General features: G+C 71.2%; 52 protein-coding genes, 2 pseudogenes and 1 riboswitch. Of the genes and pseudogenes, 25 read left to right on the top strand and 29 right to left on the bottom strand.

The window, feature by feature from the left end; genetic code table 11:
- Positions 1–32: 32 nt before the first annotated feature.
- Positions 33–251, top strand: a complete 219-nt coding sequence (locus EAO75_RS16865; protein ID WP_147995859.1) for a hypothetical protein — start codon at positions 33–35, stop codon at positions 249–251.
- 13 nt (positions 252–264) lie between these two features.
- On the opposite strand, the gene EAO75_RS16860 is transcribed toward EAO75_RS16865, so the two are convergent.
- Together EAO75_RS16860 and EAO75_RS45895 are read right to left on the bottom strand one after the other, a co-directional pair.
- Positions 265–945, bottom strand: coding sequence for an NAD(P)/FAD-dependent oxidoreductase (locus EAO75_RS16860; protein WP_147995858.1), 681 nt, complete (start codon positions 943–945; stop codon positions 265–267).
- A 3-nt stretch (positions 946–948) separates the two neighbouring features.
- Positions 949–1,116: a hypothetical protein gene (locus EAO75_RS45895; RefSeq protein ID WP_187284469.1), complete on the bottom strand. Its 168-nt coding sequence runs from the start codon at positions 1,114–1,116 to the stop codon at positions 949–951.
- Between the two features lie 40 nt (positions 1,117–1,156).
- Here EAO75_RS45895 and EAO75_RS16855 point away from each other — a divergent pair, with 40 nt between their 5' ends.
- The 9 genes from EAO75_RS16855 to EAO75_RS16815 all read left to right on the top strand — a co-directional run bounded on the left by EAO75_RS16855 (position 1,157) and on the right by EAO75_RS16815 (position 11,128).
- Positions 1,157–1,546 carry a helix-turn-helix domain-containing protein gene (locus EAO75_RS16855; protein ID WP_147995857.1) on the top strand — a complete coding sequence of 130 codons (390 nt, stop codon included), beginning with the start codon at positions 1,157–1,159 and terminating at the stop codon, positions 1,544–1,546.
- Between the two features lie 380 nt (positions 1,547–1,926).
- Positions 1,927–3,270: a crotonyl-CoA carboxylase/reductase gene (gene ccrA, locus EAO75_RS16850; RefSeq protein ID WP_147995856.1), complete on the top strand. Its 1,344-nt coding sequence runs from the start codon at positions 1,927–1,929 to the stop codon at positions 3,268–3,270.
- Between the two features lie 17 nt (positions 3,271–3,287).
- On the top strand, positions 3,288–5,336 hold the full coding sequence (locus tag EAO75_RS16845) for a protein meaA (protein WP_147995855.1): 2,049 nt from the start codon (positions 3,288–3,290) through the stop codon (positions 5,334–5,336).
- Positions 5,333–6,295 (top strand): HpcH/HpaI aldolase/citrate lyase family protein, encoded by a 963-nt coding sequence (locus EAO75_RS16840; protein ID WP_147995854.1) that lies wholly within the window; start codon positions 5,333–5,335, stop codon positions 6,293–6,295. Before EAO75_RS16845 ends, EAO75_RS16840 begins: the two co-directional genes overlap by 4 nt.
- A 15-nt stretch (positions 6,296–6,310) precedes the next feature.
- Positions 6,311–6,823, top strand: coding sequence for a MaoC family dehydratase (locus EAO75_RS16835; protein WP_147995853.1), 513 nt, complete (start codon positions 6,311–6,313; stop codon positions 6,821–6,823).
- 2 nt (positions 6,824–6,825) lie between these two features.
- Positions 6,826–8,031 carry an acyl-CoA dehydrogenase family protein gene (locus EAO75_RS16830; RefSeq protein ID WP_147995852.1) on the top strand — a complete coding sequence of 402 codons (1,206 nt, stop codon included), beginning with the start codon at positions 6,826–6,828 and terminating at the stop codon, positions 8,029–8,031.
- Positions 8,032–8,201: 170 nt separating this feature from the next.
- Positions 8,202–8,861: a phosphatidylserine decarboxylase gene (locus EAO75_RS16825; RefSeq protein ID WP_003996602.1), complete on the top strand. Its 660-nt coding sequence runs from the start codon at positions 8,202–8,204 to the stop codon at positions 8,859–8,861.
- Positions 8,862–8,883: 22 nt separating this feature from the next.
- A complete protein-coding gene (gene pssA, locus EAO75_RS16820) occupies positions 8,884–9,702 on the top strand; it encodes a CDP-diacylglycerol--serine O-phosphatidyltransferase (RefSeq protein ID WP_030948294.1) in 819 nt (272 codons plus the stop codon).
- A gap of 205 nt (positions 9,703–9,907) precedes the next feature.
- Positions 9,908–11,128 (top strand): alpha/beta hydrolase, encoded by a 1,221-nt coding sequence (locus EAO75_RS16815; RefSeq protein WP_147995851.1) that lies wholly within the window; start codon positions 9,908–9,910, stop codon positions 11,126–11,128.
- Between the two features lie 4 nt (positions 11,129–11,132).
- Here the strand turns inward: EAO75_RS16815 and EAO75_RS16810 are convergent, their stop codons facing one another.
- Positions 11,133–12,251: a glycerate kinase gene (locus EAO75_RS16810; RefSeq protein ID WP_147996052.1), complete on the bottom strand. Its 1,119-nt coding sequence runs from the start codon at positions 12,249–12,251 to the stop codon at positions 11,133–11,135.
- A gap of 171 nt (positions 12,252–12,422) precedes the next feature.
- Here EAO75_RS16810 and EAO75_RS16805 point away from each other — a divergent pair, with 171 nt between their 5' ends.
- The 7 genes from EAO75_RS16805 (at position 12,423) to EAO75_RS16775 (ending at position 18,410) form a co-directional block, all read left to right on the top strand.
- The gene (locus EAO75_RS16805; RefSeq protein ID WP_147995850.1) at positions 12,423–13,502 is read left to right on the top strand and encodes an ADP-ribosylglycohydrolase family protein; all 1,080 of its coding nucleotides are present in this window, start codon (positions 12,423–12,425) and stop codon (positions 13,500–13,502) included.
- Positions 13,503–13,570: 68 nt separating this feature from the next.
- Positions 13,571–14,077 carry an NUDIX domain-containing protein gene (locus tag EAO75_RS16800; RefSeq protein ID WP_147995849.1) on the top strand — a complete coding sequence of 169 codons (507 nt, stop codon included), beginning with the start codon at positions 13,571–13,573 and terminating at the stop codon, positions 14,075–14,077.
- Between the two features lie 310 nt (positions 14,078–14,387).
- Positions 14,388–15,146 carry a hypothetical protein gene (locus EAO75_RS16795; protein ID WP_147995848.1) on the top strand — a complete coding sequence of 253 codons (759 nt, stop codon included), beginning with the start codon at positions 14,388–14,390 and terminating at the stop codon, positions 15,144–15,146.
- Between the two features lie 25 nt (positions 15,147–15,171).
- On the top strand, positions 15,172–15,927 hold the full coding sequence (locus EAO75_RS16790) for a hypothetical protein (protein ID WP_147995847.1): 756 nt from the start codon (positions 15,172–15,174) through the stop codon (positions 15,925–15,927).
- Positions 15,918–17,291 (top strand): S8 family serine peptidase, encoded by a 1,374-nt coding sequence (locus EAO75_RS16785; RefSeq protein WP_147995846.1) that lies wholly within the window; start codon positions 15,918–15,920, stop codon positions 17,289–17,291. Before EAO75_RS16790 ends, EAO75_RS16785 begins: the two co-directional genes overlap by 10 nt.
- A 7-nt stretch (positions 17,292–17,298) precedes the next feature.
- Positions 17,299–17,571, top strand: a complete 273-nt coding sequence (locus tag EAO75_RS16780; protein ID WP_147995845.1) for a hypothetical protein — start codon at positions 17,299–17,301, stop codon at positions 17,569–17,571.
- Positions 17,572–17,657: 86 nt separating this feature from the next.
- Positions 17,658–18,410 carry an SIR2 family NAD-dependent protein deacylase gene (locus tag EAO75_RS16775; RefSeq protein ID WP_147995844.1) on the top strand — a complete coding sequence of 251 codons (753 nt, stop codon included), beginning with the start codon at positions 17,658–17,660 and terminating at the stop codon, positions 18,408–18,410.
- Here EAO75_RS16775 and EAO75_RS16770 read toward each other — a convergent pair.
- The 4 genes from EAO75_RS16770 to EAO75_RS16755 all read right to left on the bottom strand — a co-directional run bounded on the left by EAO75_RS16770 (position 18,407) and on the right by EAO75_RS16755 (position 22,004).
- The gene (locus EAO75_RS16770; protein ID WP_147995843.1) at positions 18,407–19,642 is read right to left on the bottom strand and encodes a cytochrome P450; all 1,236 of its coding nucleotides are present in this window, start codon (positions 19,640–19,642) and stop codon (positions 18,407–18,409) included. The genes EAO75_RS16775 and EAO75_RS16770 overlap by 4 nt on opposite strands.
- Before the next feature lie 24 nt (positions 19,643–19,666).
- The gene (locus EAO75_RS16765) at positions 19,667–21,091 is read right to left on the bottom strand and encodes an NAD(P)/FAD-dependent oxidoreductase (protein ID WP_187284468.1); all 1,425 of its coding nucleotides are present in this window, start codon (positions 21,089–21,091) and stop codon (positions 19,667–19,669) included.
- Entirely contained in the window at positions 21,048–21,275 is a 228-nt protein-coding gene (locus tag EAO75_RS16760) for a ferredoxin (protein WP_147995841.1), read from the bottom strand. Before EAO75_RS16760 ends, EAO75_RS16765 begins: the two co-directional genes overlap by 44 nt.
- A gap of 108 nt (positions 21,276–21,383) precedes the next feature.
- Complete coding sequence (locus EAO75_RS16755; protein WP_147995840.1) at positions 21,384–22,004, bottom strand: hypothetical protein; 621 nt, start codon at positions 22,002–22,004, stop codon at positions 21,384–21,386.
- A 187-nt stretch (positions 22,005–22,191) separates the two neighbouring features.
- Between EAO75_RS16755 and EAO75_RS16750 the strand changes: the two genes are divergently transcribed.
- Entirely contained in the window at positions 22,192–22,572 is a 381-nt protein-coding gene (locus EAO75_RS16750) for a VOC family protein (RefSeq protein ID WP_147995839.1), read from the top strand.
- On the opposite strand, the gene EAO75_RS16745 is transcribed toward EAO75_RS16750, so the two are convergent.
- Together EAO75_RS16745 and EAO75_RS16740 are read right to left on the bottom strand one after the other, a co-directional pair.
- A complete protein-coding gene (locus EAO75_RS16745; RefSeq protein ID WP_147995838.1) occupies positions 22,569–23,051 on the bottom strand; it encodes a methylated-DNA--[protein]-cysteine S-methyltransferase in 483 nt (160 codons plus the stop codon). The two genes, EAO75_RS16750 and EAO75_RS16745, sit on opposite strands and share 4 nt — an antisense overlap.
- Positions 23,052–23,060: 9 nt before the next feature.
- Complete coding sequence (locus tag EAO75_RS16740; protein WP_315987116.1) at positions 23,061–24,542, bottom strand: DNA-3-methyladenine glycosylase 2 family protein; 1,482 nt, start codon at positions 24,540–24,542, stop codon at positions 23,061–23,063.
- A 168-nt stretch (positions 24,543–24,710) separates the two neighbouring features.
- Here EAO75_RS16740 and EAO75_RS16735 point away from each other — a divergent pair, with 168 nt between their 5' ends.
- Complete coding sequence (locus EAO75_RS16735; protein WP_147995837.1) at positions 24,711–25,073, top strand: ArsR/SmtB family transcription factor; 363 nt, start codon at positions 24,711–24,713, stop codon at positions 25,071–25,073.
- A 7-nt stretch (positions 25,074–25,080) separates the two neighbouring features.
- Here the strand turns inward: EAO75_RS16735 and EAO75_RS16730 are convergent, their stop codons facing one another.
- The 3 genes from EAO75_RS16730 to EAO75_RS16720 are packed head-to-tail and all read right to left on the bottom strand — an operon-like array spanning position 25,081 to position 27,886.
- Positions 25,081–25,563, bottom strand: coding sequence for a hypothetical protein (locus EAO75_RS16730; protein ID WP_147995836.1), 483 nt, complete (start codon positions 25,561–25,563; stop codon positions 25,081–25,083).
- Positions 25,564–25,607: 44 nt separating this feature from the next.
- Positions 25,608–27,137, bottom strand: coding sequence for an FAD-dependent monooxygenase (locus EAO75_RS16725; RefSeq protein WP_147995835.1), 1,530 nt, complete (start codon positions 27,135–27,137; stop codon positions 25,608–25,610).
- Positions 27,138–27,178: 41 nt separating this feature from the next.
- Positions 27,179–27,886, bottom strand: a complete 708-nt coding sequence (locus EAO75_RS16720; protein ID WP_261989321.1) for a hypothetical protein — start codon at positions 27,884–27,886, stop codon at positions 27,179–27,181.
- A 201-nt stretch (positions 27,887–28,087) separates the two neighbouring features.
- On the opposite strand from EAO75_RS16720, the gene EAO75_RS16715 reads away from it, so the two are divergent.
- Positions 28,088–29,053: an alpha/beta fold hydrolase gene (locus tag EAO75_RS16715; RefSeq protein ID WP_147995834.1), complete on the top strand. Its 966-nt coding sequence runs from the start codon at positions 28,088–28,090 to the stop codon at positions 29,051–29,053.
- On the opposite strand, the gene EAO75_RS16710 is transcribed toward EAO75_RS16715, so the two are convergent.
- The 8 genes from EAO75_RS16710 to EAO75_RS16675 all read right to left on the bottom strand — a co-directional run bounded on the left by EAO75_RS16710 (position 29,050) and on the right by EAO75_RS16675 (position 40,435).
- Positions 29,050–29,799, bottom strand: a complete 750-nt coding sequence (locus tag EAO75_RS16710; RefSeq protein ID WP_261989331.1) for a phosphate ABC transporter ATP-binding protein — start codon at positions 29,797–29,799, stop codon at positions 29,050–29,052. The two genes, EAO75_RS16715 and EAO75_RS16710, sit on opposite strands and share 4 nt — an antisense overlap.
- Before the next feature lie 136 nt (positions 29,800–29,935).
- Positions 29,936–30,877, bottom strand: a complete 942-nt coding sequence (locus EAO75_RS16705; protein WP_147995833.1) for a sortase — start codon at positions 30,875–30,877, stop codon at positions 29,936–29,938.
- On the bottom strand, positions 30,874–32,172 hold the full coding sequence (locus EAO75_RS16700) for an Ig-like domain-containing protein (RefSeq protein WP_147995832.1): 1,299 nt from the start codon (positions 32,170–32,172) through the stop codon (positions 30,874–30,876). Before EAO75_RS16700 ends, EAO75_RS16705 begins: the two co-directional genes overlap by 4 nt.
- Before the next feature lie 36 nt (positions 32,173–32,208).
- Positions 32,209–33,117 (bottom strand): hypothetical protein, encoded by a 909-nt coding sequence (locus EAO75_RS16695; protein ID WP_222723962.1) that lies wholly within the window; start codon positions 33,115–33,117, stop codon positions 32,209–32,211.
- A gap of 80 nt (positions 33,118–33,197) precedes the next feature.
- Positions 33,198–34,982 (bottom strand): WxL protein peptidoglycan domain-containing protein, encoded by a 1,785-nt coding sequence (locus tag EAO75_RS46690; protein ID WP_222723961.1) that lies wholly within the window; start codon positions 34,980–34,982, stop codon positions 33,198–33,200.
- A gap of 141 nt (positions 34,983–35,123) precedes the next feature.
- Positions 35,124–36,698, bottom strand: coding sequence for an Ig-like domain-containing protein (locus EAO75_RS16685; RefSeq protein ID WP_222723960.1), 1,575 nt, complete (start codon positions 36,696–36,698; stop codon positions 35,124–35,126).
- A gap of 50 nt (positions 36,699–36,748) precedes the next feature.
- Complete coding sequence (locus EAO75_RS16680; protein WP_222723959.1) at positions 36,749–37,747, bottom strand: substrate-binding domain-containing protein; 999 nt, start codon at positions 37,745–37,747, stop codon at positions 36,749–36,751.
- Between the two features lie 102 nt (positions 37,748–37,849).
- The gene (locus EAO75_RS16675) at positions 37,850–40,435 is read right to left on the bottom strand and encodes a hypothetical protein (RefSeq protein ID WP_147995830.1); all 2,586 of its coding nucleotides are present in this window, start codon (positions 40,433–40,435) and stop codon (positions 37,850–37,852) included.
- Positions 40,436–40,638: 203 nt separating this feature from the next.
- Here EAO75_RS16675 and EAO75_RS48250 point away from each other — a divergent pair.
- Positions 40,639–40,938 (top strand): annotated as a pseudogene (locus EAO75_RS48250) (TIM barrel protein); the annotation flags it as partial.
- Here the strand turns inward: EAO75_RS48250 and EAO75_RS16665 are convergent.
- The 7 genes and pseudogenes from EAO75_RS16665 to EAO75_RS16635 form a co-directional block, all read right to left on the bottom strand.
- Positions 40,917–41,645 (bottom strand): annotated as a pseudogene (locus EAO75_RS16665) (sugar phosphate isomerase/epimerase family protein); the annotation flags it as partial. The pseudogenes EAO75_RS48250 and EAO75_RS16665 overlap by 22 nt on opposite strands.
- A gap of 33 nt (positions 41,646–41,678) precedes the next feature.
- Entirely contained in the window at positions 41,679–42,830 is a 1,152-nt protein-coding gene (locus EAO75_RS16660; RefSeq protein ID WP_187284466.1) for an SCO3242 family prenyltransferase, read from the bottom strand.
- Between the two features lie 145 nt (positions 42,831–42,975).
- Positions 42,976–44,388, bottom strand: coding sequence for a phytoene desaturase family protein (locus EAO75_RS16655; protein ID WP_147996045.1), 1,413 nt, complete (start codon positions 44,386–44,388; stop codon positions 42,976–42,978).
- A 103-nt stretch (positions 44,389–44,491) separates the two neighbouring features.
- The gene (locus EAO75_RS16650; protein WP_147995829.1) at positions 44,492–45,337 is read right to left on the bottom strand and encodes an inositol monophosphatase family protein; all 846 of its coding nucleotides are present in this window, start codon (positions 45,335–45,337) and stop codon (positions 44,492–44,494) included.
- A 118-nt stretch (positions 45,338–45,455) separates the two neighbouring features.
- Positions 45,456–47,285, bottom strand: a complete 1,830-nt coding sequence (locus EAO75_RS16645) for a gamma-glutamyltransferase family protein (protein ID WP_147995828.1) — start codon at positions 47,283–47,285, stop codon at positions 45,456–45,458.
- A gap of 186 nt (positions 47,286–47,471) precedes the next feature.
- The gene (locus EAO75_RS16640; RefSeq protein WP_147995827.1) at positions 47,472–48,044 is read right to left on the bottom strand and encodes a YceI family protein; all 573 of its coding nucleotides are present in this window, start codon (positions 48,042–48,044) and stop codon (positions 47,472–47,474) included.
- A gap of 41 nt (positions 48,045–48,085) precedes the next feature.
- On the bottom strand, positions 48,086–48,568 hold the full coding sequence (locus EAO75_RS16635) for a hypothetical protein (protein WP_147995826.1): 483 nt from the start codon (positions 48,566–48,568) through the stop codon (positions 48,086–48,088).
- A 253-nt stretch (positions 48,569–48,821) separates the two neighbouring features.
- Here EAO75_RS16635 and EAO75_RS16630 point away from each other — a divergent pair, with 253 nt between their 5' ends.
- Both EAO75_RS16630 and EAO75_RS16625 read left to right on the top strand, forming a co-directional pair.
- Positions 48,822–49,820 (top strand): RNA polymerase subunit sigma-70, encoded by a 999-nt coding sequence (locus EAO75_RS16630; protein ID WP_147995825.1) that lies wholly within the window; start codon positions 48,822–48,824, stop codon positions 49,818–49,820.
- A 30-nt stretch (positions 49,821–49,850) separates the two neighbouring features.
- Entirely contained in the window at positions 49,851–50,306 is a 456-nt protein-coding gene (locus tag EAO75_RS16625; RefSeq protein WP_147995824.1) for a DUF6069 family protein, read from the top strand.
- Between the two features lie 31 nt (positions 50,307–50,337).
- On the opposite strand, the gene EAO75_RS16620 is transcribed toward EAO75_RS16625, so the two are convergent.
- Positions 50,338–50,748 carry a (2Fe-2S) ferredoxin domain-containing protein gene (locus EAO75_RS16620; protein WP_187284485.1) on the bottom strand — a complete coding sequence of 137 codons (411 nt, stop codon included), beginning with the start codon at positions 50,746–50,748 and terminating at the stop codon, positions 50,338–50,340.
- Between the two features lie 59 nt (positions 50,749–50,807).
- A riboswitch (cobalamin riboswitch) is annotated at positions 50,808–50,986 on the bottom strand.
- A 14-nt stretch (positions 50,987–51,000) separates the two neighbouring features.
- Positions 51,001–52,440 (bottom strand): short-chain fatty acyl-CoA regulator family protein, encoded by a 1,440-nt coding sequence (locus EAO75_RS16615; RefSeq protein WP_147995823.1) that lies wholly within the window; start codon positions 52,438–52,440, stop codon positions 51,001–51,003.
- 307 nt (positions 52,441–52,747) lie between these two features.
- Between EAO75_RS16615 and aceA the strand changes: the two genes are divergently transcribed.
- Entirely contained in the window at positions 52,748–54,031 is a 1,284-nt protein-coding gene (gene aceA / locus EAO75_RS16610; RefSeq protein WP_147995822.1) for an isocitrate lyase, read from the top strand.
- A gap of 97 nt (positions 54,032–54,128) precedes the next feature.
- Positions 54,129–55,721, top strand: a complete 1,593-nt coding sequence (gene aceB, locus EAO75_RS16605) for a malate synthase A (RefSeq protein WP_147995821.1) — start codon at positions 54,129–54,131, stop codon at positions 55,719–55,721.
- The last annotated feature ends 2 nt before the right edge of the window (positions 55,722–55,723 follow it).

The raw sequence follows: 55,723 nt of genomic DNA, 5'->3' as shown, positions 1-55,723 counted from the left end.
TCTTCAGCAGTGCGCGACGGAAGCGAGTTGCCATGCAGGCGAACGACCCGACCAAGCTCGAAGCCACGCTGGCCGACGGGCGGCGCATGACCCTCTCTCTCCCGGCGACTGACGCCGCGTGGGCCGCCGACGGCATAAAGGGCCTGCGCGCCGTCCCGCCCACCCACACGGGCCGCGGCGAGGAGCCTCCGGCGCTGCCCGAGCAGCCCACGCTGCAACTGGAAGTGGCGCTGCTGGGACTGGGGCTCTAGCGGACCGGGGACCTCACGGTCGGAGGGCCCGGCCCCGACGCCGTACCGACCGACCCGGGGCGAACCTCGCCGCCGGCCCCGGGTCCGCGTCCCCCGTGAGCAGCCCCGCCACCAGCCGTCCCGTCACCGGGGCCAGCATCAGGCCCAGCATGTTGTGGCCGGTGGCGAGCAGGACGCGGGGGCGGCCCGGCACCGGGCCGATCAGCGGCAGTCCGTCGGGGGCCATCGGGCGCGGGCCCATCCACTCCTGCTCCCGGCGCTCCCAGTCGGCCCGGGGCAGATACGGCCGCGCGGCCGCCACGAGCGCCTCCACGCGGCCCTGCCGGAACCGGTCAGGATCCCGGTCGAACTCCGTCGTCCCGGCGACCCGCACCCCCTTGCCCATCGGCGCCGGCACCGCCTTCGCCGAGCCCAGGAGGACCAGGCGTTTCGGCAGCGGCTCGGCCGGCACCGAGAAGCTGTAGCCCTTCCCGGCGGCCACCTCCACGCGTACGCCGAGCGAGGCGCACACCTCCCGGGACCAGATGCCCGCAGCGACCACGACGGCGTCCGCCTGGTAGGTCCCCGCGGTCGTACGGACCTCGACACGGTCCGCGCCCTCCCGCACCGCAGTCACCGGGGCGCCCTCCACCAGCTCGGCCCCGTCCCGCCGCAGCCGCTCGGCCGGCGTGTCCACGAACTGCCCGGGATCCACGGCTCATTGACGCTCCATCAGGAACCCGGCTCGTGCGGCGGGCCCGAGCGCGGGTTCCGCCTCGGCCGGCGCCGCGCCCCGCAGCACCCCCTCGGGCGCGAGCGGCGCGCCGAGCCGGCCGAAGCCCGCCAGCCCGTGCGCGGCGTCCTCGTACGAGGGGTACGCGAACACGCGGGCCGGGATCGGCGAGCCGGGCAGGGGCGTCGCCGGGATGCACGACTCGTATCGGGACGCGGCGCCGGCACTGCGTGCCGGGACGCGGCTGGAGCCGGACGGCCGTGTCTTCGCCGTGGCCGGCCTGCGCGTGCCGCAGCTCGTGGCCTCGGTCGACCGGCATCCGGCATCTGGCATCCGGCATCTGGCATCTGGCATCTGGCATCTGGCATCTGGCATCCGGCCAGGCGATCAGCGTTTCCCGCAGCACGGGCCAGTCCTCCCGCTGGGCGGCTTCCAGCTCGTGCGGACGGCGGAGCGGCTCGCCGTGCGCCGGAACACGCTGCTCTACCGGCTGACGAAGATCGAGGAGCTGAGCGGGCGCGGGGTGCGCGAACCCCGTACCGCGATGGCCATGTACCTGGCGTGTCCGGCCGATGCCCTGTAGGCGACCGGTGGGTGACCGATAGCGCCCGATTAGCACCTACTCACGGGTAGCTTTGATCGATCATCGCTCATTTGTTACGTAAAGATTTCATCTGAGAGCAAGTTCTGGCACCCAGTGCCTTGCCGGATGACACGCGGTGCCATACGTTGAAGGAGTCCGGGCGGCCGGCGTGCAGAGACCTTTCGTACGCCGGCTGTCCCCGCAAGTCCCTCCCGGGGCCTGCGCGCCCGGCGCCTGCGTCACAGGCAACCTCCCGCGCCACAAAGCGCTGCCGAACAGCACAACCGCCGAACCGACGGCAATCACCAAAAAACCCTCAGCAGCACCGACGTAACCCTCAGCACCCCTCCCTCAGGGTGCGCATCGCCGGAGGCAACACCGTGACCGTCAAGGACATTCTGGACGCGATCCAGTCGCCGGACTCCACGTCCGCCGACTTCGCCGCTCTGCCGCTCCCCGAGTCGTACCGCGCGATCACCGTGCACAAGGACGAGACGGAGATGTTCGCGGGCCTGGAAACCCGCGACAAGGACCCGCGCAAGTCGATCCACCTCGACGACGTCGCTCTGCCCGAGCTCGGCCCGGGCGAGGCCCTGGTGGCCGTCATGGCCTCCTCGGTCAACTACAACTCCGTGTGGACCTCGATCTTCGAGCCGCTGTCGACGTTCGGCTTCCTGGAGCGCTACGGCCGGCTCAGCGAGCTCACCAAGCGCCACGACCTGCCGTACCACATCATCGGCTCCGACCTCGCGGGCGTCGTCCTGCGCACCGGCCCGGGCGTCAACTCCTGGAAGCCCGGTGACGAGGTCGTCGCGCACTGCCTGTCCGTCGAGCTGGAGTCCTCCGACGGCCACAACGACACGATGCTCGACCCCGAGCAGCGCATCTGGGGCTTCGAGACCAACTTCGGCGGCCTCGCCGAGATCGCCCTGGTCAAGTCCAACCAGCTGATGCCGAAGCCCGGCCACCTGAGCTGGGAGGAGGCCGCCGCTCCTGGTCTGGTCAACTCCACCGCCTACCGCCAGCTGGTGTCCCGCAACGGCGCCGGCATGAAGCAGGGCGACAACGTCCTGATCTGGGGCGCGAGCGGTGGACTCGGGTCGTACGCCACGCAGTTCGCGCTGGCCGGTGGCGCCAACCCGATCTGTGTCGTGTCCAGTCCTCAGAAGGCGGACATCTGCCGGGCGATGGGCGCCGAGGCGATCATCGACCGCAACGCCGAGGGCTACCAGTTCTGGAAGGACGAGCACAACCAGGACCCCAAGGAGTGGAAGCGCTTCGGCAAGCGCATCCGCGAGCTCACCGGCGGCGAGGACGTCGACATCGTCTTCGAGCACCCCGGCCGCGAGACCTTCGGCGCCTCCGTCTACGTCACGCGCAAGGGCGGCACGATCGTCACCTGTGCGTCCACCTCGGGCTACAACCACGAGTACGACAACCGCTACCTGTGGATGTCGCTGAAGCGGATCATCGGTTCGCACTTCGCCAACTACCGCGAGGCCTGGGAGGCCAACCGGCTCATCGCGAAGGGCAAGATCCACCCCACCCTGTCGAGGGTCTACTCCCTGGAGGAGACCGGCCAGGCCGCGTTCGACGTGCACCGCAACCTCCACCAGGGCAAGGTCGGCGTCCTGTGCCTCGCCCCCGAGGAAGGTCTCGGCGTGCGCGACGAGGAGATGCGCGCCAAGCACGTCGACGCCATCAACCGCTTCCGCAACATCTGAGACACCCGAGGTCATTGATGACTGAGCGTCAGAACGCCGACGGGGCAAGGGAGAAGGACCGGCCGTGGCTCATGCGCACGTATGCCGGTCACTCCACGGCCGAGGCGTCCAACGAGCTGTACCGGCGCAACCTCGCCAAGGGCCAGACCGGCCTGTCGGTCGCGTTCGACCTGCCGACGCAGACCGGCTACGACTCCGACCACATCCTCGCCCGCGGCGAGGTCGGCCGGGTCGGCGTGCCGATCGCGCATCTCGGTGACATGCGCCGGCTGTTCCAGGACATCCCCCTGGAGCAGATGAACACCTCGATGACGATCAACGCCACCGCCATGTGGCTGCTGGCGCTCTATCAGGTCGTCGCCGAGGAGCAGGGCGCGGACATCACCAAGCTCCAGGGCACGACCCAGAACGACATCGTCAAGGAGTACCTGTCGCGGGGGACCCATGTCTTCCCGCCGGGGCCCTCACTCCGGCTGACGACGGACATGATCGCGTACACGGTCTCCCACATCCCGAAGTGGAACCCGATCAACATCTGCAGCTACCACCTGCAGGAGGCGGGCGCCACGCCGGTCCAGGAGATCGCGTACGCGATGTCCACCGCGATCGCGGTTCTCGATGCCGTACGCGACTCCGGGCAGGTCCCCGCCGAGAAGTTCGGGGACGTCGTGGCCCGTATCTCCTTCTTCGTGAACGCGGGCGTCCGCTTCATCGAGGAGATGTGCAAGATGCGGGCGTTCGGGCGGATCTGGGACAAGGTCACGCGCGAGCGGTACGGCATCGAGAACCCCAAGCAGCGCCGCTTCCGGTACGGCGTCCAGGTCAACTCCCTCGGTCTGACCGAGGCGCAGCCGGAGAACAACGTCCAGCGGATCGTGCTGGAGATGCTGGCCGTGACGCTGTCGAAGGACGCACGCGCGCGTGCCGTGCAGCTGCCCGCCTGGAACGAGGCCCTGGGCCTGCCCCGGCCGTGGGACCAGCAGTGGTMGCTGCGCATCCAGCAGGTGCTCGCCCATGAGAGCGATCTGCTGGAGTACGAGGACATCTTCGAGGGCTCGCACGTCATCGAGGCGAAGGTCGCGAAGCTCGTCGAGGAGTCGCTCACCGAGATCGACCGGATCCAGGAGATGGGCGGTGCGATGGCCGCCGTCGAGTCGGGCTACCTCAAGTCGCAGCTCGTCTCCTCGCACGCGGAGCGCCGCGGTCGTATCGAGTCCGGTCAAGAGAAGATCATCGGCGTCAACATCTTCGAGACGACCGAGCCGAACCCCCTCACCGCCGACCTCGACACGGCGATCCAGACGGTCGACCCGGCCGTCGAGGCCCGTGTCATCGCCTCGCTCCAGCACTGGCGGGACACCCGCTACCAGCCGCCCTTCAACCACCCTCGCCCGTGCAAGGCGCTGGAGCGGCTGAAGGAGGCCGCGAAGGGCACCGGCAACCTCATGGAGGCCACCTTGGAGTGCGCCCGCGCCGGCGTCACGACCGGCGAGTGGTCCGGGGCGCTGCGCGAGGTGTTCGGCGAGTTCCGGGCGCCGACGGGGGTCTCGTCCGCGCCGGTGGCGGTGCCGGCGGAGGAGGGCTCGGCGATGGCCGACGTCCGCCGCAAGGTCGACCTCACCGCGAAGGACCTCGGCGTCGGCAAGCTGCGCTTCCTGGTGGGCAAGCCGGGCCTGGACGGGCACTCCAACGGCGCCGAGCAGATCGCCGTGCGGGCGCGTGACGCCGGGTTCGAGGTGGTCTACCAGGGCATCCGGCTGACGCCGGAACAGATCGTGGACGCGGCCATCGCCGAGGACGTGCACGCGGTCGGCCTGTCGATCCTGTCCGGTTCGCACGCCCAGCTGGTGCCGGACGTGCTGGAGCGGCTCCGTGTGGCCGGTGCCACAGATATACCCGTGATCGCCGGTGGCATCATCCCGAATGGTGACGCCGAGCAGCTCAGGGCCGCCGGTGTCGCCGCCGTCTTCACCCCGAAGGACTTCGACATCACCGGAATCATCGGCCGCATCGTCGACGAGATCCGGAAAGCGAACAAGCTCGACCCCCTGGAGGTCCCCGCATGACGACCGTCAACCGCCTTCGCCCGCGGCGCTCCTGCCTGGCTGTACCGGGCTCGAACCCGCGCTTCCTCGAAAAGGCGCAGGGTCTCCCGGCTGACCAGGTCTTCCTCGACCTTGAGGACGCGTGCGCCCCGCTCGCCAAGCCCGAGGCGCGGCACACCATCGTCAAGTTCCTCAACGAGGGCGACTGGACGGGCAAGACGAGGGTCGTGCGCGTCAACGACTGGACGACCGAGTGGACGTACCGCGACGTCGTCACGGTCGTCGAGGGCGCCGGCCAGAACCTCGACTGCATCATGCTGCCGAAGGTGCAGACGGCCCAGCAGGTCGTCGCCCTCGACCTGCTGCTGACCCAGATCGAGAAGACGATGGGCTTCGAGGTCGGCAAGATCGGCATCGAGGCGCAGATCGAGAACGCGCAGGGCCTGAACAACGTCAACGAGATCGCGACGGCGTCCCAGCGCGTCGAGACGATCATCTTCGGCCCGGCCGACTTCATGGCGTCCATCAACATGAAGTCGCTGGTCGTGGGCGAGCAGCCGCCCGGCTACCCGGCGGACGCCTACCACTACATCCTGATGAAGATCCTGATGGCCGCCCGCGCCAACAACCTCCAGGCGATCGACGGCCCCTACCTCCAGATCCGCAACATCGACGGCTACCGCGAGGTCGCCCAGCGCGCCGCGGCCCTCGGCTTCGACGGCAAGTGGGTGCTGCACCCGGGCCAGGTCGAGGCGTCCAACGAGATCTTCTCGCCGTCGCAGGAGGACTACGACCACGCCGAGCTGATCCTGGACGCGTACGACTACTACACGTCCGAGGCGGGCGGCAAGAAGGGCTCGGCGATGCTCGGCGACGAGATGATCGACGAGGCCAGCCGCAAGATGGCGCTGGTCATCTCCGGCAAGGGACGCGCCGCCGGTATGCAGCGCACGTCGAAGTTCGAGACCCCCGACAACTAAGGAGCCCTGAGCGCGATGCAGTTCGGACGCACCTACGAGGAGTTCGAGGTCGGGGCGACGTACAAGCACTGGCCGGGCAAGACGGTCACGGAGTACGACGACCACCTGTTCTGTCTCCTCACCATGAACCACCACCCGCTCCACATGGACACGAACTATGCGGAGAAGACGACGGACTTCGGCAAGAACGTCGTCGTCGGGAACTACATCTACTCCCTGCTGCTCGGCATGAGCGTGCCGGACATCTCCGGCAAGGCGATCGSCAACCTGGAGATCGAGTCGCTCAAGCACGTGGCGCCGACCTTCCACGGCGACACGATCTACGGCCAGACGACCGTGCTGGACAAGTGGCCGTCGAAGTCGAAGAACGACCGCGGGATCGTCTACGTCGAGACCAAGGGCTACAAGCAGGACGGCACGCTGGTCTGCGTCTTCCGCCGCAAGGTGATGGTGCCGACCGAGACGTACATCAAGGAGCGCGGCGGCGAGCAGCCGGGCCGCCCCGAGCTCAAGGAGCAGGAGAAGTAGCCATGGCGCGACTCGCCCAGACCGCCGGTCTGACCGACATCCAGCAGGAGATCCTCTCCACCGTCCGCGACTTCGTGGACAAGGAGATCATCCCGGTCGCGACCGAGCTGGAACACCGCGACGAATACCCGCAGCAGATCGTCGACGGCCTCAAGGAACTGGGCCTGTTCGGCCTGATGATCCCCGAGGAGTACGGCGGCCTGGGCGAGTCCCTCCTGACGTACGCCCTGTGCGTCGAGGAGATCGCGCGCGGCTGGATGTCGGTGTCCGGCATCATCAACACCCACTTCATCGTGGCGTACATGCTCAAGCAGCACGGCACGCAGGAGCAGAAGGACCACTTCCTGCCGCGCATGGCGGCCGGCGACATCCGCGGCGCCTTCTCGATGTCGGAGCCGGGCCTGGGTTCCGATGTGTCGGCCATCACGTCGAAGGCGGTGAAGGACGGCGAGGAGTACGTCCTGAACGGCCAGAAGATGTGGCTGACGAACGGCGGAACGTCAAGTCTGGTCGCCGTGCTCGTCCGAAGTGACGAAGGACACCCCGAGGGCACCGCGCCCCATAAGTCGATGACGACCTTCCTCGTCGAGAAGGAGCCCGGCTTCGGAGAGGTCCGCCCCGGCCTCACCATCCCCGGCAAGATCGACAAGATGGGCTACAAGGGCGTCGACACGACCGAGCTCATCATGGACGGCCTGCGGATTCCGGCCAATCGGGTGCTCGGCGGCGTCACCGGGCGCGGCTTCTACCAGATGATGGACGGCGTCGAGGTCGGCCGCGTCAATGTGGCGGCGCGTGGCTGTGGCGTCGCTCAGCGTGCGTTCGAGCTCGGCGTCCGGTACGCCCAGCAGCGACACACCTTCGGCAAGCCGATCGCCCAGCACCAGGCCATCCAGTTCAAGCTGGCCGAGATGGCTACCAAGGTCGAGGCCGCGCATGCCATGATGGTGAACGCGGCACGCAAAAAGGACTCCGGGGAACGAAACGACCTTGAGGCTGGGATGGCGAAGTACCTCGCCTCCGAGTACTGCAAGGAGGTCGTGGAGGATGCATTCCGGATCCACGGCGGCTACGGCTTCTCCAAGGAGTACGAGATCGAGCGCCTCTACCGCGAGGCTCCGATGCTGCTGATCGGTGAAGGTACTGCCGAGATCCAAAAAATGATCATCGGTCGCAGGCTGCTCGAGGAGTATCGCTTCCAGGGCTGATTGTCCGGATACGGGGTGTTTTCTTGGAGAAGAAGATCACACCCTGTCAACACTCTTCGGCCGCCGACTCGGCTTCCTGGCTTGCCCAGTTGTRGCCACCGACCGGTACCATCCCGGGAAAGCCGCCGTCCCCTGATACCGCGCGGCATCATCCGCTACGAAGGTCATCCATGCCCCACAGCCAAACCTCTGCACCACGCGACAGCCAGGTCGGCGGCGTACGCCTCGCGCGCGGAGCATCGCCGTGGCTTCTCCCGACCGTCGCCACCGCAGCCGTCAGCCTGCTGCGCGCACGCCGCTCCGGCGTCGCCAAGGCCGTCGCCGTGCCCGCCACCGCTCTCGCGGCGGGCATGCTGTGGTTCTTCCGCGACCCCGAGCGCGAGATCGCCCAGGGCCGGGTCATTTCGCCCGCCGACGGTGTGGTGCAGAGCATCATGCCGTGGAAGGACGGCCGCACCCGCGTCGCGATCTTCATGAGCCCGCTGAACGTCCACGTCAACCGTGCGCCGCTCTCCGGCACGGTCACCTCCGTGGAGCACATCCCGGGCGGGTTCGTTCCGGCGTTCAACAAGGAGAGCGAGAACAACGAGCGCGTAGTCTGGCATTTCGACACCGAACTCGGCGACATCGAGATGATCCAGATCGCCGGCGCGGTGGCCCGCCGTATCGTCCCCTACATCCCGCAGGGAACGAAGGTCGAGCAGGGCGACCGTATCGGTCTGATCCGCTTCGGCTCGCGTGTCGACATCTACCTGCCCGAGGGCGTGGAGGTCGCGGTCGAGGTCGGGCAGAAGACCGTGGCTGGGGTGACTCGCATTGACCGTGATTGATCCTGAGACTCAGCCGGGCTGGGTGCCCGAGGCGGACGAGGTGGACGAAGAGGAGGAGATGCCTCTTTCTCTCCGCCTGTCGATAGCGGACACCCTCACTCTCGGTAACGCCACGTGCGGGTTCATGGCGGTGTACTTCACCACCACCGGGATCCTCATCCCGCACCTCACCGGTGACCAGGAGACCGGCATGGCCCGCCACAGCGCGGCCACCGCGGTCATCCTGATGCTGTGCGCGGCGGTCTTCGACCTGTTCGACGGCCTCGTCGCGCGCAAGCTGCGTTCCTCCCCCATGGGCGCGGAGCTGGACAACCTGTCCGACCTGATCAGCTTCGGTCTGGCGCCGGCGTACTTCGTCCTCGTCTACGGCATGGTCGCCGACGACGCCCACCAGCGGGTGGCTGCGGTCGGCGCGATCGTGGTTCTGCTGGCGGTGGTGCTGAGACTCGCGCGCTTCTCGTGCGTGACGCCGCCGAACGGAATGTTCCAGGGCATGCCCTCGCCGTTCGGTGCGCTGACCGTGGTGTCGATCGTCCTGCTGGAGCTGCCCTTCGTGGCGACGCTGCTGGCGATCCTCGGTACGGCGTGGCTCATGGTCAGCCGGGTCGAGTACCCGAAGCCGCGAGGACGCCTCGCGGTGGCGATGCTCGCCTGGATCGTGGTCAGCATGGGACTGCTCGCCGCCTGGGCCTTCGACGCCCCGAGTGGCCAGCTGCTGCTCCAGACCGGGTGCGCGCTGCAGCTGGTGATGGGCGCGGTGATCCCGCTGTTCGCCACGGCTCGCCGGGTGAACAACTTCCGCGACAACCGGCGTGAGGCGCGGGCTGCGCAGCTGCCCTGACCCTCACGTCAGCGCCTACGGGTGTGGCCCGAACCTTCGAGGTTCGGGCCACACCCGTTTCGCGTTCAAGGGCTGCGCCCGCATCCCTTTTGAGCAGTCAATTATCTTCGCTGCGGGCCGAGTTGCAGTGGGGCACATCAGGGCAGACGGTGGAAGTGATGGCAATAAACGCCATTCATCTCATTTCATCCACCGGGAGACAACCATGGCCACCGTGCCCCCTCCGAAGGATCACCTGGTCCCGCACGTCTCGAAGATCCCGGCCAACTATGGCGACACCGTGCAACTTTTCGTACGGGAGTACAACGGCGCCCCGAACCCGGCCGAGCGCGAGCCGGTCCTGATGCTGCACGGGAGAAGCGTGCCGGCGCTCGTGGGGTTCGACCCGCACATCACGGGCGAGGGACTCGCCAACCGGTACAGCTGGGCGCAGTACCTGGCGAAGGAGAAGTACGACGTATTCATCATGGACCTGCAGGGCTCGGGGCGGTCGCCACGACCGAAGATGGACGAGCCCAGCAACGCCAACCCGGCACAGCAGCGCGCGCTCCTGGTGCCGAACCCTCTCGCGGCCGAGCACGATCCTCTGTACCCCTTCCAGCTGGGCAACGCCAGGAGTGAATGGGCGGAGGTAGAGACGGTTGTCCGCTTCATCCAGGACGAGATCGGGCAAGCCAAGAAGATCCGCTTCGTCGGCTGGTCCGCGGCCTCGTTCGTCATGGGTCCCTATGCCCTCCAGCACCCTGGCGAGGTCGAAAGCCTGCTCCTGCTCGCCCCGATGTTCCCGCCGAGGGGACGGTGGTCGAAGCAGACGGCACTTCCCTTCGACCCTCCTCCCAACGTGAACCTGCCCGTGAACAGCCCGGCACCAGTGTTCGGCTTCCCGATGCACCTCACGAGCAAGATCGGCTTCGCGGCCAGCACGGGCGGCAACCCCGTCCTCTGGGAGCCCGGCATCGGGGACAAACTGTGGCAGGTCGTCATGGAGAACGATGCCACGGGCAGCAAGTGGGGTCCGGACACCTCCCCGGGTGTCCCCGCGGGCGTCATGCGGTACCGGAACACCTACTGGTGGGGCTGGAACGCGCAGACCGTGCCGCACGAGAACCCGGCCGGTGAGCACGTACTCGGCGAGCAGGTCCCCGTGTTCATCGTCTACGGGGAGCTGGACCGTACCGCCAACACCGCGTCGACCAGCCCGGACGACCTGTACTTCTCCGTCCCGGCGCTCTACGCGGCGATAGGAGGAACGGAGAAGCTGATGTTCTGCCTGGAGGGTTCGGGCCACAACCCGGTCTGGGAGCGGCCCACGGCCGAGGCCCTGCACCACATGTCGAAGCAGTGGTTCAAGAACGGCAAGGTACAGGGCCGCTCCAGCGGCAGTTACTTCAGGGAGATCGACGGGAACATCACCGGCATACCCTGACCGGTCAGACCAGGAAGTCCTGAGCGATCCGCTCCGCCACCCGCTCCAGGATCGGCCCCGCTTCCGCGATGCACTTCGCCACGTCCGGCTCGACGTCCGTCAGCGGGTACGCGCGCCGGATGCCGGCCCGCCCCAACGCCTCCGGCGCCAGCGCGAGGCGGCCGCACACCGCGACGACCTCCTTGCCCGCCGCGCGGGCAGCCGCGGCGACGCCGGCCGGTGCCTTGCCGTGCAGGGTCTGCTCGTCGAGGGAGCCCTCGCCGGTGATGACGAGGTCCGCCCGCTCCAGCGCGGGCGCGAAGCCGAGGACGTCGAGCATGACCTCGATGCCGGGGCGGAAGCGGGCACCGAGGAGGAGGGCGCCGTAGCCGATGCCGCCCGCGGCACCGGCGCCGGGTGCGGCGGCATGCTCGGCGGCCTTGGAGCCGGCCGACTCCTCCAGCACCTTCGCGAAGTGCGCGAGCGTGCCGTCCAGCGTCCGCACGTCGTCCGGGGAGGCCCCCTTCTGCGGGCCGTACACCGCCGGCGCACCCTTCGGGCCGGTCAGCGGGTTGTCGACGTCGCTGGCGAGCACCAGGTCCACGGAGGTCAGTCTCGGGTCCAGGCCCGACAGGTCGGCCGTGGCCAGGTCACCCAGGCCGCCGCCGCCCGGCGCCACCGGCTCGCCGTCCGCGTCGAGGAAGCGCGCGCCCAGCGCGGTCAGCATTCCGGCGCCGCCGTCCGTGGTGGCGCTGCCGCCGACGCCGAACACGATGGTGCGGGCGCCCGCGTCCAGCGCGGCCCGCAGCAGCTCGCCCGAGCCGTACGTGGACGCCGTGAGCGGCGCGAAGACACCCGCGGGCAGCCTCTGGAGTCCGCTCGCCTCGGCCATCTCCACGACCGCCGTGTCGCCGCGCAGCGCGAACGCCGCGCTCACCTCGTGCCCGAGGGGCCCGGCGACCCGTACCTCCCGCCGCTCGAAGCCGGCCGCGACCGCCGCGTCCACGGTCCCGTCGCCGCCGTCGGCCACGGGCATGGCCTCCACCTCGACGCCCGGCACGACCCGGCGCAGACCGGCCGTCACACGCTCGGCGACCTGCACGGCCGTCAGCGACCCCTTGAACTTGTCCGCGGCGATGAGCACGCGCTGTGTCACCAGTTTTCCCCTTGCTCTTCCGGGCCTCGCGCATGTCAAGGCCAGTCGCGCCGCTGCGACCATAACCGGAGGAGGCCTGCGGCGTCATGCGCTGACCGGACGTTGAGAACCTGCTGCGCCCTCCCTGTGCGGGCGCCCGGAATCGGGTAAACCGGTCCTATGACCCCTGTGGGCACTGAGCCAGAGCTCGCCGACCGCGTTCTCGGGGGCTGGCTCGGCCGGATCGCGGGCAACATGCTCGGCAAGCCGGTCGAGCAGGGCGACCTGTGGACGCGGGACCGTATCGACCGCTATCTGCGGCAGGCCGCCGCCCTGCCCCTCACCGACTATCTCCCCGAGCCGGCCAGCGAGGACGACGGCTTCGAGCTGCGTCCCGAGTGGCGCCAGTGCGTGCGCGGCCGGATCCACGGCAGCTGCCGGGACGACGACGTCGACTACGCGATCCTCGGCCTCGACCTGCTGGAGACCCACGGCTTCGGGTTCAGCACCGAGCAGGTCGGTGACCTGTGGCTGCTGCGGCTGCCGTATCTGCAGACCTTCACGGCGGAGCGGGCCGCGTACCGCAACCTCGCGAACGGTCTGAAACCGCCGCTCACCGCGACGTACGACAACCCCTACCAGGAGTGGATCGGCGCGCTCATCCGCGCCGACATCTACGGCTGGACCTGCCCCGGCGACCCGCGCCGCGCCGCCGCCCTCGCCCGCCGGGACGCCGTGCTGTCGCACACCGGCAACGGGGTGTACGGCGCGATGTGGGCGGCGGCGCTGGTCGCGGCGGCGTTCACGGCGTCCACGATCCGCGGAGCGGTCGACCAGGCGCTGACGGTGATCCCGGCGAGCAGTCGCCTCGCGCGCACCGTACGCCGTGTCGTCTCGCTCCACGACACCCGGATGACCTGGGAGGACACGCTCACCACGGTCGCCGAGGAGACCGCCGGGCTCGGCTGGATCCACACCATCCCGAACGCGGCCGTGCTCACCGCCGGGCTGCTGTACGGCGACGGCGACTTCACCCGCAGCATCACCCTCACCGTGCGCGGCGGCCTGGACACCGACTCCAACGGGGCGACGGCCGGTTCGGTGGCCGGTGTGCTGACCGGGGCCGAGGCGATTCCGGAGCAGTGGACCGTGCCGCTTCAGGACACGGTCCGCAGCGCGGTGTTCGGGTTCGACAGGGCGCGGATCAGCGAGCTGGCGGAGCGCACGGTACGGCTCGCGCAGGCGCAGGAGGAGGACTAGGGGGCGCGCTCGCGGTGGCCGAGCTCTGGGCAGAGGGCGTGGTTGCACGGGCTGGTTACGCTTCCCCAATGACCACCTCGCAAGACTTCGCCACGTACATCGCGGGTCTCCCCCGCGTACTCGCCGGTGCCGCCGCGCTGTTCCGGGACGCCGAGGGCCGGGTGCTGCTCGTGGAGCCCAACTACCGGGAGGGCTGGGCGCTTCCGGGCGGCACGATCGAGTCCGACGACGGCGAGACACCCCGCCAGGGCGCGCGCCGGGAGACGGTCGAGGAGATCGGCCTGGACCGGGAGCTGGGCGCGCTGCTCGCGGTGGACTGGGTGCACGGGCCGGGGCTGCCGCCGCTGGTGGCGTATCTGTACGACGGCGGGGTCCTCGGCGAGGACGACTTCAAGGCGATCCGGTTGCAGGAGGAGGAGCTGCTGTCCTGGCGGCTGGTCGCGCGCGAGGAGATCGTCGCGCATCTGCCGGACGCCCTGGGCCGGCGTGTCCTGGCAGCGCTGGACGTCCTCGCGGACGGCGGCGGGACGGTGGAGCTGGAGAACGGGCACCGGGTGAACTCCGGCGCCGTGTGAGCACGGATGGGCGTGCCGGGCGCCGTGGTGTTTCCGCTACGGGCGGGAGTGGCCGAAAGAAGCCGAGGAATGGCGGCCTCGACCGCCCGTGCGCCAAAAATGAATCCTTTCTCTTGACGCCTGCACAGCGGGGTTTAATATAGCCGTCACTGGCTTACGAAGAGGCGTTCTGCTTTTTTCGGAACGCACGGAGGCGGCGGACGGATCACGGCAAAATACGTGCACCGGTCAACGCCGCGCTCGCTCGTACCCCTGCTCCGGTCGGAGCATTTCGACACACGCCCTAGGAGGCGTTGTGACGTCATCGGACATGGAAGTCCAGGCAAAGCAGCGGATCGCGGACTCCCTTTCATTCATCGACAATCTGGAAATCACCGTTCCCGAACTGCGCTACGTGCCGCCGGGAATGGCTCTCCAGGAAGAGGAGTCGGCGGCCGTGGTGGCCGGCAGCGTGGTGGCCTTCACCGACGGGCTGAACGGGCGGCAGAAATCCGACGTCCTCAACTCCACGCTGCTGGCGCAGCTCGCGGCGAACAAGAAGTTCGACCGCGACGAGGACCCGATCAACTGGTACAAGTTCTACCGCTCGGTGCTCGAACAGGTCGGCTGGGTCGTGCCCTCCTTCTCATTCGCCCGGCTGTCGGTGGCCGGCTCCCGGTTCACCGTGGACCGTGCGGTGATCGCCCTGCTCCAGGTCATCGCGACGCCCGGTGAGATCGGCGTGGCCAAGGCCGCCATCGAGGCGCTGCGCAAGCTGCCGGAACGCGACCGCCGTGTCGTGCTGTTCGAGAGCAACGCGCACAGCGACACCTTCGGCAACTTCCAGATCTCGACCTGCGGAGTCTCGCAGGGCGACACCGTGGTCATGAAGATCGGCGCCTTCCACTTCAAGACCACGGAGCGCGTGACCCGTGTGCTGTTCTTCAGCTTCCCGCGGTCGAGTACGCAGATGCAGCAGGCCCGTCAGACGCTGACGCTCAACGAGGACGTGTACGACCAGGTCCGCGAGGCCGTCATCCGGAAGCTCGGCGACGCCGCGAACAAGTCCATCGACGAGCTGGAGATCTAGCGCCGGCAGCGCCGGGAGGGCCGAGATGAACGAATCCGAGCGCCCGGGCCGGGTGAACCTGGCCGGCTGGGACCTGGGGCCCGAGCCGGGCGGTGCGCCGACGCCGCCCGTCCTGCGCGGTGACGGCGGCGCCGTCGACGCCGGAAGCCTCGTCGTCTTCACCGCTGCCGTGTCCGAGGAACATCGCACGGACGTCGTTCACTCGGCTCTTCTGGCGCAGTTGGTGGCCGACCGCAAACACGACCGGCACAAGGATGCCGAGGCCTGGTATCCGGTGTACGGGGACACGCTCGAAAGAATCGGCTGGGTCGTGAAGGAGCATTCCGGGTTCGGTGTCTACCGGCCGCGCCGGATTCCCTGTCCGGTGGAAACGGTGGTGCTGGACACGCTCGGACCGGCGTCCGACGAGAAAAGCAGGGAACTGGTCGCCGCGGTGTGGAAATCCCTGGCTGCCCTGCCGGACGACGATCGGGCGGCCGTGATATTCGAGGAGAACGGAAAGGCGCGTACCGCCGGGAATTTCCAGGTCATCGTCGTGGACGAGACGGCGGGCGATGTAGTCGTACGCCTCGGACGATTTCGTTTCCGCTCCGACCGTGATGTCCCGGCGCTGAGAAAAGCGAAATTCTCGGCCCGCAGCACGGTCCAGCGCGGCACCCAGATACTGCATCTCAATGAGCAGGTGTACGCACCGCTGCGCGACGACATCACCGCGAAACTTGCCTCACGGGTGGACGCCTTTGTCCGGCCGGTTCACATACAGGGGGAATCATGCGAGTAATGGTTCAGTTGCGGCCCGAGCGCGATGTCGTCGCGGCCGTAGTCGATCCCGGGACCCCCACCCCGCGGGCCGCCGAGGTGGCCGGCGAGGTTCCCGGGCTGGTGCTGGATCCGGCGTTCGTACCGGTTGCGATGCCCCGGCCGCGCCCCGCGGAGCCCGGCGGCGATCCGCTGTCGCTGGACCAGCCCCTCGTGTTCTCCCTGGCCCCCGAGGATGCGAGTGTGCTGGTCCGCGGCGAGATCCAGGACCGTGACCTGGCCGGCCGGCTGGCCCTGCTCGCCGCCGCGCGGCCCGACATCGTGGGCATCTCCTCCGATCCGGTGATCGCGACGAACCCCGTCTGCGGCGGCACTCCCCCCGTGGGCGACTCCGACGACGTCCGTCGCACGCTCACCGACCCGCTCACCCAAGAGGGCCTCGACGGGCGGGGCGTCGCGCTCGCCGTCGTCGACACCGGCATCAACGCCGCGCACGTCAGCAGCGCGCTGGGCGGCGCGGACGTCTCGGTCAAGGAGGAGCTCAGCTGGAAACCCGCCGGCGTCGACGGTGACTTCGGGCGGTTCCCGGTGCATCACGGCACGATGTGCGCCTACGACGCGCTGATCGTCGCCGAGCGGGCGGACCTGCTGGACCTGCCCGTGCTGCTGTCCCGGCGGCCGGGCGCGACGGCCCTGGAGGGCCTGCTGTCCGACGCGGTCGCCGCCTTCGCGCATCTGCGGTCCCTGCTGGAGGCCGTTCCGCGTGCGCAACGCGCGGCGCTCGTCGTCAGCAACAGCTGGGGTTCGTTCAGCCCGGCCTGGGACTTCCCGCCCGGGCATCCCGGCAACTACTCCGACAACCGCGCCCACCCCTTCAACCTGGCCGTGTCCGCGCTGGAGGAGGCCGGCGCCGACATCCTGTTCGCCGCGGGGAACTGCGGACGGGACTGTCCCGACGGCCGGTGCGCCTTCCCGAACCGGCCCATCACCGGGGCCAACTCGCATCCCCGGGTGCTCTCGGTGGCCGGCGTCGACGTGCACGGGAAGCGGGTCGGCTACTCCTCCCAGGGCCCGGGCCGGCTCACCTCGCGCAAGCCCGACCTGGCCGCCTGCACCCACTTCTCCGGCTCGGAGGCGTTCGGCGCGGGCAGCCCCGACTCGGGGACGTCGGCCGCCTGCCCGGTCGCGGCGGGCGTCGTCGCGGCGGTGCGCACCCGGCTGACGCCCCGGCAGCTCTCCCCCGCCGGGATGCGCACCCTGCTGCGGCGTACCGCCAATGACGCGGGAGTGGCCGGGTTCGACCACGACTACGGGTACGGCATCATCAGCACCACGTCGATCGTGGACGCACTGCGCCGACGCGCCAAGAACGGCGCCCGCGTCTAGGAGACCCATGGCTGCCGAGAGCCCCACCGTCCTTGTCAGCGTGACGCTCTGGCCGGGCGCCACGCTGCGGGACGCCGTGCGTCGGCTGCGGCTGGCGGACGACGAGGTGGACGCGGCGTACGGACTGGTCTGCGTGGATCCGGCGCGCCAGGTGTATGTCCTGCTGGTCACGGAGAGCGCCGGGGAACGGATCAGGGGGACTCCCGGGGGCGGCGGACCGTACGCCAATCCCCGTATCGAGACCTTCGGCCCGCCGCAGCCGGACGACGACGAAGGCTGACCGGGGCCGATGAGGGTGCCGTGGTGGCGGAGGCCGCTCGGATATCCGTTCGCCGCCGCCACCGCGGCCGTCCTACGCTCGGTGCCATGACCAAGCCGCCCCTCGTCGCCCTCCTCAGCGGCGCCGGTATCAGCACGGACTCCGGGATCCCCGACTACCGCGGGCCGAACGGGCTGTGGCGCCGGGACCCGGAGGCCGAGAAGCTCGTGACGTACGAGTACTACATGGGCGATCCGGAGATCCGGCGCCGCTCGTGGCAGATGCGGCGGGGGAACCGCGCGCTCAGGGCCGAGCCGAACTCCGCGCACCGGGCGGTGGCCGAGCTGGAGCGGTCCGGGGTGCCTGTGCGGGTGATCACGCAGAACGTGGACGGGCTGCACCAGCTCGCCGGGTTGCCCGCCCGCAAGGTGCTCGAACTGCACGGCAGCGCACGCAGTGTGGTGTGCACGAAGTGCCATGCGCGCGGCCCGATGGAGGACGCCCTGGCCCGGGTCGAGGCCGGTGAGCCGGATCCGCCGTGCCTGGAGTGCGGCGGGATCCTGAAGTCGGCGACGGTCATGTTCGGCGAGCGGCTCGACCCGGTGGTCCTCGGCGAGGCGGTCGCCATCACCAAGGCCTGCCAGGTGTTCATCGCCGTCGGCACCAGCCTCCAGGTGCAGCCCGCCGCCGGCCTCGCGGGCATCGCCGCCGACCACGGCGCCCGGCTCGTCATCGTCAACGCGGAGCCGACACCGTACGACGAACTCGCCGACGAGGTGGTGCGCGAGCCCATCGGTTCGGCGCTGCCGAAGCTGTTGAGCGAGCTCGGCACGAAGAGCGGCCAGGTGGAGCGCGGTTAGGGGCGGATCCCGTCGCAACCGATGTGCAGATGCCGGGGCCCGCGCAGCACGGCGTTCTGCCGGTACGGCGGCGGGTCCTGAAGCAGTCGTGGGTTCTCCAGCCTGCGGGCCAGCTCCGCCAGGGCGAACTGGGCCTCCAGCCGGGCGAGCGGTGCGCCGAAGCAGCTGTGGATGCCGCTGCCGAGGCCGAGGTGCTGGATGTCGGGGCGGTCGGGGTCGAAGCGGTCCGGGTCCGTGAAGCGCCGGGGGTCGCGGTTGCCCGACGCGAGGACCAGCCAGATGGGGGCGCCCTTGGGGATGGTGACCCCGCGGACCTCGATGTCGGCGAGGGGGATGCGCTGCGGCAGCAGTTGCACCGGCGGCTCGAAACGCAGCAGTTCCTCGACGATGGGCACGGCCAGCCGTGGATCGCTGCGCAGCCGCTGCAGGACGTCGGGATTGCGCAGCAGGGTCAGCATGCCGTTGGTGATGAGGTTGACCGTGGTCTCGTGACCCGCGATCAGCAGCAGCGCCGCGGTGCTCAGCAGTTCCATCGTCGACATCGGGCCGTCCTCGCCCTTGGCCGTCGCCAGCTGGGAGAGCATGTCGTCGCCGGGGTTCTTGCGGCGCTCCTCGATCAGGCCGGCCAGGTACATGCCGAGCTGCATTCGGGCGTCGTGGGCGCCCTTGCTGCGCGCGGCTGAATCCGCGTCCGGGTTGGGATCCAGGCTCGCGGCGAGGGTGTCCGCCCAGATGTGGAAGCGCGCCTCGTCGTCGCGCGGCACGCCGAGCAGCCGGCAGATCACCGTCACCGGGAACGGGTACGAGAACTGGTCCACCAGGTCGATCCGGGCCGGGTCGCCGATGCCGTCGATGAGGCCGGCGACGATGTCGTGGAGTTCCGGGCGCATCCCGTCGACGCGGTGGGGGGAGTGCGGCGGGCCGAAGGGCCGGTTCGTCATCCGGCGCAGCCGGTCGTGTTCCGGCGGGTCGAGCTTCAGGAAGCCCGGCGGCAGGGCGCCCTCCTCATGGGGCGCCTCGGCCAGCGGGTCGGCGGTGTTCGAGGCCAGGTTGCGGGCGTCGGAGCTGATCCGGGGATCGTGCAGCAGGCTGCGGATCTCGTAGTAGGTGCCGACGATGTACGGGCCGTCGGCCTCGTGGTGGACCGGCGTCCTGCGCAGCTCTTCGTAGATCGGGTACGGGTCGGCCCGGTTGGCGGGGTCCAGGATGCGGTGCAGCAGGGATTGCGTCATGGCAGGTCCTCGTGGCCGTGCGGGTCAGTGCGCGGGGATGAACGTCGTCCGGCGGTCGGCCGGCGAGTATCCGCTGAGGGTCACGGTGGGCCCGTGGGTGGGTACCGAGGGGTCGGGGAAGTCCGCGTCGACCGGCCGCTGTCCGTCCTGGTGCCGGTCGACCGTGGCGAACGGCGGCGGGAACGGCGCGTTGGTCTGGATCAGCTCCTGGTAGAACGGCAGCCACCGGCCGTGGTCGAAGGCGACGGCGCCGATGACGCGCCCCTGGTACCCGTAGACGCCGATGAACCGGCGGCTGGCGAGTGAGCCCTGGGAGATGAGGATCTCGGTCCCCATCGACGGCACTCCCACCGACTTGATGTTGACTCCGAACTGCGCGGACCAGAAGGCCGGCACTTCCATGTGGGGTACGCGGTCGATGCTCTCGCTGACCATGTTGTGCGCGGCGATCCCGGCCTGGGCGACGGCGTTGCCCCAGTGCTCCAGGGCCAGGAACTGGTAGCCGAACAGGGGGTGCGGGCAGCGGGCGACGTCGCCCGCCGCGTAGATGTCGTCGGTGACGATTCCGCGGATGTCGAAGGCGCGGCAGCCGGCGTCGCAGGCGATGCCGCGGGGGCCGGCCCCGAGTCCGGACCCGGCGAGCCATCCGGTGTTGCGGGTGGAGCCGAGCGAGACGATCACCACGTCGGTCTCCACGGTGGAGCCGTCGGACAGCTGCGCGGCGCGCACCCGTCCCGAGGCGTCGCCCTCCAGGGCGGTCACCATGACCCCGCACCGCAGGTCCACCCCGTGCTCGCGCTGCATCTCGGCCGAGACCGCTCCGACGACGCCGCCGAGGGCGCCGGCCAGGGGCGCCGCGGCGCGCTCGGCGACGGTGACGCGCAGTCCGCGTTCGCGGCAGGCGGAGGCGATCTCGGAGCCGGTGAACCCGGCCCCGATGACGAGGACCCGCTTGGGCCGTGCGTCGAGCCGCCGGGCGAGCGCGGCGCTGTCGTCGCGGGTCCGCAGGCCGAAGACGCCGTCGAGTTCGGCCTCGGCCTCGTGCGGCCACGGTCGCGCGCTGACCCCGGTGGCGATCAGCAGCCGGTCGTACGGCACCTCGTCGCCGTCGGCCAGCCGTACCCGCCGGGCGGCCATGTCCAGGCCGGTGGCCGCGACGCCGAGCCGCCAGGTCGCGTCGACGGACCGGAGCCTGGGCAGTGCGGTGCGCTCGGCGCTCGCCCTGCCGAGCAGCACCTGCTTGGACAGCGGGGGTCGGTCGTACGGTTCGTGGGGCTCGTCGCCGATCATGGTCAGTGACCCGGCGAAGCCCTTGGCCCGCAGGGTCTCGGCGGCCCGCAGTCCGGCCAGCGAGGCGCCGACGACGACGATGCGGCCCTCGCCCCGGAGCCGTTCCAGGGATCCGTCACGGGGCACCGGACACCGCCTCGGCCGGTACGTCCACGGCATCGACGAGGATGGCCTGGACGGGGCAGGCCGCGGCGGCCCGGGCCAGCTGCTCGCGCTGTGTCTCGTCGACCTCGGGGTCGTACAGCAGGGCCTCCTCGCCGTGCATGGCGAAGACCTCGGGGGCGAGGAACGCGCACTGCGCATACCCCTGGCATCGGTTCAGATCGACGGCAATCCTTACCACGGGATCGGTCCTCTCCGACGGCCCGGTGAGCCCTCTGCGACCACTCTCGGCGGCAGGAGGGGTCGCGGCGACGAGGGGGAGACCGTTCGAGTGAGCGCGACGGCCGTATCAGGCCGAAGCCGCGGGCCGCCGACCCCACAGGATGTTCACGCTGATGACCAGCGCCCAGGCCGGGAAGACCAGTTCGGACCAGGGCACGTCCGATCCGACCACGAGCAGTGTCAGGCCGGCCAGATAGCCGAGGACGACGAGCGGGCGCGGGAGGGCGCCGAGCCGGCGGCCGATCGTGGAGGTCGTGATGATGAACACCGCCGCCATCCGCATGGCGTACGTGGTCAGCAGGGCGTAGGCGAAGTCGCGGCCGAAATCGGAGGTCTGCCGGCTCTCGCCGAGCACGGTCCCGGCCGCCGCGGCAGCGCCGAACAGAGTGGCCACGAAGACCAGGCCGCTGCCCAGGAACACGGTGGAGACGAACCGGTCCTCGCCCTCGCCGGCCTGCTCGCGCAGGGCGCCCATGAACCACAGGAACGCGATCCCCGCGAACGGGAGGAGCTCCAGCGCCGCCTGCACGGCACTGCGCTGTCCGGAGTCGAGTGTGTCGTCGCCGCCGGCGCCGCTGGGCAGAGCGATGCGCACCAGGACGATCGCCGCGGCCATCAGGATCGCGAACACCACCCCGGCCACCCCGGCGGCCCGGGGTGTCGACAGGCCCTTGCGCTCTCGCTCCATGGTCTCCCGCTCTCTGCCTGGTCCTCCTTCGTACAGACACCGGCGATCGCGTGGCGCGCGCCACCGGGGTCAGTCACTCGGGAGGAAGACGGCGGTGCGCCATCCGGAGGCGGGTGCAGGCTGATGGCGTACGAGTATGGGTGCGCAAGCTGCTGCGCGGGCGCGGCGCGTGGCACAGAATGTGATCATGACCTCTGCGATACGCCATGTGACGATCGACTCCGCCGACGCCTACCGCCTGGCCGTCTTCTGGTCCCAGGTGCTCGGTCTGCACGTGCACGAGGACGACGAGCCGGGGGCCGAGGATGTGCTGATCGAGGGGGCGGGGCTGTTGTTCGTCACCGTCCCCGAGCCCAAGACCGTCAAGAACCGCGTGCACCTGGACCTTCAGCCGCAGGACCGCACCCGGGACGAGGAGGTCGAGCGGGTCCTCGCCCTCGGCGCCACCCTGGTCGACGACCGCCGCAACCCGGACGGCACGGGCTGGGCGGTGCTCGCCGACCCGGAGGGCAACGAGTTCTGTGTGGAGCGCGGTGCGGCGGAGCGGGCCGGCGGGCCGGGGGCCTAGAACAGGGCGGTCCCGCTCTCGAAGTCCAGCAGCCGCTGCTTGCGGTCCAGGCCGCCGCCGTAGCCGGTGAGGCCGCCGCCCGCGCCGACGACGCGGTGGCAGGGGACGATGATGCCGATCGGGTTCTTGCCGTTGGCGAGGCCGACCGCGCGGGAGGCGCCGGAGTTGCCGAGGGCGTCGGCGAGTTGGCCGTAGGAGCGGGTCTCGCCGTACGGGATCCGGCGCAGCTGGTCCCAGACCCGGCGCTGGAACTCGCTGCCGTTCAGCCGCAGTTCGAGGGTGAACTCCTTCAACTCGCCCGCGAAGTACGCCTCCAGCTCGTCGATCGCCGCGCCGAACGGCGTCTCGTCCCGCTCGCCGAAGTTCTCCTCGGGTGGGCGGTGGCGTTGGCCGGTCATGTAGAGGCCGCACAGGACGCCGTCCTCGGCGACCAGGGTGAGCGGGCCGTACGGGCTGTCGATCACGGTGTGCTGTTTCACTGGTTTTCCTTACACGGGGAGGAAGTTGATCGGGTGGCTGTCCGTCGCCCACAGGTACTGGACGGCGTACGCCCGCCAGGGGCGCCAGGCGGCCGCCCGGGCCGTGAAGGCCGCGGGAGTGGACGGCAGGCCCAGCTCCTGTGCGGCACGGCGGATACCGAGGTCGGTGGGGAGGAAGGCGTCGGGGTCGCCGAGGGCGCGCATCGCGATGACGTCGACCGTCCAGGGTCCGAAGCCGGGGAGGGCGAGGAGCCTGGCCCGAGTCTGCGGCCAGTCGCTCTCGGGGCCCAAGTGCACGTCACCGTCGGCCAGTTGACGTACCAGCGTCGTGAACGTCGTACGGCGGGTCCGCGGCATCGCCAGTGACTCCGGGTCCACGCGGGCCAGCGCCTCGGGGGACGGGAAGAGGTGGGTGAGAGCGCCCTCGGGGTCGTCGACCCGCTCGCCGTGGGCGGTGACCAGGCGGGCCGCGTGGGTGCGGGCCGCCGCTGTGGAGACCTGCTGGCCGAGTACGGCCCGGACGGCGAACTCGGCCTCGTCGACCGTGCGCGGCACCCGGCGGCCGGGCGCCTTGTCGACCAGGGGCGCGAGCAGCGGGTCCGTGCGCAACTGGTCGTCGATCGCGACCGGATCGGCGTCCAGGTCGAGCATCCGGCGGCACCGGCTGATCGCCACGGTCAGATCGCGCAGGTCGCCGAGGGTGAGGCGGCAGGCGATGTGGTCCGGCTGCGGGGTCAGCGTCACGATGCCGTGGCCGTACGGCAGCCTGAGCGTGCGCCGGTAGGCGCCGTCCCGCCACTCCTCGACGCCGGGTACGGCGGTCGCCGCGAGGTGCCCGAAGAGGTTGTCGGGGTTGAGGGGGGCGCGGAACGGCAGGCGCAGGGTGAGGGCGCCGGTGGTGGTCCCCGGGTTGGCGCGGGGTGCGCGGGTGCGCAGGTCGCTCGGTGAGAGGGCGAAGACCTCGCGGACGGTGTCGTTGAAGGTGCGGATGGAGGCGAACCCGGCCGCGAAGGCGACGTCCGCCATGGGCAGCGGCGTCGTCTCGATGAGGAGGCGGGCCGCCTGGGCGCGCTGGGCGCGGGCCAGGGCCAGCGGGCCTGCGCCCAGTTCGGCGAGGAGCTGGCGTTCGATCTGCCGGGTGCTGTAGCCGAGCCGGGCGGCGAGGCCGGGCACGCCCTCGCGGTCCACGACGCCATCGGCGATCAGCCGCATCGCGCGGGCCACGAGGTCGGCGCGCTGGTTCCACTCCGGGGAACCGGGGCTGGTGTCCGGGCGGCAGCGCTTGCAGGCCCGGAACCCGGCCTGCTGGCAGGCGGCAGCGCTCGGGAAGAACCGCATGTTCTCCGGCTTGGGCGGGACCACCGGGCAGCTGGGCCGGCAGTAGATCCCGGTCGTGACGACCGCCGTGAAGAACCATCCGTCGAAGCGGGCATCCTTGGACTGAACGGCGCGCACGCAGCGCTCCGTGTCGATGTGCATCCCCTTCTGCATACGTCCAGCATCGGCCACCGGGGCGGCGAGGGCTGGCGAGAATCCGACATCGACCTCGCCTGTCCTGGGAGGTGCCGGATCACATCAGGGGAAGCGCGCCAGGAGGAGCACACCAGGACGCATGAAGAATCATTCATACGTTCCTGTGCGGTGGGTAAGATACCCCTCATGGGTCATGGAGCCGTCACCGCCGCGCAGGACGCCCCCGAGCGCGTACGCCTGGACGCGGCCAACGCGGCCAAGGTGGCCACCACCCTCCAGGCCCTGTCCACCCCCTCCCGCCTGCTGATCCTGGCGCGGCTGCGCGAGGGGCCGCTGCCGGCCACGGAGTTGGCGGCCGAGGTGGGCATGGAGCAGTCCGCCTGCTCGCACCAGCTGCGGCTGCTGCGCAATCTGGGCCTGGTGGTCGGCGAGCGGCGCGGCCGGTCGGTGGTGTACGCCCTGCACGACCACCATGTCGCCGAGCTGCTCGATCAGGCCGTGTACCACGTGGAGCATCTGCGGCTGGGCATCAGCGACACGGCCGAGTGAGCCCGCGTCACGACGCGCTCGGGCCCGGAGCCGGACCCACGCCCCGCAACTGCTGGATGTTTCCGCCCAGTTGGGGACGGAGCTGCTCCAGCAGCCCCGGTTTGGCGCTGACCACCCAGCGGGTGCCGACGAGGTATTTGCCGCCGTAGACGGCCGCCGCGTCCAGCCAGGTCAGCTTGTACTTCTCCGCAGGGAACGTCGTGATCAGGTAGTCGCCCTTCTTCGTGTGGCAGACCCCCTCGCGCAGCTCGTCCGCCTCGGTGCGGATCTTGACCTTGCACCCGGTCAGGTCGGCGATCACCTCGACCTTCGCAGGTGCCACGACCCCGGCCACGCTGGCGGCGACGTTCGACGGGCTGCTCTGCGCGGAGGTCCCCTCCTGATCGCCGGCGCCGCACGCGGTGGCGGTGAGCAGGAGAATCAGGACACCGGCCGCCGCGACGCGACCGGTGCCCCCGCCGCCGCCTCTGTTTCCTCGCTGAAACTGCACGAAGAGTGGTACGGATCAACGCCCGCGGCCGTTCACCGCGCGCCTCACGTGGGCTCGGCCGGCAGCCAGCGCTCGACGTAGGCGCGCAGCCCGCCCAGTTCGGCGCCGCGCGTGACGTAGCCGACGTGGCCGTCGGGTCGCAGAAGTCCCTGGGCGACGTCCGGCCAGGGGCTCCGGTCGCCCAGGCGGTGCACGGTGATCAGGTCGGCCCGGCCCGCCAGCACCGGGGCGAGTCGCTCGTCCGGCCACAGGTGCGCCGGGCCGGTCAGGAGCAGATGCCAGCCGGGGGCGGCGACCTGGGCCTGGAGCCCGCGGGGCAGGTCGGGCAGCCGGTCCCCGGCACGGGGGCCGCGGCGGGGTGATCGTGTGCCCGTGGTCGAGGCGGGACTGCGGCGGTAGTGGATGCCCAGCTCGGAGACGGTACGGAAGACCCAGCGCCGGGGCGCCGTCGCATGCCTGACCAGCGGGGCGAGGTGGGGCACCAGCCGGGCGCGGGCGAAGCGCAGGACGGGGTTCGGGCTGGTGCCGATGACGAAGGCACGGTCGGTGAACCGCCGTACGTCACGACCGACCGGCGCCCGCTCGGCTCCGTACGTCTCCAGCAGCTCCTCGGGCGCGGCGCCCCGGCACACCAGGGCCAGCTTCCAGCCCAGGTTGAGGGCGTCCTGGATGCCGGTGTTCATGCCCTGGGCCCCGGCCGGGCTGTGGATGTGGGCGGCGTCGCCGGCCAGGAAGAAGGGGCCGCAGCGGTAGTGGGCGGCGCCGCGGTTGTGGAGGCGGAAGTCCGTCATCCAGACGGGGTCCCGCAGGACCAGCCCGCGCGCGCCGTACCGTTCGGCGATCCCCTGCAGCAGCGGCAGGGTCACCTTGCTGTCGGGGACGTCGGACGGCCGCATCGCGAGCATGCGCCAAGGGGCGGGCGACCCGAGCGGGAAGAAGAACAGCATCCCGGCCCCGGTCATGTACGAGTGCACGGCGCCCGGCTCCAGCCCGTCCACCTCCAGGTCGGCGAGCAGGTACGTCTGCGGATAGGCGTACCCCTCGAAGCCGATGCCCGCCCGGGCGCGCACCGTGCTGTGGGCGCCGTCGCAGCCCACGACGTAGCGTGCCGTCACGGTCTCCTCGGCGCCGTCCCGGCCGCGCAGCCGGCATACGACGAGCGGACCCTGACGCTCCAGCCCGACGACCTCGGTGCCGCGCTCGATCGCCACGTCCCGAGCGGCCAGGTGCTCACCGAGCACGCGCTCCGTCTCGGCCTGGGCGAGGAACAGCAGGAAGGGGTACGGCGTGTCGGTCGCCCCGATGTCGAAGAGCGGCACCGACACCGTGCGCCGGGCCAGGTGCAGCCGCAGCCGCATCGCTGTGTTGCCCCGGTCCACGAGCTCCTCGGTCACCCCGAACCCCGCGAGCGCCTCCAGGGTGCGGGGCTGGATGCCGAGGGCCCGGGACTCGCGTACGCGGTCCAGGGAGCGGTCGACGATACGGAACCGGGTTCCGTAGGTACGCAGTTGAGCGGCGAGCGCGAGCCCGGTGGGCCCGGCGCCCACGACCAGCACGTCCAGCGGTGGCGTCATGGGTCAACGGTAGACAGCCCCGCCCGGCTGCCCTGCTCCTGTCACCGCACGCTCACGTCGATCAGCAGATGGGCCCGGGCGGTGGCGAGCAGTTGCTTCTGGGCCGCCAGCCTCTCGCGGGTGGCGACGGTGTCGAAGAGCAGCTGGTAGACCTGGCCGGCCTTGCCCGCGACGAACACCTCGACGCGTTTGCGGGGTGCGGACTGGTCGGTGTAGTGGTAGTCGATCTCCAGCAGGAGGGCTTCCTTGCCGTTCTGCCGGGTGGGGTGGGTGGCGACTTTCAGGTCCGCCATCGAGGACTTCTGCGGGTCGCGGTACCACTGAAGCTGTCCGGCGACGGCGGCCTTCGGCGTCGGCCCGTACGAGGAGTCCCGCTTGAGGCTCATGGCGTGCTCCTCGTCCGGGGAGCTCCAGTTGCTCTGGATGGCGCTGTCGATGTCCTTGGTCCAGTCGTCGGGGAGTGCGAAGGAAGCCCTGAGATCCGGTGCACCGACGCGACGCCAGCCGCTCGGGACCGCGATGGACGGGGACACCTCCGGTGTGGCCGACGCGGCAGGTGTGGCCGAGGTGGCCGGTGCCGCCGCTGCGCCGTCGGGCACGGGCCGGCCCGGCGACGATCCCCCGATGAGCGGCACCCCGAACAACGCCAGCAGGAGGCCGACGACCGCAGTGGCCGCCGAGACCAACGCGGCGATCTCCCCCGCACTCAACCGCCGTCTCGACCGCGTCCCGTCCCCCGCACCGCTCACGCCGTTCTCCTCCCCCGTGTCGCCTGCCGCGCTCGGCCGAGGAGCGCGACAACGCCTCGCTGCCGCCGGGCACCCGACCGTGTCTCGGGAGTTTTCCCAGGAATCAGCCCAACTCGCGTCGATAGTCGGCCAGTTGTCGTGGCTTCCGCCGCCGTGAACCTGCCCGGTTGCCCGGACATCACGGCACGTACGCTCGTCCCCATGGTTGAGCATCGGATGGTTGACGTGAACGGCGTTCGGCTGCACATCGCCGAACAGGGCGACGGACCCCTGGTGGTGCTCCTGCACGGCTTCCCCGAGTCATGGCACTCCTGGCACCACCAGTTCGGCCCGCTGGCCGACGCGGGGTTCCGGGTGGTCGCCCCCGACCAGCGCGGATACGGACGCAGCGACCGCCCCGACGCCGTCGACGCGTACACGATCCTGCATCTGGTCGGTGACGTCGTCGGCCTCATCCAGGCCCTGGGCGAGCAGAAGGCGTACGTCGTCGGCCACGACTGGGGCGCGCCGGTCGCCTGGCACACGGCCCTGCTGCGGCCGGACGTGGTGCGCGGTGTGGCCGGGCTGAGCGTGCCGCCGCCGCTGCGGGGTATCCATCCGCCGCTGGCCTCCATGGAGGAGCGGTTCGGCGGCCGGTTCTACTGGAACTACTTCGCCCGCCCGGGTGTCGCGGACGCCGAGTTCGCGAAGGACACGCGCACCACGCTGCGGAAGTTCTTCTACTCGGCCTCGGGCGACGCTCCCCACGCGGGCGAGCTCAGGCAGCCGTTGGTCGACCCCGAGCGCGGCTGGCTCGCGGACATGCCGGACCCCGAGGTGCTGCCGGACTGGTTCACCGAGGCCGACCTCGACGCGCTCACCGAGAGCTTCTCCCAGGGCTTCACCGGCGCCCTCAACTGGTACCGCAACCTCGACCGCAACTGGGAGCTGACCGCGCCCTGGCACGGCGCCGTCGTCACCCCGCCCGCCCTGTACATCTACGGCGACCGCGACCTGGTCCCGGCGTTCCCCGGCACGCCCGAGTTCATCGAGCGGCTCCCCGCCCTGATGCCCAACCTGTGGCGCGAGCCGGTCAAGTTGGCGGGCTGCGGACACTGGACCCAGCAGGAACGGCCCGCCGAGGTGAACGCGGCGCTCGTCGATTTCCTCACCCGGAGCCCGTCCTAGCCGAAGCGGCCCTCCACGTAGTCCGCGGTGCGGGGGTCCGACGGGGTCGAGAACATCGCCGGGGTGGGGCCGTGCTCGACGATGGCGCCGGGGGTGTTCTGCTCGGCCAGGAAGAAGGCGCACTGGTCGGAGACGCGGGCGGCCTGCTGCATGTTGTGGGTGACGATCACGATGGTGACCTCGTGCGCCAGCTCGCGGATCGTCTCCTCGATCCGGCGGGTGGAGGTGGGGTCGAGCGCCGAGCAGGGCTCGTCCATGAGCAGGACCTTGGGGCGTACCGCGAGCGAACGGGCGATGCACAGGCGCTGCTGCTGGCCGCCCGAGAGCGCGCCGCCGGGCTGGCGCAGCCGGTCGCGGACCTCCCGCCACAGGCCCGCCTTGGTCAGGCACTCCTCCACCAGGTCGTCCCTCGCGTCCCCGTTCATACGGGTGCCGGTGAGCTTCAGGCCGGACGTGACGTTGTCGTAGATCGACATCGCCGGGAAGGGGTTCGGCTTCTGGAACACCATGCCGATCGTCCGTCGCGCATCGGTCAGCCGCTGCCCGGCGGCGTAGACGTCCTGGCCGTCGACGAGGACCTCACCGGCCAGTGAGGCGGTCGGGACGAGTTCGTGCATGCGGTTGAGGATGCGCAGGAACGTCGACTTTCCGCAGCCGGACGGGCCGATGAGGGCCGTGACCCGGCCGGCCGGCATGGTCAGGGACACACGGTCGAGGACCTTGTGGTCGCCGAACCAGGCCGAGATCCGGCGGGCCTGGAGCGTCGCGCCGCTCCCGTCGGTCGCCCGGACCGGCGGGAGGGTCAGCGTGGTGTCGGTCTGGGTGCTCTGGTCGGTCACGGCTAGTCCTTCATCGACGTCGATCGGCTTCGGCAACGGGTGGTCACAGCAGATTCGGCAGGAGCAGCAGCGTCTGGTCGGCGACCGCGAGGCCGAGCGCGCCGAGCAGCGGGACGCCGACGACCCAGGTGTGCCGCCTGCCCCAGCGGGCGCGCGCCCAGGCGAGGGCCGCGGCGGCCAGGGTGAGTCCCTGTCCCCACAGCACCAGCGGCAGCCAGGCCGACTGCTGGGTGGCCATCGGCTTCTCCTCCTGCGGCAGCGCGCCGGGGGCGACGGAGGAGGCGGGCGTGGGCTGGGCGGCCGACACCAGGTCGGCGTCCACGCGCAGGATGCCCCGGGGCATGAAGGGCGTGCCGTCGGCGGTGATCAGCGTCAGCCGCCCCTTGCCCTGCGCGGGCACCGCCGGCTGGGGGTCGCCCGCCCGGCGCGGTCCGATGACCCGGTAGGTGTGCTTGCCCTGCCCGGTGGTCACGGTGATGGTGTCGCCCGTGCTGAGCTCGCCCAGCCGCCGGAAGGGTCCGCCGTAGGTCGCCTGGCGGCCCATGACGACGCTGACTCCCCACTGGCCGGGCAGGGGCGTGTCCCTGCGGTGGCCGGGTCCGTGGGACAGGTCGGCGGCGGTGGTGCCCTCGCGGACCACCTCGCGCACCCCGAGCTCGGGGATCGCCAGGATCGCCACGGGCTCACCGGCCTCGGCCGCCCGGCCGCCGCCCACGGACTGCCCGACCGGGGCGGTCCCGTTGGCGAGGGCGGCACGGAAGGCGGCGTAGTCGACCTGCCGGTCCCGGGCTTGGCGCAGGTCGCTGACCAGTCCTGCGTCGGCGACGAAGCCGAGGAGCAGCGCGGCCAGGATGCTCAACGCGGCGCTGGTGATACGCAGTCCGGGACCGGCGGTCGGGCGTGCGGGCCGCGCCCGGCCGGGCCCGGGAGCCGACACGGGGTCGGCTGCCACGGGCCCGGCAGGGGCGATGACGGGTGCCGTCATCCGATCCTCACCGCGGCGGAGGTGGCGGTGCCGTTGGCGAACCCGGCGCGCTTGGCCGTGACGGTCAGCGAGAGCAGGTGGCCGCGGTCGGCGCGGGTGGGGGTGTACGTCGAGCGGGTGGCGCCGGTGATCGTCCGGCCGTCGCGCTTCCAGACGTAGCTGTACGACTGGGCGGCGGGGGTCCAGGTGCCGGGCTTGGCGGTCTGCTTGTAGCCGACCTTGCGGGTGCCGGTGAACGACGGCTTGGTGCCGTTCTTCAGGGCGGGGCCGAGCGCCACGGTCACGGACGGGCTGGTCGAGGTCGTGCTGCCGGTGCTGTTGGTGGCCTTCGCCCGGCAGGCGATCTTGTGGGCGTGGTCGGCGGCGCCGAGTGCGCGGGTGCGCCCGGTCGCGCCGCTGAGCACCGCGCCGTCCCGCAGCCAGGAGTACGCCACGGAGCTCGCGCCGCTGAACGACACCGAGCAGGTCACCGTGGAGCCGACCCGGACGGTGCCGGTCACCTTCGCCGCCGAGACGATCGCCGGGGGCTTGATCTTGACCGTGTAGGAGAGCGACGCGGAGGTCGAGCCGCCGTACACCGCCGGGTCGGCCGGGGTGAACTGGGCCCCCAGCGCGTGGGTGCCGACGGCCAGGGCGCTGGTGGTCAGTGTGGCCACGCCGCCGGAGACGGTGACGGGGCTGCCGAGCTGGGTCGTGCCGTCGAGGAAGCGGACCGTGCCGGTCGCGGCGGCCGGGGAGACGGTCGCCGTCAGCTTCACGGACGTGCCCTGGACGACGGGGCTCACCGGGCTCGCCGCGAGCTTCGTGGTCGTGGCGGTGACGGGCGCGGTGTTCTGGTAGGCGGTGTTGGAGGTGAACCAGATCGGCGCGGTGAAGTCGCCGTGGACGGCAGAGCCGAACGCGCCGCGGCAGGTGAGCGTGAAGTCGTAGCGGCCCTGGAGGGTGGTGAACCCGGCGGTGCTCGCGTAGTTGCGCATCGTGTCGGACAGCGGCACGACGATGCCGCCGTTCGGGGCGGTCGCGTACGTGCTGATCGGCGAGTTGCCCACGACGATCTGGCCGTCGGCCGGGAAGCCCGCGCCCTTCACGCCGACGATGAGGTTGGTCGCGGGCTCCGGGCACGGCGCGGCCGTGGTCAGGGTGATGCCGCTGGTGTCCGTGCCGGTGGCCGGGGACACCTCCATCGAACCGAGGACGTCGGCCTCGGCGCCGGCGCCGGCGAGGACGAGTGCCCCGGCGGCCAGCGCGGTGACGAGGGTGGCCGCCAGGGGGCGGCGTACGGCCTTGACCTGCATGGTGTGTCGTCTCTTCCTGTGGTGTCCGGGCACGGATCAGGCGTTCGGGGTGTCGAGGGTGGGGAAGTCCTCGCGCGGGCGGGCCCGGCGGACGACGACGATGCCCGCGAGCACCAGCGCGGCGGACAGGGCACCGAGCACGCCCGCGTTGACGCCGGTGGCCGCCATGGAGCCGCCGCCGCTGCCCGAACCTCCGCCGGACGCACCGCCGTTGACCTCGGTGGCGATGTCCTGCGAGCCACCGCCCGTGGTGCCGCCGTCGGTGGTGCCGCCGTCGGCTGCCGCGGTGTCCGTCGGGGCGGCGGTGTCCGTGGGCAGTGCGGTGTCGGTGGGAAGGGCCGTGTCGGTCGGCGACCCGGTGTCCGTGGGTGTGTCGGTCGGCGTGGCCGTGTCCGTCGGGGTGCCCGTGTCGGTCGGGGTCGCGGTGGTGGTGTCCGTGGGCGTCGGGGTGTTGCCGGGTCCGGCCGGGTCGGTGTTCTGGTAGGCGGTGTTGGAGGTGAACCAGATCGACGCGGTGAAGTCGCGCAGGCTCGTGCCGTTGAAGGCGGTGCGGCAGGTGAGGGTGAATTCGTAGCGGCCCTGGAGGGTGGTGAACCCGGCGGTGCTCGCGTAGTTGCGCATCGTGTCGGACAGCGGCACGACGATGCCGCCCTCCGGCGTGGTGCCGTAGGTCGCGATCGGGGAGTTGCCGACGACGTTCTGGCCGTCGGCCGGGAAGCCCGCGCCCTTCACGTCCATGATCACGTTCGTCGCCTCGGCCGGGCAGGCCGCCGAGGTGGTCAGGCTCATGCCTTCGGTGTCCGTGCCGGTCGCGGGGGTCACGGACATGGCGGCGGGGGCCTCGGCGGCCGACGCCTGCACGACGGTGGCGGCGGTGACGAGCAGCCCGGCCGTGCCGCAGGCGGCGACGACCGAACCGACGCGGACCGCGGCCGTCCTGGACATCCGGAGTGTGCGGGGTGTGTGGGACACGGGGTTTCTCTCCCTGGGCAGTTGATTCGGTCGGTACGTGGTGTGGAGCGCGGTCACTCGCTCCGGGCCCGGCGGCCGCGCACCCAGAGGGCGACGCCCGTCGCGAGGGCCAGCAGGCAGACGCCGAATCCGGTCACGGACCAGGCGGTGAGCGCGGAGTCGGTCTCCTGGGCGACGGCTGCCTGAGCTCCGTTCGCCGGTACGGGTACGGCGTCGGGCGCGCCGGTGCCGCCCTGTTCGGTCGGCGCCTGTACGGGAAGTCCCTGCGAGGACTGCCCGGACTGTCCCGGTGCCGTCGGTGCGGTCCCGCCCGCAGTCACCGGGCTCGATGCGGCCGCCTTGGGCAGTGCGACCTCGGTGCCGTCCCGGTAGGCGCTCTTCTGCACGAACCGCAGCGATCCCCTGAAGTCCCGCAGACCGGTCGCCTCGAAGGGCCCCTTGAGGCAGCTGACCGTGAAGGTGTAGGTGCCGCTCAGGCTGGTGAATCCGGCGGTGCTGGCGTAGTCCCGCATGGTGTACGTCAGCGGGATGCTCGGCCCGGCTCCCGGCACCTTCCCGTACGTGGTGAGCGGCGCGTTGCCGACGACGATCTGGCCGCCGCGCGGGAAGCCCGCCCCGGTGACCCGGGCGATGACGTTGGTGGTCTTCGCGGGGCAGGGCGCTTCGGCGGTGAGGGTGATGGGCTGGGTGTCGCTGCCCTTCGCCGGGGTGACCGCGAGCTTCCCCGTGTCCGCCGCCCGCGCGTCCACCGGCGTGCCCCCGACGACGGCTCCGGCGGCGAGCAGCGTCGCCGCCGCCAGGCCGACGGCCTGCTTCGGGCGGGACGCGGAACGCACGGGCACGCTGTCGGTCCTACGGCGCCTACGACGACGTATCAGAACGAAGGTGACGGCCGCGGCGAGCACGAGCAGCAGGGTCAGGAACGCCCAGGGCACGGCGGTGAACGCCTCGGTGCGGGTGACGCGGGGCAAGAGGCGGTGCTGGACGTCGCCGCGGACCGGCTCGGGGTCGATGGTGACGGACGTCGTGCCCCGGAAGGCGGGCAGGACGCCGGTGGCCTTCGCCGTGACGGCCACGGAGTCGCCCGGCAGCAGTTCGGGGAGGTCCCGGAGCTTCGCCACCTCGGCGGTGCCGCCCAACCCGTCGCGGACGCCGACCGTCTGATGGGCCGCCAGCCGGACGTTGCCGGTGTTGCGGACGGTGTACGTCACGGTCGCGGTGCCCGTGCCGAAGGGGTTGGCGGTGCCGTCGTAGACGGTGCGCAGGTCCTCGACGGCGAGGCGGGGCGTGAAGGCGCCGGCCACCCGGAGGTAGACGCGTGCGCCGACCCGCTGGTCGAGGGCGACCTTGTTGCCCTTCTTGTCGGCGCCTGCGGCCGAGAGCGAGGCGACGATGCCGCCGGTGTGGTCGCCGGGGGTCGCCTTCGCCGGGACGGTCAGGGTGAAGGGGACGATGGCGCGGGAGCGGGCGGGGACCTTGACCTCGTTCTTGCGGAGCTTGATCCAGGAGCCGACGTCGGTCGGCCTGTGCTTGGCCGCGAACAGGTCGAAGCCGCCGTCGGCGGTGGTGAGGGCGTCCTGTGCGTACACCCTCAACGTCAGTGGCTTCTTGCCGTAGTTGAAGACGGCGATGTGGTCCTTGACGACGGCGCCCGGGGTGGCGCCGTAGGAGAAGTTCGGCCGGGCGTCGGGCTTCTTCGCGGCTGAGGGCTGGACACCGAACGTCGTGCGCCCGGAGCTCCCCCGTCCCCCGTCGGCCGACGCGTTCGTGGCCGGGAGGACGGCGAGGAGGCAGGCGGCCAGGACGGCGGCGATGCGGCGGGCCGATGTCGTGATCATGTCGGGGTCGTCCGTTCGGGCGCGGTACCGGTGCACGGGTCGATCGGGGGTTGGCCGGGACGGGCAGGAGGGCTGCCCGTCCCGGCCCGGGGCGGATCCGAGGGGGATGTTCAGGTCCGCCCCGTCAGCCATCCGCCCGGGTCAGATGGCCGTCAGGGTGAGAGTGGCGGTGTAGGTGCCGGCCACGGTCGAGGTCGGCACGTTCAGGGCCAGGTCGGCGCCGAGGTGGGCGGTGCCCAGACCGGTGCCGCCCGCGAGCGAGCGGGAGGACTTCAGGCCGGCCGAGCCCGCGTCGCCGGGTGCGACACCGGAGGCCGCGGCGACCGCCGCACCCGCGGTGACCGTCTGGGACGCGCCCTTGTCGATCACCTTCGGGTTCCAGCCCAGGTTCTGGCCGTTGATCTGGTGCGAGCCGCCGTCGGCGAAGTCCGTCACCTGGCCGCTGACGGTCCAGCCGGGGTTGCCGGCGCGGGTGTCGGTCAGCGTGACCGGGTTGATCGCGCCCGCGGTGGTGAGCAGGTCACCGTTGGCGTTCAGCTGCGGGGAGGGCAGCGTGACGTGCGGGTTGTCGACGCTGATGACCAGGGCGCCGGACTCGACGGTGGTGGTGATGTCCTGGGAGGCCGTCACGCCCTCGAAGGCGCCGATCACATACGGGACGTTGCCGGAGGACGAGCCGGTGTACGCACCGGAGTCCGCCGGGACGAACACGGCCGTGAACGAGTGATCGCCCTCGGCCAGGCTGCTGGTGCTGAAGGCCGCCTGACCGCCCGCGACCTGCACCGTGCCGAGCGTGGTCGTGGTGCCGCCCACGGTGTCCTGGAACTTCACGGAACCGGCCGCCGAGGCGGGCGACACCGACGCGGTCATGCCGACCGGGCTGAACTTGTCCGCAGTACCGGCCGGGGAGACGGCCAGCGCGGTGGTGGTCGGGGTCGCCGGGGCGGCCGCGACGGTCACCGCGACCGCGCTGGACGTGGAGCCGTTGTAGGCGGCGCTCGACGGGGTGAACACCGCGGTCAGCGAGTGGTTGCCGGCGCCGAGGCTGCTGGTGCTGAGCTGCGCCTGGCCTCCGGTGACCGCCACCGGGGCGCCGAGCGGGCCTCCGTTGTCGCGGAACTGGACCTCACCGGCCGCGCCCGCCGGGGCGACGGTCGCGGTCAGCGTCACCGGGCTGCCCGCGGTGACCGGGGAGGCCGGGGACACCGCGAGGGACGTGGTGGTGTCGGTCTTCACGGCCGGGTCGGTGTTCTGGTACGCCGTGTTGGACGTGAACCAGACCGAGGCCGGGAAGTCACCGAGGCTGGTGCCGTTGAACGCGGTCCGGCAGGTGAGGGTGAAGGTGTACTTGCCGGTCAGCGTGGTGAAGCCGGCCGTCTGGGCGTAGCTGCGCATGGTGTCGGTCAGCGGGACGATCAGCCCTCCGCCGCCCGTCGTGCCGTAGGAGCTGATCGGCGAGTTGCCGACCACGATCTGGCCGCCGGCCGGGAAGCCGGAGCCGGTCACCGAGGCGATGATGTTGGTGGCGTTCGCCGGGCAGGCACCCGAAGTGGTCAGCGCCATCGGGGAGGTGTCGGCGCCCGTCGCCGGGGTGACCTCGGCCGTGCCGATCTCGGCGGCCTGCGCGGCCGGAGCCACGGCGATACCGCCGGCCAGGACGGCGACCAGGCCCGCGACCGAGCCGGCCAGGGCCCGCAGATGAGTCTTCTTCAGCACTGTCGTGCTCTCCTTCTGGAGGAAGTTTTTCCGAAGATCCGGGAAGGGCGTCAGGGGGTCTGCTTGCTGGTGTCGCCGCAGTTCGGGTTCGTGGCGAAGCCATAGGTGTTGATCACCGAGGACTGCTGGCAGATCAGGGAGTTGCCGCCGACGAAGACGGTGCTCCAGGGCGCGGTGGCGACCTTGCTGGTCGGGATGACGTTGTAAACGTCGCGCTTCACACCGAAGTTGCTGTTCAGGACCGTCGGCGCGAGACCGTCGACGGTGCCGAGGATCGCGCGGCCGCGGAGGTCGGCGATGGTCTGCGAGGCCTGCGAGTTGTACTGCGCGATGGAGAACGGGACGATCGACTTGTCGTCGAGGACGCGGCCGTCGTGCTCCTGGACCGGGCTGCCGTTCTTGTTGTCCTTGATGCACGGGTAGACACCGGCGACCACGTCGGCGTCGGTGATGCCCATCTGGGACTCCCAGAAGCTGCGGGTGCCCGAGCCGGCCTGCGGCAGGTACACCGTCAGGCTGTAGTTGGGGCCGGCGCCCACGTAGTTGGGGTCGCAGTGGTAGATGGCCTTGAGATCGGCCAGCGTGAGCTTGCGCGGCACCGTGCTGGTGGGCGTGATCGAGTAGCTGACGGCGTCCACGGCGAACGGGACGTAGGTCAGACCGGGGTTCGCGGCGGCCAGGTTGAGGCTGGAGGACCGGGAGAAGTCCAGGCAGCCGTTGCCCGCCTGCAGCGAGTTCGTCAGGGCGGTGCGGCCGGCGCCGGAGCCGTTCGGGCGGCTGATGGTGCAACCGGGCGTGGCGGCCGGGTCCTTGGTGGTGATCTGCGCCGAACCGGTGGCGTCGTAGGAGCCGATGACCTTCTGCCCGTTGATGGTGACGGCCTGCGCGAGGCCGTTCATCACGTCCTGCGTGGTGTCGGAACCCACGCCGGAGAGCGGACGGAAGGTGGGCGGGCCGGACGGGTCGGCGGCGGCCTGGGTGGCGCTGAGGGTGCCGGTGACGAGTCCGGCGAGACCCACGGCGGCGACGGCGGCCATTCTCTTGTTCACGTGCTGTACCTCTCGATTAGGCTGACGCCCGGGCGGTGGTGCCCGGCGCGGTGATTCGGACAGTTCGTTGGCGCGGACCTGTCGGTGTGTCGGGTGCGGGCATCACCTCCCTTGGCCGGTGGATGACTTGTCCCTGGCCCGCCGATCGGCGACCACGGCGGCCAGTCGCGGCACGGCCCTCGGCAGGAGGGGGCCGCAGACGGCGGCGGCGAGACCGGTGACCAGGGCGATCAGCAGGGCGTAGCGCACGGCGCCGAGCGCCCAGTCCGGGGTACGCAGCAGCGGGCTGTCGGAGGCGGAGGCGGCGGCCGGTGCGGTGGACGGGGAGCCCGAGGGGGCGGCGCCACTCGCGGCGGCCGACGGGGAAGCCCCGGTGCCCCCGGCATCACCCGCACCGGCCTGTCCTGCGGACGCCCCGGCACCGCCGCTCAGGGCGGTACCGTCCGAGCCCCCGGCCAGGAGGCCGCCCGCGTCACCGGAGCCACCGGCTCCCGTGCCCGAGCCTCCCACCGAGCCCCCGCCGGCAGCCGAGCCCCCGGTCGTCGTACCCGGTGCCGGAGCACCGGCGCGGGCGGCGATGGCCTCGGCGGCGGCACGGGTACGGCCCCGCACATCGGCCGGCAGCGGGGCGTAGCCCTCGGGCAGCGTGCCCGCCGCCACACCGGGCCGCTGGCCGTCGCCCGCCGCGTACTTCAGCAGGGCCGCGTAGTCCTGGCCCTCCTGCGCGGTGAGCTTCTCCGGGACGGTGGCGGCATAGGTCATGAGGGTCAGCGGATAGGCGTCCCGGCTCCTGGTGGCCGGGTCGGCGATCACCACCCCGCTGACACCGCTCGCCTTCATGGCCGCCTGCCCGGCGAGCAGCCCCCGGGTGTCGGGGGAGACGAAACGGCCGGCGGCGTTCTGGAGTCTGGCCGTCACGAGCCCGTACCGCGCCGCGGTCGCCGTGTCGGTGAGGGCGAGGACGGCCCGCTTGCCGGCCGGCTGCGGCGGGTTCTTCTTGTAGCCGGGGGGAGTTGCGGTGTTGTCCCAGTTGGTGCGGGCCAGGGTGTCGCCGCGCGCCGCGGCGCGGGCGGCGGCATGCAGGTCGGTGGCGAACGGGTGCTTGTCCTGGATGCACAGCGGGTGGTCGGGATGGTCCTGGAACTGCTGGCAGAACGGGTCGCTCTTCGGGAACTCCTCCCGCGGCAGCTCCATGTCCTTGTAGTGCGGGTTGACCTTCATCCCGGAGAAGGCGGCATCCCCGTACCGCCCCGCGTTGTCGGCCGTGCCGCTCAGGAACTCACGGGCGGCCGGGTCCTGGCGCACCCAGTTCCACAGCTCCCACGTGGCGTCGGCCAGCGCCTCCGGCACGAGCGCGTCACCGAGGCTGCCGCCGAAGCTGAGGTCCTTGTAGCCGGGGTTGTACTTGAGGAACTCGGGGTCGGTGCCCAGGTTGAACGGGTTGGCCTCGGTGCTCGGCGCGAGACGTGAATTGCCGTCCTGGTACGACTCGGTGAGCAGCTTGGCGACGAGACGCGGGGTCAGGTCGAGCGAGGTGAGACGTGCTCCGTCACGCGCCTTGACGGCAGCGGGCGCGTTGAACGCGGCCTGGCTCTCGATGAAGAACCCGAGGGTCAGACCCGACAGGGCGACCGGCGCGTAGACGGGCCGCTGCCCGGCCGGGACCTGGTCGTCGGTGGCCGGACGGCCGAGGAAGACCATGCCGGGCGAGCCGGAGACCAGCTTGGCGCGGGCGGTGTCGTCGGTGACCTGGGCATACCCGTAGATCGTCTTGCCGCCGGACTGGCACAGGGCGGGCTGCCACCGGGTGACGACCTCGGCGACGATCTCGTTCCCGAGCGTGCCCCGCTCGTCGGCACCGATCGGACAGAACCGCCCCATCGGCTCGAAGCCGAGCGGCACGACCAGCCGGTGCTTCCAGTTGCTCGCGCTCAGCGGCGAGGACTCCAACAGCCCACTGGAGCGCGCGGTGTACGGGGTTGCGTCGACCTCGCTCTCCCCGCGCGGCACGACGACCAGCCAGCACTTGCGCCCGGCCGTGGCCCCGGAGGCCCCGGCGGGCACCTCGCCACAGCCGAGGCCGGGCGCCTCAAGACCGGTCTGCGCCTCGAAGTACACCTCGCCGGTGCCATCGGGGCCGGTCCGGGCGTAGGGCACCTCGTTGGAGGTGTTCACGTCGTAGAACTCGTTCCAGTTCCCCTTCGTGATCACATCCCCGGTCACGGACCGGAACGGCACGTAGGAGATGCCGGTCCCGGACGCCGGCGGCAGCTCCTGCGCCGGGTCCTTCAGCCCGCCGTAGCTGAGCTGCCGGGTGTTGGTGTAGGCACCCGCAGCCTGACTACCGGCGCCGGCGCCCAGCGCGGAGGACCCGCCGAACTGGCACTGCTCGGGATCGGGCCCACCGCGCTCGTCGCCCCAACACTGCATGATCTGCAGGTAGTTGGCGGCGTAGGTGGTGTCGGAGACGGTGGGGGCGCCGCCCTTCCAGGAGACCTTGACGACCTGGTTGACGAGGTTATGGGTCTGACTGACCGTCACCTTGAGGTCCGAGAAGGGCCCATCGCCGGAGACGGTGACATCGGACGACGAGTCGGCGGCCGAGGCGCTCTGGACGAGCACTCCGACGCCGATGACGGAGAGCAGGGCGAGGGCAACGGACAGGGAGGTGCAAAGGAACCTCCGCACAACGCCCTCAAGGGGCGCGGGGAACTGCGCGACCAGCCGCCACCGGGCGGCAGACGAACGACGACCCATCACAGCGAAGCGCCCCGCTTGAGTCGCCGGCTTATCAGCGGAGGCCCCACGGTGATCGCAAGCAACAGCACCCCGGCCAAGGCCATCAGCGCCGTCCGCGTACCCCCACTGATCCCCCGTGACGTACTGACGGGCTGAGCGAACGCATCCACCCCGGTCCCGCCGCCCGCAGGGCTCCCCGCTCCGATGACCTGCCCGGTATCCGGATCGACCGACGCACCCCCGGTCGCCGCAGGCGTCCCGGAGGCACCCCCGGTGGGATCGACCTCCTGCGCCGCGCCCTGCGCATCGCGGCCGACCTCGGCTCGCCCACCGTCCACCTGTGCAGCGGCCCCGCCCCGAAGGGGCTGGACGAGCAGGACGCCTGGAAGCGGCTCGCGGCGGGCATCGAGGCTGTGCTGGAGAGCGCCGAGAAGTACGGGGTGGCGCTGGCCTTCGAGCCGGCGCCGAATTCGAGGTGCTGGTGGACGCCGCGCCGCATGTCCTCGATCTGCACGTTACGCACGAGCGAGGCGGCCCGGCGCACACAGTCGAGCACGGGGCGCTCCTCCACGCAGTGCGCGTGACCGACGTCCAGAGTGATCCCGAACAGAGCGTGCCCGTCGACGAGTCGAGCGAGCTGCAGGCACCGCTCCACGGTGTCGACGAACATGTACGGCTCCGGCTCGAAGGCCAGCGCCACCCCGTACTTCTCGGCGCTCTCCAGCACAGCCTCGATGCCCGCCGCGAGCCGCTTCCAGGCGTCCTGCTCGTCCAGCCCCTTCGGGGCGGGGCCGCTGCACAGGTGGACGGTGGGCGAGCCGAGGTCGGCCGCGATGCGCAGGGCGCGGCGCAGGAGGTCGATCCTGCGCTCGGAGCCGTCCGACATCAGCGTGGGCAGGTGCTTGCCCCAGGGGTCGAGGAAGTAGGGGGCGCCGGTCTCCACCGTGATGTCCAGACCGTGCCGCCCGAGTTGCCGGGCGAGGGCGGTGACGCGGCGGGGCAGGTCCTCGGCGTACGGGTCGAGGTGGTTGTGGTCCAGGGTGAGCGCGACGCCGTCGTAGCCGAGGTCGGCGAGGACGGTGAGGACGTCGGTCAGCCGGTGGTGGGTGAAGCCGTTGGTGCCGTAGCCGAATCTGAGAGGCGTGGGGGGAGGTCTCATGGTGCCGCTTCCTCACACGGAGGTGGGTGGGTCTCAGGTGGGCGATATGCGCCGGGCCAGCCGTCGCGCGAGGGGGTGAACGAGGCCGAGCGCGGCGGCGACGACCGGGGCCCCGCCACGCGCGGTCAACGCAGCCTGAAGAGGCACCAGCCCAACGATCCCGGCCCCGACGGCCCGCCGCACGTTCGCCCCGGAGGGCTCTCGCACGGCCCGGGCTTGAGCGGTTCCGTACGTCCCCAGGTAGGTGAGAGCGGCGCCGACGGTGACAGCGAAACGAAGCCTTGCAGAGGAGGCGGCGCGAAGCCCTTCGGAGGAGGCGGCGCGAAGCGCTTCGGAGGAGGCGGCGCGGAGCCCTTCGGAGGAGGCGGCGCAGAGTTCCCTGAAGCGGGCGGCGACACCAACGCCCTCAAGGGGCGCGGGGAACTGCGCGACCAGCCCCGACGGCGCGGCAGACGACAGACGCCCCGTCACGGCACGCCCCGTCACGGCACGTCCGTGGTCGGCCCGGACAACCGGAACGGCCGCAGCAAACGCCGTCGCCACCGACACAGCCAGCGTCCGAACCGGAACCCGCACCGGCGCACCGCCGATCTCATGACGGCTGAGCGCCATCAACGTGCCGGTGTGGACACCGACCAGCGCGGCGGGCACTGCCGCATGTCGCAGCGCGGTACCGACAGAGCCGGCGCCGGGCCCCGGCACGACCGCCCCGGCCAGCACATCCAGCATCCGCGCCCCCGCCATGGCGAAGCCTCCCGCCGCGGTGGACTTCAGCTTCAGGTCATACGCCCAGACCAGCCCGGCCAACGGCAACGCGGCGCCGACGCTACGGCGTCCGCCCGCCACCGCCGCGAGTCCGATCCCCGCCGCCGTGAGCCCCCCGGCCACGGCCAGCGCGGTACGCCGCGGAACCCGCCCCGACGGCACCGGTCGTTCGGGCCGCTCGACGGAGTCAACCGCCGCGTCGGCGTAGTCGTTGAGGGCCATACCGGCCCAGTAGAGGCAGACGGAGGAACCGATCACTCCGAGGGTACGGGCGCCCAGCGGCCGTCCGGCGGCGGCCGCTCCCGCGATCACGTCACCGGGAACACTCAGCGCGGCCGGCGCCCTGACGAGCAGGGCGAGGTCGGCGAGGCGCACGGCAGACCGGGATCCGCAGCGGGCAACCGCTTTCCGATCTTTCATGGCGGCACCCTACTCGCGGCGGTTGAGCATCCAGCCACCTACCCCTCGGTAAGCGGAGTGACAAAGAAGACACAGGTTTTCCTTACCCTGCGGCCTCAACTACCGGTAAAAGTGGGTCGTTTGAGCAGCGGCCGTGCGGCAGGCTTCACGGCTCCTGGCGCAGCCGCCGCCACACCGCCTTGGCCGCGTTGTGCCCCGACATGCCGTGCACTCCCGGTCCGGGCGGGGTCGCCGACGAGCAGATGAAGACCGCAGGGTGCGGGGTGGTGTAGGGGAACAGCGACAGCTTGGGACGCAGCAGGAGTTGGAGTCCGGAGGCGGCGCCGGAGCCGATGTCCCCGCCGACGTAGTTGGCGTTGCGGACGGCGAGTTCGGGCGGGCCGGCCGTCGCCCGGGCGAGGACGCGGTCGCGGAAACCCGGGGCGAAGCGCTCCAGTTGGCGTTCGAGGGCGTCCGTGAGGTCTCCGGTCCAGCCGTTCGGGACATGGCCGTAGGCCCAGAAGACGTGCTTGCCCTCGGGTGCCCGGGAGGGGTCGACGACACTGGGCTGCACCGTGATCATGAACGGCTTGGCGGGCGCCCGGCCCTCCCGGGACACGGCGCGCAGTGCGGCGTCGATCTCCGCGCTGTTCCCGCCGATCTGCACGGTGCCGGCCCGGCGGGCGTCCGGCGCGGTCCACGGCACCGGGCCGTCCAGCGCGTAGTCGATCTTGAAGACGCCCGGGCCGTAGCGATAGCCCTCGTAGTAGTTGCCGAAGCCGGCGATGCGGGCCAGGGCGGTGGGTGAGGTGTCGAAGACGTAGGCGCGCGCGGGCGGCAGGTCGTCGAGCCGCTTGACCACGTAGTCGGTGTGGACGGTGCCGCCGAGGTCCTTGAGATACGCGGTGAGGGCGTCCGAGATGGACTGCGAGCCGCCACGGGCCAGGGGCCAGCCGCGGGCGTGGGCGGCGAGGGCGAAGACCAGGCCGATGGCGCCGGTGGCGAAGCCGCCCAGCGGGGCCATGATGTGCGCGACGAGGCCGGAGAACAGGGTCCTGGCCTGCTCGTCCCGGAAGCGCCGCATCAGCCAGGTGGACGGCGGCAGCCCGACCAGGCCGAACCGGGCGAGCGTGACCGGGTCGCGGGGCAGCGCGGTGAGGGGCAGGGACATGAAGTCCCGGGCCAGGGTGTCCCACTTGGCCAGGAACGGCTCGACCAGCCTGCGGTACGTCCCCGCGTCGCGCGGCCCGAACGAGGCGGCGGTCTCGGCGACGGACCGGGACAGCACGGCGGCGGTGCCGTCGGTGAAGGGGTGCGCCATCGGCAGGCCGGCGTGCAGCCACTCCAGGCCGTAGCGGTCGAGCGGCATGGCGCGGAACGCGGGTGAGTTGATGCCGAGGGGGTGTGCGGCGGCGCACGGGTCGTGCCGGAAGCCGGGGAGGGTCAGCTCCTCGGTGCGGGCTCCCCCGCCGACGGTGTCGCGTGCCTCGAACACGGCCACGGAGAAGCCGCGGCGGGCCAGCTCCACGGCAGCGGTCAGTCCGTTCGGCCCTGCACCCACCACGACGGCATCGAGCATCGACGGCACGTTCGGACTCCTTCGTCAGCCGATGGCCTTTGAAGGATCAGGATATGCCGGGCCACTGACACCATCAGTGAGGGAGCTGCACCTGGGTGTGCGATCACGCACCGTCGGCCAGCAGACCCACCACCCGCCGAGCCGTCGCCCCGTCCCGTGCCGTCGTGAACGGCAGCGCATTGCCGCCGGTGATACGAAACGGCTCGCCCGTGTGGGTCAGGTGCGTGCCGCCCGCCTCCTCGACCAGGAGGATGCCCGCGGCGTGATCCCAGGCGGCCTCCCAGCTGAACGCCGTCGCGTCCAACTCGCCCCGGGCGACGGCGAGATACTCAAGGCCCGCCGAACCGCAGGCGCGGGGCCGTACGCCCTCGCTCCACAGGCCGAGCAGCGCCTGCTTCTGCTCGTCGGTCGTGTAGTCGGGGTGGGATGTGGCCACGCGCAGGTCGGCGCCGGGCTCCGGCGCGCCCGAGCGCAGCCGTACGCCGTCGAGGTGGGCGCCCTGGCCCCGTATCGCCGTGGCCAGTTGGTCGCGGGCCGGGGCGTAGGTCCAGGAGGCGAGCAGGGTGCCTCGCTGGGCGAGCGCGACCAGGGTGCAGAAGCCGGTGTCGCCGTGCACGAACTGGCGGGTGCCGTCGACGGGGTCGACGATCCAGACCGGGGCGTCGCCGCGAATCGCGTCGTACGACGCCGGGTCTGCGTGCACCGCCTCCTCGCCGACCACGACCGAGCCGGGCAGGAGCGCGCGGAGCGCCTCGGTGAGGTACTGCTCGGCGAGCCGGTCGGCGTCGGTCACCAGGTCGTGCGGTCCGCTCTTCTGGTCGACCTCGTGCTCGGCGAGCTGCTGAAAGCGCGGCATGATCTCGGCCGCGGCCGCCTTGCGGACCGCTTCCTCCACGTCGGCCGAGTGCCGTGCGAGAAACTCTTCGATGGTTTCGTTGTATTCGATCACGCGTCAATAAGAACACGCCCCACTGACAAACCCCGCCCGCCGGGTAGCCGCCGGATGGCATCGGCGTGAACATGAGGGGCGCGTATCGGCAGGTCAGGAGCCTGTCGTCAGAGAATCGTCAGCGGCCGACCGCGTATCCCTGCATCCCGCGCGGGTTCGCCGCGGCCGACAGGACGCCCGTCTGCGGGTCCCTCGCCACCGCGCACAGCCGGCCCTCCGACCAGGCGTCACCGACGGTCACGTCGTGACCACGCCGCCGCAGCTCCTCGACCACCGCGGCGTCCATGCGGGACTCCACGGTCACGCTCCCCGGCCGCATCCCGCGCGGATAGAAGGAGCCGGGGAAGCTGTCGTTGTGCCAGTTCGGGGCGTCGATCGCGCCCTGGAGGTCGAGTCCGCCGCGGACCGGGCCGCGCAGGGCGACCGCGAGGAGGAAGTGCAGCTGCCACTGGTCCTGCTGGTCCCCGCCGGGCGTGCCGAAGGCCAGGACGGGCACGCCGTCGCGCAGGGCGATGGAGGGCGTCAGGGTGGTGCGGGGCCGTCGGCCCGGCGTCAGGGAGTTCGGCAGGCCCTCCTCCAGCCAGCTCATCTGAAGCCGGGTGCCGAGCGGGAAGCCCAGCTCGGGCACGACGGGGTTGGACTGGAGCCAGCCGCCGCTGGGGGTGGCCGCGATCATGTTGCCCCAGCGGTCGACGATGTCGAGGTGGCAGGTGTCGCCCCGGGTCCCGCCGTCGGCGGCGACATCCGGCTCGCCGGGCACCGGGGACGTCGGGCGCTTCGCGACGGTCGGCTCTCCGGCGCCCAGCGCGTCGGAGCCGGGCCTGGCGGTGGCCGCCACGCGCGCGTGGGCGCACAGTCGCGGGGTGCGCCCGCCGGGGCTGCCGGGCCGCAGCTCGTGCGAGGCCTTCTCGCCGACCAGCTCCCGCCGGGCGGCGTTGTACTCGTCCGACAGCAGGTCGGCCAGCGGCACGTCGGCCGCGTCGCCGTACCAGGCCTCCCGGTCGGCCATCGCCAGCTTGCAGCCCTCGATCAGCAGATGGACGTACTCGGCGGACCCGTACCGGGGCAGCTCGGGCGGGAGCAGCGCGAGCTGCTGGAGGTGGACGGGGCCCTGGCTCCAGGGGCCCGCCTTGCACACGGTCCAGCCGTTCCAGTCGTACGTCGCCGGCGCCTCGTAGGTCGCGGACCAGCCGGCGAGGTCGGCGGCCGTGAGCGTGCCGGAGTGCCGCTCGCCGCTGGTGTCCATGGTGGGCCGCTGAGCCTGCCGTACGAGGGCCTCGGCTATGAAGCCGGACCGCCACACCTCCCGCGCGGCCTCGATCTGCGCGACCCGGTCCCCGGCGCCCGAGACCTCGTCGAGCAGTCGCCTCCAGGTGGCGGCCAGGGCGGGATTGCGGAACAGCTCACCGGGGCGGGGCGCCCTGCCGCCCGGCAGATACACCTCGGCCGACGAGGTCCACTCCGTCTCGAACAGTTCCCACACGGTCTCGACGGTCTCGCCGACACGTTCCACGGGCGCGTGCCCGTGCTCGGCGTACCCGATGGCGTATTCGAGCACCTCGGCGAGCGTCCGGGTCCCGTGGTCCCGCAGCAGCAGCATCCAGGCGTCGAAGGCGCCGGGCACGGCGGCGGCGAGCGGTCCCGTCCCGGGCACGAGGTCCAGCCCGAGCCCCCGGTAGTGCGCGACGCTCGCCCCGCCCGGGGCCACGCCCTGCCCGCACAGCACCCGCACCTCGCCGCCCGCCGGGGCGATGAGGATCGGCACCTCGCCGGCCGGGCCGTTGAGATGCGGCTCGACCACATGCAGCACGAACGCGCCCGCCACGGCGGCGTCGTACGCGTTGCCGCCACGCTCCAGCACGGCCATCGCGGACTGCGAGGCGAGCCAGTGGGTGGACGACACCATGCCGAAGGTGCCGCTCAGGGTCGGGCGAGTCGTGAATTGCATATCTGACCTCGGTGTTCGTGTAAGGGCGGATGATGCCGTACCCGTAGTCCTCATCCAGTGTCGTCGTGACGTCACGACGACATGATCGAGGAATGTGGCCGATTTGATCAGCTGGTTGATGACCTGACCACCGCTGCCAGGGAGACAGAGGCCCTACGGAGGCCAATGACCGCCGGTGAACCGTGCTCAGGCGGCCGGTTCGCCTGCCTCAAGGACGGCCTCGATGTCCACCACGACATCGACCATGGAGCTGACGACGACTCCGCCCCGGTCGACCAGGTCGTTCCAACTCACCCCGAAGTCATGGCGATTGATGCGGGTGGTGGCCGTGAACCCGGCGCGCCTCCTGGGGCCCCGGTCTCGACCGTCCTCCCACCAGGGGGTATCCCATTGTCCCAAGTAGGTGACGTCGAAGACCACGGGACGCGTGACGCCCCGCACGGTGAGATCTCCCGTGACCTCGAACTCGGTTGCGCTGAGCTGGTGCACGGACGACCCGACGAATGTCCACGTCGGGTGGTGCTCGACGTCGAAGAAGTCGGCACTGCGCAGATGGGCGTCACGATCGGGCTGACCGGTGTACACCTGGGTCGCGTCGATGGTTGCGTTCACGCGGGCCTTCTCCGGCTCGTCGGGATCGACGTGCAGCCGGCCGTGCACGTTCTTGAGCTGCCCGCGCACGTAGGTGACCATCATGTGCCTGGCGCGGAACTCCGCGCCGGTGTGGCCGGGCTCGAAGAACCATCTCGTCCAAGCCATCTCGGCTCCCCTGGTGTCATTCCCCTGGGGCGGTGGCCTGATCAGCGTCGCGGCATGCGGCGCCAAGGGCAGAGGGCGGTGGTCGCGGGTCCCCGGTGTCCGGTCAGGCCCTCGGCGATGAGGGAGATGCCGATGCCCAGCATCCATACGTCCTTGGCCAGCACGGTTCCCTGCTCGGTGGGGCGCAGACTGCCTTCCTGACGCATGCCCGGCGTCCGCAGGTACAGCCCGAGAGTGGCGCACGAGAATGCGGTGAGCGCAGCCCCGGCGACGGCGGCAGGGACGACCGGCAGGAGCAGCGCGGCGCCAAGGGCGATCTCCTCGGTGGAGAGCCGCCGGGTGAACGTCTGGGCGTCGAGTTTGCCCAGCCAGGGGTAGGTGGCGCCGGCGAACTGCTGGAGTCGCTCAGCGGTGGCCTGGTCCGCGTCGCGTTTCGACAGTCCGGAGTTGAGGAAGAACGCGCCGACGGTGAGCCTGAGTGGCAGTTGCCGCGCTGCGGAACGCCATGCCGAACCGGATGCCACGCCGAGCCTCCCAACCCTCACCCCCGCCTACCACCATGCCACCGGTCCGAACCATGTCAAACGGGGAGTGGTCGCTGTCTGTGACGTGTATCCGGGCAGGTGGCACTTGGGGAATGGGGCCGACAACAACGCCGGCGTCCGAATCACCGGATCCGTCACCGGATCAGCCATGCCGACCGACCGAAGTGATGAGTTGTCGCGCCCGCACGCGTCACACCTACGACGGGACACGACGAGACGGAAGGATGACGTGATGAGTGCGGACACGCGGCTGGAGGAGCTGGGCGTGAGCGGTCTGGGCGAGGTGGACGAGCCGGCGTTCTCGGGGCTGGCGGAGCGGCACCGGCGGGAGCTGCACGTGCACTGCTACCGGATGCTCGGGTCGTTCGAGGACGCCGAGGACACCGTGCAGGAGACGTTCCTGCGTGCCTGGCGGCGGCGGGAGACGTTCGAGGGGCGGTCGACGTTCCGGGCCTGGCTGTACCGGATCGCCACCAACGCCTGCCTGGACCTGCTGGCCAAGCGCCGCCCGGAGCCCGCGACCGGCGGCGAGGTGCTGTGGCTGCAGCCCTACCCGGACCGGCTGCTCGACGAGCTGCCCGCGGGCGAGGCCGACGAGCCGGAGACCGTCGCCGTCGCGCGGGAGACGATCGAGCTGGCGTACCTGGTCGCAGTCCAGCACCTCGCGCCGCGCCCGCGGGCCGTGCTGATCCTGCGGGACGTGCTCGGCTGGCCGGCGAAGGACGTCGCGGAGGCCCTCGGGGACTCCGTCAACTCCGTGAACAGCGCGTTGCAGCGGGCCCGCGCCGGCATGCGGGAGCACCTGCCCGCCGAGCGGCAGGACTGGACCGGCGGCGAGGAGGGCACCGGGACGCGCGAGCTGGTGCGCCGCTATACCGAGGCCAGCCTGGCCACGGATGTCAGCGAGCTCGCAGCGATGCTGCGGGACGACGTCCGCTGCTCGATGCCGCCCACGCCGGGCCTGTACATCGGCCGCGACGCGGTGGTGAAGGACTGGGTCGAGAGCGGCTTCGAGGGCATGAAGGGCCTGCACGCCGTCCCCACCACCGTGAACCGGCAGCCCGCCGTCGCCTTCTACCTCTGGCAGCAGCGGGAGGGCGCGTACCTGCCGCTGACGATCGACGTCCTGCGTGTCACCGGCGGCGCGATCACCGAGATCATCACGTTCCACGACGACCAGTTCCCGCGGCTCGGGCTGCCGGAGCGCCTGCCGGCGGACGGCACGGAGTAGTCCCGGTGCGGACGCTCATGGAGGAACGACATGAACAGCATGGATGACAACGGGCTCGTCGCAGGCCCGGCATCGGGCCGGACCGGCCACACCCGCCGACTCCGCAGGCTCGCCGGCACCGGCTCCATGGCCACGCTCGCAGCGATCGTGGCCACCACCCTCGCCGCTGCGTCTGCCCAGGCCGTCGGTGTCGACTTCGAGGTCCCCGATGGTGGCGAGGCGATCCCGTTGTCCGGGTTCGCCGTGGTGACCGGCTTCTTCTCGGTCGTGGGCATGGTCATAGCCGCCGCTCTTCTACGGTGGAGCGCTCGCCCCGCCGAGCGATTCGTGTGGACGGCAGTGTCACTGACCGCGATCTCGTTGGTCCCGCCCCTCCTGTCCGGGGCAGACACCGCCACCACCACCGCCCTCATCGGGCTCCACCTCGTCCCTGCGACGGTGATGATTCCCACCCTGGCGCGGAGCCTGCGCACCCGGACCGATTGACGATCCCGCACCCGGACAACGCATTCGGGCTTCAGCCATCCAGCCCCGGCCGCTTCGGCGCGCTCAGCCTGGGCGGCGTGAAGGTGTAGAGGTCGAGCACGTCGGGACAGGGTGCGACGCCGGGCCCGCCGGCCCGTACCCAGTCGATGATGTCCTCGGTCGCGTCGGGGTCGTTGACGAGGCCGAGCCAGACCGGGCGGGCACCGGCCCTACGGGCTGCGGCGCTGGGCTGAACGACGATCACGTTGGCGTGTTCGCACACGTCGAGGCAGTCGGAGATGCGCACGGGCACCTGCTCGGCGAGGCGCGCGGTCTGCTGCGCGTGATCGACACCGGTCACCTTGGGGCTGCCGCAGCAGCAGTCCCGGCACACGACTACGCGACAGGGTGCCGGTTCGGCGGACGGGCGCGCGGCGGGCCCCTCGGGCCGTTGGTGGGACATCATGCCTCGGTTGGTCGGGGCTCGTACGCGGAGCCGGCCTACGGACGTCCTCCCCGCCGGGGCGGCGCGGAGGTGCCAGCAGGTCTTCGGACTCGGGTTCGTCCGGTCGGGGCGCCTTCCCGGTCTCCCAGTGGCGTTCTGTGCCCCGCCCGTCCCCCTCACCGCTGCGCGTCAGTTCCGGATTCGCACCGGATTCCCTGGCCTCGGATGTGGCTCGACTGGCCCGAGGAGGCTATCAACTCCGTACGGCTGTCAGGTCGTGCGCCCGGTCACGGGGTACGGCACGAACGTGCTGGTGTTCTGGTCGATGCGCAGGGTCCGCCCGAGGGGCGGTGCGGCCCGCTGGGGGCAGTCGAGCCGTTCGCAGACCCGGCAGCCCATGCCGATCGGGGTGGCGGCGGAGGGGCTGGTGAGGTCGAGGCCGTCGGAGTAGACGAGGCGGTGGGCGTGGCGGATCTCGCAGCCCAGCCCGATGGCGAAGGTCTTTCCGGGCTCGCCCCAGCCGCCGCGGTGCCGGGTGACCGCGCGGGCCGTCCACAAGTACCGCTGCCCGTCCGGCATTTCGGCGATCTGCACATGGATCCTGCCGGGCGCGGCGAACGCCTCGTAGACGTTCCACAGCGGGCAGGTGCCGCCGGCCCGGGAGAAGTGGAACCCGGTCGCGGACTGCCGCTTGGACATGTTGCCGGCGCGGTCGACCCGCACGAAGGAGAAGGGCACTCCGCGCAGGCGGGGCCGTTGGAGAGTGCTGAGGCGGTGGCAGACGGTCTCGTAGCCGAGGCCGTAGCGGTCGGTGAGCCGCTCGATGTCGTAGCGGACCTCTTCGGCCGCCGCGTGGAAGGCGGTGTACGGCAGCACCAGCGCGGCGGCGAAGTAGTTGGCGACGCCGATGCGGGCCAGGGTGTGGGCGGGCGAGTCGGCGGGGAAGTCCTCGGCGGCCTGCCGGTCCAGTTCGTCCGCGTACTCCAGCAGGGCGAGTTGCGTCGCCATGCGGAAGGCGCGCTGGCCGGGGCGCAGGCGGGTCGACAGGTGGAGGGTGCGGGTCGGCTCGTCGTAGTGGTGCAGGTGGTCGCCGGAGCCGGTGGACAGGTGCTCCTCGGATCCGGTGGACAGGCGGATGCCGTGGGCGTCGGCGAGGCGTGCGGTCAGGGCCCGCAGGACCTCGCCGGGCCGGATGCCGATCTCCTCGGCCAGCTGCTCGGCGGCGAGGTCGGTGTCGTGGAGGTAGTTCTGGCGGCGGTAGAAGAAGTCGCGGATCTCCTCGTGCGGGGAGCGGGGCGAGGGGGGCATCTCGTCGGCCGTGTCACGGCCGTCCGCCGCTCCCGCCAGCCGCTCGGACAGGAGTTGGTTGCGACGGCCCAGGTCGAGCAGGACCTGGGCGACCGCGGGCATCCGTGCGGCCAGTTCGCCCAGGTCGGTCGCCGAGACCCGGGCGGCGGCGATCTCGCCGGTCAGCGCCTCACGTAGATCGGCCACGAGCCGGGCGGTGTCGCGCTCGGAGAAGAAGCCCGGGTCCACGCCGAAGGTCTCGGTGAGCCGGAGCAGGACGGGCACGGTGAGCGGGCGGGAGTCGTGCTCCATCTGGTTCAGGTAACTCGGGGAGATACCCAGGACGCGGGCGAGTTCCGCCTGGCTCATCCGGCGTTCGTCGCGCAGCCGCCGCAGCCGCGCGCCCGCGTAGGTCTTGCTCACCTGGGCTCCTGTCGGATCCGGGACGGGACCCGGTCAGCGTATGCGAACCGGCGTCGTTCGCACCCTTCGCAAGCTTGGCAATCGGCGACGAAAAGATTCGCAGAACTTGGCAGACAGCCCTCCTTGTTGGCACTCAGTGCCAGTGTCAGAGTTTCTCTGCAGCCCGCCGGAAAGGCGACATTGCTCAGATTCGCCCTGCGGATCGCGGGCCGCATTTCCTTCAACGACACGCAGTGCCATTGCTTGCTGTGAGCGGCACAGGCTTGGCAGACGCAACAGACCCCCTACCGAGGAGACGGTGACAGTCATGGCAGAGGCGAGCACGCAGGCGGCCGGGGAACTCGCGCGGCGCTGGGCCACCGACCCGAGGTGGCAGGGCATCGAGCGCACCTACACCGCCGAGGACGTCGTACGGCTCTCCGGCAGTGTCCGCGAGGAGCACACCCTGGCCCGGCGCGGCGCCGAGCGGCTGTGGCGCCAACTGCACGAGCGGGACTACGTCCATGCACTCGGCGCGCTCACCGGCGGCCAGGCCGTGCAGCAGGTCAAGGCAGGGCTCCAGGCCATCTACCTGTCCGGCTGGCAGGTCGCCGCCGACGCCAACCAGGCCGGGCACACCTACCCCGACCAGAGCCTGTACCCGGCCAACTCCGTTCCCCAGGTGGTCCGTCGGATCAACAACGCGCTGCTGCGCGCCGACCAGATCGCCACCGCGGAGGGTGGCGAGGACCGCACCGACTGGCTCGCGCCGATCGTCGCCGACGCGGAGGCCGGGTTCGGCGGCCCGCTGAACGCCTTCGAGCTGACCAAGGCGATGATCGCGGCGGGCGCGGCCGGCATCCACTACGAGGACCAGCTCGCCTCCGAGAAGAAGTGCGGCCACCTCGGCGGCAAGGTCCTGGTGCCGACCTCGCAGCACATCCGCACCCTCAACGCGGCCCGCCTCGCGGCCGACATCGCCGACGTGCCGACCGTCGTCATCGCCCGCACCGACGCCCTCGCCGCCAACCTCCTCACCACGGACGTCGACGAGCGTGACGCCGAGTTCGTCACGGGCGAGCGCACGGCGGAGGGCTTCTACCGGGTCCGCAACGGCATGGCGCCGGTCATCGCACGCGGGCTCGCCTACGCCCCGTACGCCGACCTGATCTGGGTGGAGACCGGTACGCCCGATCTCGCGCAGGCGCGGGAGTTCGCGGAGGCGATCCACGCCCGGTACCCGGATCAGATGCTCGCCTACAACTGCTCGCCGTCCTTCAACTGGAAGGCCGCGCTGGACGACGACCAGATCGCCAAGTTCCAGCGGGAGTTGGGGGCGATGGGCTATCGGTTCCAGTTCATCACGCTGGCCGGGTTCCACTCGCTGAACCACGGGATGTTCGACCTTGCGCGGGGTTATGCCGAGCACGGCATGACCGCCTACGTCGACCTTCAGGAGCGGGAGTTCGCTGCCCAGCAGTACGGCTTCACCGCCGTCAAGCACCAGCGTGAGGTCGGGACGGGGTACTTCGACCTGGTGTCGACCGCCGTCAATCCCGCGTCTTCCACGACCGCGCTTGCCGGTTCCACGGAGGAAGAGCAGTTCCACTAGGTCCGGTTTGTTGTCTGCGGGTGCGTGGGGGCTGGTCGACACAGCCCCCGCGCCCCTGGAGGGCGACGCCCTGAACGCTTCCTGTCAGGAGAACCCGATGTTCACCGCTGCACTTACCCACCATGTCCGCGTTCTCGGCGCCCCGGGCCACCGGCACGACGAGATCCTCACCCCCTCCGCCCTGGACTTCCTCGGCCACCTTGCCGCGGCTTTCGGCTCGCGCCACCAGGACCTGATGAAGGAGCGTCGGCGACATGCCCTGCGGCTCGCCAGCGGCTCCCCGCTCGACTTCCCCATGGTCACCTCCGCCGTCCGCGCCGACCCGACCTGGCGTGTCGCGCCGCCCGCCCCCGGACTGACCGACCGGCGCGTGGAGATCACCGGGCCGCCCGACCGGCGTATGGCCGTCAACGCGCTCAACTCCGGTGCCCAGGTGTGGATGGCCGACTTCGAGGACGCCACCTCCCCGACCTGGGACAACGTCATCGGCGGGCAGATCGACCTGCTCGACGCCATCGAGCGCCGTATCGACTTCACCACGCCCGAGGGCAAGGAGTACCGCCTCGGCGACCGGCTCGCCACCATCGTCGTACGGCCCCGCGGCTGGCATCTCGACGAGGAGCACCTGGAATACGACGGCCGGCCCGTGCCCGCCGCCCTCGTCGACTTCGGCCTGTACTTCTTCCACTGCGCCCAGCGCCAGATCGACGCGGGCCAGGGCCCGTACTTCTATCTCCCGAAGCTGGAGAACCGGTACGAGGCCCGCCTCTGGAACGACGTCTTCGTCCTCGCCCAGGACCTGCTCGGAATCCCCCGCGGCACGATCCGCGCCACCGTGCTCATCGAGACGATCACCGCCGCGTTCGAGATGGAGGAGATCCTCTACGAGCTGCGCGAGCACAGCTCCGGCCTCAACGCGGGCCGCTGGGACTACCTGTTCAGCCTGATCAAGACCTTCGGCCACCGGACGGACTTCCTGCTGCCGGACCGGGCGCAGGTGACGATGACGGCCCCGTTCATGCGCGCCTACACCGAACTCCTCGTACGCACCTGCCACCGGCGCGGTGCCCACGCCATCGGCGGTATGGCCGCCCAGGTGCCCGGCAAGGACCCGGCCGCGAAGGACGCCGCGCCGGCCAAGGTCCGGCTGGACAAGGAGCGGGAGGCGGAGGACGGGTTCGACGGGTCATGGGTGGCCCATCCCGGACTCGTGCCGGTGTGCCGTGAGGTGTTCGACGGTGTCCTCGGCGAACGGCCGCACCAGATCGACCGTACGCGCGACGACGTGGAGGTCACCGCCGGCGACCTGCTGTCGGTGCGCCGGATCAGCGGCCCGCCGACCTCCGAGGGGGTGCGCACCAACATCGCTGTCGCCCTCAGGTACTTCGCGGCCTGGCTGCGCGGTCAGGGTGCGGTGGCGCTGGACGGCCTGATGGAGGACGCGGCCACCGCGGAGATCGCCCGGGTGCAGATCTGGCAGTGGCTGCGGCACCGGGTGATCGACCGGGAGACGGTGCTGGCGCTGCTCGACGACGAGGTCGTGGCGCTGGGCGCCGAGTACCCGTGGGCGCCGGTCGAGGAGATCCGCGCGCTGTTCGAACGGACGGCGCTGGCGGGCGAGTTGCCGCTGTTCTTCACCCCGGACGCCTACTCCCGTCATCTCGTGCGCCGGACGGAGGCGGGGGCATGAGC

The sequence above is a fragment of the Streptomyces sp. UW30 genome (genome assembly GCF_008042075.1).
Classification (GTDB): Bacteria; Actinomycetota; Actinomycetes; order Streptomycetales; family Streptomycetaceae; genus Streptomyces.
Note: the sequence above shows the minus strand (reverse complement) of the source record. Positions and strands in the feature narration are given on the sequence as shown.

What these genes read in the sequence shown, in the direction of transcription:
- EAO75_RS16755 (WP_147995840.1), bottom strand. Translation starts at nt 22,004, where the DNA reads ATGGAGCGAGAGCGCAAGGGCCTGTCGACACCCCGGGCCGCCGGGGTG.
- EAO75_RS16700 (WP_147995832.1), bottom strand. Translation starts at nt 32,172, where the DNA reads ATGCAGGTCAAGGCCGTACGCCGCCCCCTGGCGGCCACCCTCGTCACC.
- EAO75_RS16865 (WP_147995859.1), top strand. Translation starts at nt 33, where the DNA reads ATGCAGGCGAACGACCCGACCAAGCTCGAAGCCACGCTGGCCGACGGG.
- EAO75_RS16765 (WP_187284468.1), bottom strand. Translation starts at nt 21,091, where the DNA reads ATGCCGTGGACGTACCGGCCGAGGCGGTGTCCGGTGCCCCGTGACGGA.
- EAO75_RS16775 (WP_147995844.1), top strand. Translation starts at nt 17,658, where the DNA reads ATGACCAAGCCGCCCCTCGTCGCCCTCCTCAGCGGCGCCGGTATCAGC.
- EAO75_RS16840 (WP_147995854.1), top strand. Translation starts at nt 5,333, where the DNA reads ATGACGACCGTCAACCGCCTTCGCCCGCGGCGCTCCTGCCTGGCTGTA.
- EAO75_RS16645 (WP_147995828.1), bottom strand. Translation starts at nt 47,285, where the DNA reads ATGCAATTCACGACTCGCCCGACCCTGAGCGGCACCTTCGGCATGGTG.
- EAO75_RS16825 (WP_003996602.1), top strand. Translation starts at nt 8,202, where the DNA reads ATGCCCCACAGCCAAACCTCTGCACCACGCGACAGCCAGGTCGGCGGC.
- EAO75_RS16660 (WP_187284466.1), bottom strand. Translation starts at nt 42,830, where the DNA reads ATGAAAGATCGGAAAGCGGTTGCCCGCTGCGGATCCCGGTCTGCCGTG.
- EAO75_RS16715 (WP_147995834.1), top strand. Translation starts at nt 28,088, where the DNA reads ATGGTTGAGCATCGGATGGTTGACGTGAACGGCGTTCGGCTGCACATC.
- EAO75_RS16725 (WP_147995835.1), bottom strand. Translation starts at nt 27,137, where the DNA reads ATGACGCCACCGCTGGACGTGCTGGTCGTGGGCGCCGGGCCCACCGGG.
- EAO75_RS16625 (WP_147995824.1), top strand. Translation starts at nt 49,851, where the DNA reads ATGAACAGCATGGATGACAACGGGCTCGTCGCAGGCCCGGCATCGGGC.
- EAO75_RS16640 (WP_147995827.1), bottom strand. Translation starts at nt 48,044, where the DNA reads ATGGCTTGGACGAGATGGTTCTTCGAGCCCGGCCACACCGGCGCGGAG.
- EAO75_RS16770 (WP_147995843.1), bottom strand. Translation starts at nt 19,642, where the DNA reads ATGACGCAATCCCTGCTGCACCGCATCCTGGACCCCGCCAACCGGGCC.
- EAO75_RS16790 (WP_147995847.1), top strand. Translation starts at nt 15,172, where the DNA reads ATGAACGAATCCGAGCGCCCGGGCCGGGTGAACCTGGCCGGCTGGGAC.
- aceA (WP_147995822.1), top strand. Translation starts at nt 52,748, where the DNA reads ATGGCAGAGGCGAGCACGCAGGCGGCCGGGGAACTCGCGCGGCGCTGG.
- EAO75_RS16740 (WP_315987116.1), bottom strand. Translation starts at nt 24,542, where the DNA reads ATGCAGAAGGGGATGCACATCGACACGGAGCGCTGCGTGCGCGCCGTT.
- EAO75_RS16795 (WP_147995848.1), top strand. Translation starts at nt 14,388, where the DNA reads ATGGAAGTCCAGGCAAAGCAGCGGATCGCGGACTCCCTTTCATTCATC.
- EAO75_RS16800 (WP_147995849.1), top strand. Translation starts at nt 13,571, where the DNA reads ATGACCACCTCGCAAGACTTCGCCACGTACATCGCGGGTCTCCCCCGC.
- EAO75_RS16855 (WP_147995857.1), top strand. Translation starts at nt 1,157, where the DNA reads ATGCACGACTCGTATCGGGACGCGGCGCCGGCACTGCGTGCCGGGACG.
- EAO75_RS16785 (WP_147995846.1), top strand. Translation starts at nt 15,918, where the DNA reads ATGCGAGTAATGGTTCAGTTGCGGCCCGAGCGCGATGTCGTCGCGGCC.
- EAO75_RS16735 (WP_147995837.1), top strand. Translation starts at nt 24,711, where the DNA reads ATGGGTCATGGAGCCGTCACCGCCGCGCAGGACGCCCCCGAGCGCGTA.
- EAO75_RS16620 (WP_187284485.1), bottom strand. Translation starts at nt 50,748, where the DNA reads ATGTCCCACCAACGGCCCGAGGGGCCCGCCGCGCGCCCGTCCGCCGAA.
- EAO75_RS16780 (WP_147995845.1), top strand. Translation starts at nt 17,299, where the DNA reads ATGGCTGCCGAGAGCCCCACCGTCCTTGTCAGCGTGACGCTCTGGCCG.
- EAO75_RS16695 (WP_222723962.1), bottom strand. Translation starts at nt 33,117, where the DNA reads ATGTCCAGGACGGCCGCGGTCCGCGTCGGTTCGGTCGTCGCCGCCTGC.
- EAO75_RS16655 (WP_147996045.1), bottom strand. Translation starts at nt 44,388, where the DNA reads ATGCTCGATGCCGTCGTGGTGGGTGCAGGGCCGAACGGACTGACCGCT.
- EAO75_RS16630 (WP_147995825.1), top strand. Translation starts at nt 48,822, where the DNA reads ATGAGTGCGGACACGCGGCTGGAGGAGCTGGGCGTGAGCGGTCTGGGC.
- EAO75_RS16750 (WP_147995839.1), top strand. Translation starts at nt 22,192, where the DNA reads ATGACCTCTGCGATACGCCATGTGACGATCGACTCCGCCGACGCCTAC.
- EAO75_RS16830 (WP_147995852.1), top strand. Translation starts at nt 6,826, where the DNA reads ATGGCGCGACTCGCCCAGACCGCCGGTCTGACCGACATCCAGCAGGAG.
- EAO75_RS46690 (WP_222723961.1), bottom strand. Translation starts at nt 34,982, where the DNA reads ATGATCACGACATCGGCCCGCCGCATCGCCGCCGTCCTGGCCGCCTGC.
- aceB (WP_147995821.1), top strand. Translation starts at nt 54,129, where the DNA reads ATGTTCACCGCTGCACTTACCCACCATGTCCGCGTTCTCGGCGCCCCG.
- EAO75_RS16705 (WP_147995833.1), bottom strand. Translation starts at nt 30,877, where the DNA reads ATGACGGCACCCGTCATCGCCCCTGCCGGGCCCGTGGCAGCCGACCCC.
- EAO75_RS16805 (WP_147995850.1), top strand. Translation starts at nt 12,423, where the DNA reads ATGACCCCTGTGGGCACTGAGCCAGAGCTCGCCGACCGCGTTCTCGGG.
- EAO75_RS16815 (WP_147995851.1), top strand. Translation starts at nt 9,908, where the DNA reads ATGGCCACCGTGCCCCCTCCGAAGGATCACCTGGTCCCGCACGTCTCG.